This is a genomic window from Leptolyngbya sp. AN10 (assembly GCF_050565645.1).
GTDB lineage: Bacteria > Cyanobacteriota > Cyanobacteriia > Leptolyngbyales > Leptolyngbyaceae > Leptolyngbya.
In genome coordinates this window covers 1-56,332 of sequence record NZ_JBNXVP010000020.1, presented here as the reverse complement: position 1 = coordinate 56,332, position 56,332 = coordinate 1, and the positions used below count along the sequence as shown (strand labels likewise).

55 protein-coding genes and 1 pseudogene (1 of these 56 cut by a window edge) are annotated in these 56,332 nt (G+C 46.4%); 30 read left to right on the top strand and 26 right to left on the bottom strand.

Annotation, left to right across the window (positions count from 1 at the left end):
• The 8 genes from ACQ4M5_RS25380 to aroF all read left to right on the top strand — a co-directional run.
• A protein-coding gene (locus ACQ4M5_RS25380) for an ATP-binding sensor histidine kinase (protein WP_430678501.1) crosses the window boundary here: on the top strand, nucleotides 1-5,414 show its 3' portion. The gene continues 265 nt to the left of window position 1, outside the view; only the last 5,414 of its 5,679 coding nucleotides appear in the window; its start codon lies off the left edge, out of view; the stop codon is at nucleotides 5,412-5,414.
• A 262-nt stretch (nucleotides 5,415-5,676) separates the two neighbouring features.
• Nucleotides 5,677-5,838, top strand: a complete 162-nt coding sequence (pqqA, locus tag ACQ4M5_RS25375; RefSeq protein WP_430678500.1) for a pyrroloquinoline quinone precursor peptide PqqA — start codon at nucleotides 5,677-5,679, stop codon at nucleotides 5,836-5,838.
• A gap of 14 nt (nucleotides 5,839-5,852) precedes the next feature.
• Nucleotides 5,853-7,085 (top strand): PQQ-dependent sugar dehydrogenase, encoded by a 1,233-nt coding sequence (locus ACQ4M5_RS25370; RefSeq protein ID WP_430678499.1) that lies wholly within the window; start codon nucleotides 5,853-5,855, stop codon nucleotides 7,083-7,085.
• Entirely contained in the window at nucleotides 7,082-7,966 is an 885-nt protein-coding gene (pqqB, locus tag ACQ4M5_RS25365; protein ID WP_430678498.1) for a pyrroloquinoline quinone biosynthesis protein PqqB, read from the top strand. The genes ACQ4M5_RS25370 and pqqB overlap by 4 nt, the downstream gene beginning before the upstream one ends.
• A 10-nt stretch (nucleotides 7,967-7,976) precedes the next feature.
• On the top strand, nucleotides 7,977-8,711 hold the full coding sequence (gene pqqC, locus ACQ4M5_RS25360; protein WP_430678497.1) for a pyrroloquinoline-quinone synthase PqqC: 735 nt from the start codon (nucleotides 7,977-7,979) through the stop codon (nucleotides 8,709-8,711).
• On the top strand, nucleotides 8,698-8,958 hold the full coding sequence (pqqD, locus tag ACQ4M5_RS25355; protein WP_430678496.1) for a pyrroloquinoline quinone biosynthesis peptide chaperone PqqD: 261 nt from the start codon (nucleotides 8,698-8,700) through the stop codon (nucleotides 8,956-8,958). Before pqqC ends, pqqD begins: the two co-directional genes overlap by 14 nt.
• Complete coding sequence (gene pqqE / locus ACQ4M5_RS25350) at nucleotides 8,951-10,036, top strand: pyrroloquinoline quinone biosynthesis protein PqqE (protein ID WP_430678495.1); 1,086 nt, start codon at nucleotides 8,951-8,953, stop codon at nucleotides 10,034-10,036. The genes pqqD and pqqE overlap by 8 nt, the downstream gene beginning before the upstream one ends.
• Nucleotides 10,037-10,817: 781 nt before the next feature.
• Nucleotides 10,818-11,672 carry a 3-deoxy-7-phosphoheptulonate synthase gene (aroF, locus tag ACQ4M5_RS25345; protein WP_430678494.1) on the top strand — a complete coding sequence of 285 codons (855 nt, stop codon included), beginning with the start codon at nucleotides 10,818-10,820 and terminating at the stop codon, nucleotides 11,670-11,672.
• Between the two features lie 237 nt (nucleotides 11,673-11,909).
• On the opposite strand, the gene ACQ4M5_RS25340 is transcribed toward aroF, so the two are convergent.
• Nucleotides 11,910-13,157 (bottom strand): L-lactate MFS transporter, encoded by a 1,248-nt coding sequence (locus tag ACQ4M5_RS25340; protein ID WP_430678493.1) that lies wholly within the window; start codon nucleotides 13,155-13,157, stop codon nucleotides 11,910-11,912.
• Between the two features lie 248 nt (nucleotides 13,158-13,405).
• On the opposite strand from ACQ4M5_RS25340, the gene ACQ4M5_RS25335 reads away from it, so the two are divergent.
• Nucleotides 13,406-14,269 (top strand): bile acid:sodium symporter family protein, encoded by an 864-nt coding sequence (locus ACQ4M5_RS25335; RefSeq protein ID WP_430678492.1) that lies wholly within the window; start codon nucleotides 13,406-13,408, stop codon nucleotides 14,267-14,269.
• Between the two features lie 35 nt (nucleotides 14,270-14,304).
• The gene (locus ACQ4M5_RS25330) at nucleotides 14,305-16,350 is read left to right on the top strand and encodes a prolyl oligopeptidase family serine peptidase (RefSeq protein WP_430678491.1); all 2,046 of its coding nucleotides are present in this window, start codon (nucleotides 14,305-14,307) and stop codon (nucleotides 16,348-16,350) included.
• 9 nt (nucleotides 16,351-16,359) lie between these two features.
• On the opposite strand, the gene ACQ4M5_RS25325 is transcribed toward ACQ4M5_RS25330, so the two are convergent.
• The 6 genes from ACQ4M5_RS25325 to ACQ4M5_RS25300 all read right to left on the bottom strand — a co-directional run bounded on the left by ACQ4M5_RS25325 (nucleotide 16,360) and on the right by ACQ4M5_RS25300 (nucleotide 21,693).
• Entirely contained in the window at nucleotides 16,360-17,796 is a 1,437-nt protein-coding gene (locus ACQ4M5_RS25325) for a serine/threonine protein kinase (RefSeq protein ID WP_430678490.1), read from the bottom strand.
• 128 nt (nucleotides 17,797-17,924) lie between these two features.
• Nucleotides 17,925-18,638: a MarC family protein gene (locus ACQ4M5_RS25320; RefSeq protein ID WP_430678489.1), complete on the bottom strand. Its 714-nt coding sequence runs from the start codon at nucleotides 18,636-18,638 to the stop codon at nucleotides 17,925-17,927.
• A 95-nt stretch (nucleotides 18,639-18,733) separates the two neighbouring features.
• Nucleotides 18,734-19,561, bottom strand: a complete 828-nt coding sequence (locus ACQ4M5_RS25315; protein ID WP_430678488.1) for a YwiC-like family protein — start codon at nucleotides 19,559-19,561, stop codon at nucleotides 18,734-18,736.
• A 221-nt stretch (nucleotides 19,562-19,782) separates the two neighbouring features.
• The gene (locus tag ACQ4M5_RS25310) at nucleotides 19,783-20,112 is read right to left on the bottom strand and encodes a cupin domain-containing protein (protein WP_430678487.1); all 330 of its coding nucleotides are present in this window, start codon (nucleotides 20,110-20,112) and stop codon (nucleotides 19,783-19,785) included.
• Complete coding sequence (locus ACQ4M5_RS25305) at nucleotides 20,109-20,894, bottom strand: SAM-dependent methyltransferase (protein WP_430678486.1); 786 nt, start codon at nucleotides 20,892-20,894, stop codon at nucleotides 20,109-20,111. Before ACQ4M5_RS25305 ends, ACQ4M5_RS25310 begins: the two co-directional genes overlap by 4 nt.
• A gap of 61 nt (nucleotides 20,895-20,955) precedes the next feature.
• On the bottom strand, nucleotides 20,956-21,693 hold the full coding sequence (locus ACQ4M5_RS25300; RefSeq protein WP_430678485.1) for a DUF438 domain-containing protein: 738 nt from the start codon (nucleotides 21,691-21,693) through the stop codon (nucleotides 20,956-20,958).
• 392 nt (nucleotides 21,694-22,085) lie between these two features.
• Between ACQ4M5_RS25300 and ACQ4M5_RS25295 the strand changes: the two genes are divergently transcribed.
• Nucleotides 22,086-24,401, top strand: a complete 2,316-nt coding sequence (locus tag ACQ4M5_RS25295) for a nitric-oxide reductase large subunit (protein WP_430678484.1) — start codon at nucleotides 22,086-22,088, stop codon at nucleotides 24,399-24,401.
• A 71-nt stretch (nucleotides 24,402-24,472) separates the two neighbouring features.
• Here the strand turns inward: ACQ4M5_RS25295 and ACQ4M5_RS25290 are convergent, their stop codons facing one another.
• The 9 genes from ACQ4M5_RS25290 to ACQ4M5_RS25250 all read right to left on the bottom strand — a co-directional run bounded on the left by ACQ4M5_RS25290 (nucleotide 24,473) and on the right by ACQ4M5_RS25250 (nucleotide 33,926).
• On the bottom strand, nucleotides 24,473-25,423 hold the full coding sequence (locus tag ACQ4M5_RS25290; RefSeq protein ID WP_430678483.1) for an NAD-dependent epimerase/dehydratase family protein: 951 nt from the start codon (nucleotides 25,421-25,423) through the stop codon (nucleotides 24,473-24,475).
• Between the two features lie 38 nt (nucleotides 25,424-25,461).
• A complete protein-coding gene (locus ACQ4M5_RS25285; protein ID WP_430678482.1) occupies nucleotides 25,462-26,514 on the bottom strand; it encodes an Npun_R2821/Npun_R2822 family protein in 1,053 nt (350 codons plus the stop codon).
• A 5-nt stretch (nucleotides 26,515-26,519) separates the two neighbouring features.
• A complete protein-coding gene (locus ACQ4M5_RS25280) occupies nucleotides 26,520-27,392 on the bottom strand; it encodes an Npun_R2821/Npun_R2822 family protein (RefSeq protein ID WP_430678481.1) in 873 nt (290 codons plus the stop codon).
• Nucleotides 27,389-28,336 carry an Npun_R2821/Npun_R2822 family protein gene (locus ACQ4M5_RS25275; protein WP_430678479.1) on the bottom strand — a complete coding sequence of 316 codons (948 nt, stop codon included), beginning with the start codon at nucleotides 28,334-28,336 and terminating at the stop codon, nucleotides 27,389-27,391. The genes ACQ4M5_RS25280 and ACQ4M5_RS25275 overlap by 4 nt, the downstream gene beginning before the upstream one ends.
• A 2-nt stretch (nucleotides 28,337-28,338) precedes the next feature.
• The gene (locus tag ACQ4M5_RS25270; RefSeq protein ID WP_430678477.1) at nucleotides 28,339-29,304 is read right to left on the bottom strand and encodes a glycosyltransferase family 10 domain-containing protein; all 966 of its coding nucleotides are present in this window, start codon (nucleotides 29,302-29,304) and stop codon (nucleotides 28,339-28,341) included.
• 12 nt (nucleotides 29,305-29,316) lie between these two features.
• On the bottom strand, nucleotides 29,317-31,119 hold the full coding sequence (locus ACQ4M5_RS25265; RefSeq protein WP_430678476.1) for an ABC transporter ATP-binding protein: 1,803 nt from the start codon (nucleotides 31,117-31,119) through the stop codon (nucleotides 29,317-29,319).
• A gap of 91 nt (nucleotides 31,120-31,210) precedes the next feature.
• Complete coding sequence (locus tag ACQ4M5_RS25260; protein ID WP_430678475.1) at nucleotides 31,211-32,365, bottom strand: glycosyltransferase family 4 protein; 1,155 nt, start codon at nucleotides 32,363-32,365, stop codon at nucleotides 31,211-31,213.
• A gap of 56 nt (nucleotides 32,366-32,421) precedes the next feature.
• Nucleotides 32,422-33,705 carry a glycosyltransferase gene (locus ACQ4M5_RS25255; RefSeq protein ID WP_430678474.1) on the bottom strand — a complete coding sequence of 428 codons (1,284 nt, stop codon included), beginning with the start codon at nucleotides 33,703-33,705 and terminating at the stop codon, nucleotides 32,422-32,424.
• A complete protein-coding gene (locus ACQ4M5_RS25250; protein WP_430678473.1) occupies nucleotides 33,702-33,926 on the bottom strand; it encodes a hypothetical protein in 225 nt (74 codons plus the stop codon). Before ACQ4M5_RS25250 ends, ACQ4M5_RS25255 begins: the two co-directional genes overlap by 4 nt.
• Nucleotides 33,927-34,159: 233 nt before the next feature.
• Here ACQ4M5_RS25250 and gloB point away from each other — a divergent pair, with 233 nt between their 5' ends.
• Nucleotides 34,160-34,924 carry a hydroxyacylglutathione hydrolase gene (gloB, locus tag ACQ4M5_RS25245; protein ID WP_430678472.1) on the top strand — a complete coding sequence of 255 codons (765 nt, stop codon included), beginning with the start codon at nucleotides 34,160-34,162 and terminating at the stop codon, nucleotides 34,922-34,924.
• Nucleotide 34,925: 1 nt separating this feature from the next.
• Entirely contained in the window at nucleotides 34,926-35,360 is a 435-nt protein-coding gene (locus tag ACQ4M5_RS25240) for a protein tyrosine phosphatase family protein (RefSeq protein WP_430678471.1), read from the top strand.
• A 122-nt stretch (nucleotides 35,361-35,482) separates the two neighbouring features.
• Here ACQ4M5_RS25240 and ACQ4M5_RS25235 read toward each other — a convergent pair whose 3' ends face one another.
• Nucleotides 35,483-36,331 (bottom strand): cyanophycinase, encoded by an 849-nt coding sequence (locus ACQ4M5_RS25235; RefSeq protein ID WP_430678470.1) that lies wholly within the window; start codon nucleotides 36,329-36,331, stop codon nucleotides 35,483-35,485.
• A gap of 121 nt (nucleotides 36,332-36,452) precedes the next feature.
• Nucleotides 36,453-36,728, bottom strand: a complete 276-nt coding sequence (locus ACQ4M5_RS25230) for a hypothetical protein (protein WP_430678469.1) — start codon at nucleotides 36,726-36,728, stop codon at nucleotides 36,453-36,455.
• A gap of 163 nt (nucleotides 36,729-36,891) precedes the next feature.
• Here ACQ4M5_RS25230 and ACQ4M5_RS25225 point away from each other — a divergent pair, with 163 nt between their 5' ends.
• The gene (locus tag ACQ4M5_RS25225) at nucleotides 36,892-38,805 is read left to right on the top strand and encodes an acetate--CoA ligase family protein (protein ID WP_430678468.1); all 1,914 of its coding nucleotides are present in this window, start codon (nucleotides 36,892-36,894) and stop codon (nucleotides 38,803-38,805) included.
• Nucleotides 38,806-39,055: 250 nt separating this feature from the next.
• Nucleotides 39,056-39,310, top strand: coding sequence for a hypothetical protein (locus ACQ4M5_RS25220; RefSeq protein ID WP_430678467.1), 255 nt, complete (start codon nucleotides 39,056-39,058; stop codon nucleotides 39,308-39,310).
• 1 nt (nucleotide 39,311) lies between these two features.
• Here ACQ4M5_RS25220 and ACQ4M5_RS25215 read toward each other — a convergent pair whose 3' ends face one another.
• A complete protein-coding gene (locus ACQ4M5_RS25215) occupies nucleotides 39,312-39,962 on the bottom strand; it encodes a Uma2 family endonuclease (protein ID WP_430678466.1) in 651 nt (216 codons plus the stop codon).
• 23 nt (nucleotides 39,963-39,985) lie between these two features.
• Here ACQ4M5_RS25215 and ACQ4M5_RS25210 point away from each other — a divergent pair, with 23 nt between their 5' ends.
• From ACQ4M5_RS25210 to ACQ4M5_RS25200, 3 genes are all read left to right on the top strand, one after another.
• A complete protein-coding gene (locus ACQ4M5_RS25210; RefSeq protein ID WP_430678465.1) occupies nucleotides 39,986-40,675 on the top strand; it encodes a TIGR02117 family protein in 690 nt (229 codons plus the stop codon).
• A 66-nt stretch (nucleotides 40,676-40,741) separates the two neighbouring features.
• Nucleotides 40,742-42,097, top strand: coding sequence for an acetyl-CoA carboxylase biotin carboxylase subunit (gene accC / locus ACQ4M5_RS25205; protein WP_430678464.1), 1,356 nt, complete (start codon nucleotides 40,742-40,744; stop codon nucleotides 42,095-42,097).
• 77 nt (nucleotides 42,098-42,174) lie between these two features.
• The gene (locus ACQ4M5_RS25200; RefSeq protein ID WP_430678463.1) at nucleotides 42,175-42,339 is read left to right on the top strand and encodes a hypothetical protein; all 165 of its coding nucleotides are present in this window, start codon (nucleotides 42,175-42,177) and stop codon (nucleotides 42,337-42,339) included.
• A gap of 176 nt (nucleotides 42,340-42,515) precedes the next feature.
• Here the strand turns inward: ACQ4M5_RS25200 and ACQ4M5_RS25195 are convergent, their stop codons facing one another.
• On the bottom strand, nucleotides 42,516-42,830 hold the full coding sequence (locus ACQ4M5_RS25195) for a YggT family protein (RefSeq protein WP_430678462.1): 315 nt from the start codon (nucleotides 42,828-42,830) through the stop codon (nucleotides 42,516-42,518).
• Nucleotides 42,831-42,952: 122 nt separating this feature from the next.
• Between ACQ4M5_RS25195 and psbX the strand changes: the two genes are divergently transcribed.
• Nucleotides 42,953-43,072, top strand: a complete 120-nt coding sequence (gene psbX / locus ACQ4M5_RS25190; RefSeq protein ID WP_430678461.1) for a photosystem II reaction center protein PsbX — start codon at nucleotides 42,953-42,955, stop codon at nucleotides 43,070-43,072.
• Between the two features lie 207 nt (nucleotides 43,073-43,279).
• Entirely contained in the window at nucleotides 43,280-43,975 is a 696-nt protein-coding gene (locus tag ACQ4M5_RS25185; RefSeq protein ID WP_430678460.1) for a Ycf66 family protein, read from the top strand.
• Between the two features lie 48 nt (nucleotides 43,976-44,023).
• Here ACQ4M5_RS25185 and ggt read toward each other — a convergent pair whose 3' ends face one another.
• Nucleotides 44,024-45,703, bottom strand: coding sequence for a gamma-glutamyltransferase (ggt, locus tag ACQ4M5_RS25180; protein ID WP_430678459.1), 1,680 nt, complete (start codon nucleotides 45,701-45,703; stop codon nucleotides 44,024-44,026).
• Between the two features lie 161 nt (nucleotides 45,704-45,864).
• Here ggt and ACQ4M5_RS25175 point away from each other — a divergent pair, with 161 nt between their 5' ends.
• Nucleotides 45,865-46,065, top strand: a complete 201-nt coding sequence (locus tag ACQ4M5_RS25175; RefSeq protein ID WP_430678458.1) for a hypothetical protein — start codon at nucleotides 45,865-45,867, stop codon at nucleotides 46,063-46,065.
• Between the two features lie 166 nt (nucleotides 46,066-46,231).
• On the opposite strand, the gene ACQ4M5_RS25170 is transcribed toward ACQ4M5_RS25175, so the two are convergent.
• On the bottom strand, nucleotides 46,232-46,759 hold the full coding sequence (locus ACQ4M5_RS25170; protein ID WP_430678457.1) for an alpha/beta hydrolase: 528 nt from the start codon (nucleotides 46,757-46,759) through the stop codon (nucleotides 46,232-46,234).
• Nucleotides 46,760-46,899: 140 nt separating this feature from the next.
• Between ACQ4M5_RS25170 and aroC the strand changes: the two genes are divergently transcribed.
• Complete coding sequence (aroC, locus tag ACQ4M5_RS25165; RefSeq protein ID WP_430678456.1) at nucleotides 46,900-47,991, top strand: chorismate synthase; 1,092 nt, start codon at nucleotides 46,900-46,902, stop codon at nucleotides 47,989-47,991.
• A gap of 15 nt (nucleotides 47,992-48,006) precedes the next feature.
• Here aroC and ACQ4M5_RS25160 read toward each other — a convergent pair whose 3' ends face one another.
• Nucleotides 48,007-48,213, bottom strand: a complete 207-nt coding sequence (locus ACQ4M5_RS25160; RefSeq protein ID WP_430678455.1) for a helix-turn-helix domain-containing protein — start codon at nucleotides 48,211-48,213, stop codon at nucleotides 48,007-48,009.
• 375 nt (nucleotides 48,214-48,588) lie between these two features.
• Entirely contained in the window at nucleotides 48,589-49,749 is a 1,161-nt protein-coding gene (locus ACQ4M5_RS25155; protein ID WP_430678454.1) for an RNA-guided endonuclease InsQ/TnpB family protein, read from the bottom strand.
• Nucleotides 49,750-49,840: 91 nt separating this feature from the next.
• On the opposite strand from ACQ4M5_RS25155, the gene ACQ4M5_RS25150 reads away from it, so the two are divergent.
• On the top strand, nucleotides 49,841-49,990 hold the full coding sequence (locus tag ACQ4M5_RS25150) for a hypothetical protein (RefSeq protein ID WP_430678453.1): 150 nt from the start codon (nucleotides 49,841-49,843) through the stop codon (nucleotides 49,988-49,990).
• A gap of 5 nt (nucleotides 49,991-49,995) precedes the next feature.
• On the opposite strand, the gene ACQ4M5_RS25145 is transcribed toward ACQ4M5_RS25150, so the two are convergent.
• The gene (locus tag ACQ4M5_RS25145) at nucleotides 49,996-51,390 is read right to left on the bottom strand and encodes an amidase (RefSeq protein WP_430678452.1); all 1,395 of its coding nucleotides are present in this window, start codon (nucleotides 51,388-51,390) and stop codon (nucleotides 49,996-49,998) included.
• Between the two features lie 181 nt (nucleotides 51,391-51,571).
• Here ACQ4M5_RS25145 and ACQ4M5_RS25140 point away from each other — a divergent pair, with 181 nt between their 5' ends.
• A complete protein-coding gene (locus ACQ4M5_RS25140) occupies nucleotides 51,572-52,990 on the top strand; it encodes an MFS transporter (RefSeq protein ID WP_430678451.1) in 1,419 nt (472 codons plus the stop codon).
• Between the two features lie 358 nt (nucleotides 52,991-53,348).
• On the opposite strand, the gene thiL is transcribed toward ACQ4M5_RS25140, so the two are convergent.
• Nucleotides 53,349-54,323 (bottom strand): thiamine-phosphate kinase, encoded by a 975-nt coding sequence (gene thiL / locus ACQ4M5_RS25135; RefSeq protein WP_430678450.1) that lies wholly within the window; start codon nucleotides 54,321-54,323, stop codon nucleotides 53,349-53,351.
• Between the two features lie 298 nt (nucleotides 54,324-54,621).
• Here thiL and ACQ4M5_RS25130 point away from each other — a divergent pair.
• The 6 genes and pseudogenes from ACQ4M5_RS25130 (at nucleotide 54,622) to ACQ4M5_RS25105 (ending at nucleotide 56,225) form a co-directional block, all read left to right on the top strand.
• Nucleotides 54,622-54,816: pseudogene (locus ACQ4M5_RS25130) on the top strand (type II toxin-antitoxin system HigB family toxin).
• Complete coding sequence (locus ACQ4M5_RS25125; RefSeq protein WP_430678449.1) at nucleotides 54,800-55,201, top strand: helix-turn-helix domain-containing protein; 402 nt, start codon at nucleotides 54,800-54,802, stop codon at nucleotides 55,199-55,201. Before ACQ4M5_RS25130 ends, ACQ4M5_RS25125 begins: the two are co-directional and overlap by 17 nt.
• A 109-nt stretch (nucleotides 55,202-55,310) precedes the next feature.
• On the top strand, nucleotides 55,311-55,541 hold the full coding sequence (locus ACQ4M5_RS25120; protein ID WP_430678448.1) for a hypothetical protein: 231 nt from the start codon (nucleotides 55,311-55,313) through the stop codon (nucleotides 55,539-55,541).
• Between the two features lie 74 nt (nucleotides 55,542-55,615).
• Nucleotides 55,616-55,930, top strand: a complete 315-nt coding sequence (locus ACQ4M5_RS25115; protein ID WP_430678447.1) for a DUF433 domain-containing protein — start codon at nucleotides 55,616-55,618, stop codon at nucleotides 55,928-55,930.
• Nucleotides 55,923-56,072, top strand: coding sequence for a hypothetical protein (locus ACQ4M5_RS25110; protein ID WP_430678446.1), 150 nt, complete (start codon nucleotides 55,923-55,925; stop codon nucleotides 56,070-56,072). Before ACQ4M5_RS25115 ends, ACQ4M5_RS25110 begins: the two co-directional genes overlap by 8 nt.
• A 15-nt stretch (nucleotides 56,073-56,087) precedes the next feature.
• Nucleotides 56,088-56,225, top strand: a complete 138-nt coding sequence (locus ACQ4M5_RS25105; protein ID WP_430678445.1) for a hypothetical protein — start codon at nucleotides 56,088-56,090, stop codon at nucleotides 56,223-56,225.
• The last annotated feature ends 107 nt before the right edge of the window (nucleotides 56,226-56,332 follow it).

The following is a 56,332-nucleotide window of genomic DNA, read 5'->3' as shown; positions in this document are numbered from 1 at the left end:
TTATGGAAGATTTTGGGGGCATCTCGCTCTCTGAGTTCTTCCGCAGGCATCGATTGTCGATCGCGCAATTTCTCTCGATCGCGGTGCAACTGAGCGAAACACTCTATGAGTTACATCAAGCTCGAATTATCCACAAAGACATCAAACCTGCCAATATTCTGATTCGTCCTGATTCGATGCAGGTTCGATTGATCGATTTTAGTATTGCTTCTCAACTGTCGCATCAAACTCAAGAGCTTCAACACCCCAACCAACTCGAAGGAACATTAGCTTATCTTTCTCCAGAGCAAACCGGACGAATGAATCGATCGGTTGATTATCGCAGCGATTTCTATTCTCTGGGCATCACGTTCTATGAGTTGCTGACGGGACAAGTTCCTTTTATGGGGAAAGATGCGCTTGAGATTGTGTATGGGCATCTTGCGAAAGAGCCAACTGCGATTCGATTGATGAATCCTGAAGTTCCTGAAGCGATCGAGCAAATCATTCAAAAGCTAATGGCGAAGAATGCAGAAGACCGCTATCAAAGTGCAAAAGGGTTACAAGCAGATCTAGAATATTGTTTAGAGCAGTGGAAAACAACAGGGACGATCGCAGCCTTTGAGATTGGAAAGCTCGATCGAATGGCTCAGTTCAACATTCCTGAAAAGCTCTACGGACGGGAAACTCAGGTTAAAATTCTGCTTGATGCGTTTGAACGAGCAAGACAGGGAAGTGCAGAATTCGTTGTGGTTTCTGGCTATTCAGGCATCGGAAAAACAGCATTAATTCGGGAATTGTTCAAGCCAATGACTGAAAGCAATGCTCACTTTGTCTCTGGAAAGTTTGAGCAATTCAAGCGGGACATTCCTTATGCTTGTTTAGCTGAAGCTTATCGGGGATTGATTCAGCAAATTCTAGCAGGAACGGCTGAGAAAATTGAGTTTTGGCGCGATCGCTTTCAAACTGCGCTCGGATCATCGGCGCAACTGGTGATTGATGTTATTCCAGAATTAGAGCTACTCATTGGTAAACAACCTTCTACACCAGAACTTTCACCGACAGAAGCTCAAACTCGATTCGAGCAGTCAATGTTCACGTTCATGACGGCGGCATCGTGCACTGAATATCCAGCAGTCGAGTTTATGGATGATTTGCAGTGGGCAGATTTAATGTCGATTACGTCGCTTAAATCATCCATGCAAAGTCCGGCGAATCGATATCGTTTGATCGTGGTTGCTTATCGGGATAACGAAGTCGATCCGACGCACCCATTAGCTCAAACGCTGTCCCAGATGCAGTCAGAAGGCATCGCATTTGAGCAGATCAATCTCGCGCCCTTATCACTTTATGATGTGATGCAACTTGTTGCAGATACGTTGCAATGTCATTTCTCTAAAGTTCAACCCTTAGCAAAGCTACTGCACGACAAAACTCAAGGAAATCCTTTTTTTATCACTGAGTTGTTGAAGTCTTTGCACGCTGAAGAACTATTGAAGTTTAATTTGGGGACTAATGCTTGGCACTGGGATCTGAAACTAATTCAACAGCGCAATATTACCGAGAATGTAGTTGAACTGATGATTGCTAATCTCAAAAGGCTTCCATCTCATGCTCAAACTGTTCTGAAATTAGCCGCTTGTATTGGTAGTCAATTCGATCTCAAAACGCTGTCGATCGTTAATCAGCAATCGACAACCCGAACCTTGCAATCACTCTGGGATGCGATTCAACAAGGCTTTATCCTGCCATTAGACAAAAGCTGCCAATTTGGAGCAAATGACTCTAATGAACTTCAGACTCAAAGGTTTAGATTCCTCCACGATCGCGTTCAGCAAGCCGCTTACGAACTAATTGATGAAGACCAGAAACAAGCGACTCATTTAATGATCGGTCAGTTGCTCTATGAACGTACTCCAGAAACAGAGCGAGAATCAAACATTTTTACGATCGTTGGTCATTTGAACACGGCGATCAATTTAGTTTCAGATAGAGAAGAATTAGCTCGATTGAATTATCTGGCTGGACGGAAAGCAAAATCATCGATCGCTTACGATTTTGCTCAGAAGCACTATTCACTTGCACTCAGTCTCTTAACGGACACGATTTGGCAGACAGACTATGAGTTTGCGCTGAAATTGCACGAGGAAGCGATCGAGATTGCCTATCTGTGTGGTGACTTTGAGCAAATGCAGCAACGAGCAAAATGGCTGTTTGCACACACAAAAACAGTCCAAGAACGCATCAAAATCTATGAGCTTCAAATCTCCGCGCAAATTGTTCAAGGCAATCCGCAAACTGCGATCGTTTTTGCATTAGAGATTTTGGAGCAATTAGGAATCTCTCTCCCGACCAGTCCCACTGCTGCGGATGTCGAACAACTCCAAGCTGAGATTGCAGCTATGTTACCCCCAGACTTGATGGAGTTGACTAAGTTACCCCAGATGACCGATGCGAATTCGTTAGCTGCTTCTCAAATTCTGATTAGTATCTACTCAGCCAGTTTTGTCACGAATCAATTCCTGTTTGCTCAGGTCGTAATGACGATGGTGAAACTATCGCTGATTCATGGCAATTCAGCCCTTTCTGCCTGTGCTTACGTCGGATATGGCTGTTTGTTGGTCAACTACTTTGATCAGCCCGCATTATCTTACCAATCCGGTTGTCTTGGATTAACGTTAGCGGAACAGTTTGGCGATCGCTGTATGGAGTCGATGTCGATTCACATCTTTGCTACATTCGTTCTGCCGCAGAATAGAGCCTTGCAGGAGGCAGTTTCACTGCGTGAGCGGGGAATGATTGCCGCGATCGAGAGCAGCAACCCAGAGATTCTGGGTTGGCATTATGTGGATGGTTCGCATGACTTATTCTTTCTGAGTCGGACACTCCCAGCGGTTGAAACTAAAATCGCGGGCTATGTCGCAAACTTAGAGCAGTACAATCAACGGTTTCAACTCCTCTGTGTTCAATCCTTACACCAGATGATTCTGAATCTACTAGAGCCTTCCGAAAATCCCTGGTTGCTGGTAGGCAAAACCTTTGATGAAGTCACTGCGACTGAGAATGCAACCGAGGATATGCGAGCGCTTTTGGGTTTTACATACACCTTTAAGCTAATGCTGTGTTGTTTCTTTGATCAGGCAATTCTGGGTCTGGAATCGGCAAAGACAGCGAGATTGGGCATTCGTGGTTTAACCGGAAATACGGTTTGGCATTGGTTCCATTTCTACGAGTCGTTAGCTCATTTGATGGCATTTGATTCATTACCAGAAACAGAACAAGCACAGGCACTTGAACAAGTTGCTGTGAATCAGCCGATTTTAGAACGATTAGCCAGTCGTGCGCCAATGAACTATCAAGCAAAGCTGGATCTAGTAAACGCAGAACAGTGTCGCGTGATGAAGCAGTACGAAAAAGCGATCGGACTTTACGATCGAGCAATTACAGGCGCACTCGAAAACGGCTTCATTCAAGAGGCAGCATTCGCGAATGAACTGGCAGCAAAATTCTACTTCAAGCTCAACAAATCAAAAATTGCTCAAGTCTATCTCAGGGAAGCATATCAGCAGTATGAACAATGGGGCGCGATCGCGAAACTCAGACAGCTTGAAGTGCAGTATCCTAGTTATCTACTGTTTCCTACTTCGATTCATCAAACCAGAAGCAGCACCAGTACGAGTACAGAGCGCCTGGATCTCGCCACAATTATCAAAGCGACGGAAGCTATTTCGAGTGAATTGGTGCTCGATCAATTGCTCGATCGACTCTTGCACATCATTCTAGAAAATGCAGGAGCGCAGAAGGGTTGTATTATTCTCGATCGAGCAGGAGAACTATTCATTGAGGTTGCAGATACGAATCAAGATGCTTCAGAAGTAATTGTCGAGGCGATTCCGTTAGCTCAGAGCCAAGATTTTCCCTTGTCTATCTTGAACTATGTGGCTCGAACTCAGCAAGCGATCGTCTCGATCGATGCCACAACAGAGAGCATTTGTGCAAGCGATCCCTATGTCTTGAAGCATTCTCCAAAGTCATTGTTATGCACACCAATTTTGTACCAGGGCAAGTTTATCGGACTGGTGTATCTAGAGAATAACTTGGTCAAAGGCGCATTCACGCACAATCGCCTAGAGACCGTGAAAATTTTGATGGGACAAGCCGCGATCGCGCTTGAAAATGCTCGTTTGTTTACCTGTATTCAAGAAAAAGCGACCGAGCTAGAGCGATCCGAGTCACGTTTAAGCAAGCTGTTTGAGCAGTCTGCTGATGCCACTTTTATCTTTGATCCGCAACAACTCAAGTTCACGAAGTGCAATCAAGCCGCAATAAAACTCTTAAAGTTTGATACCAAAGAACAACTGATTGGATTGGGACCGGGTGATATTTCCCCTGAATTTCAGCCAGATGGAAGACCTTCGATCGAGGTTGCGATCTGGATGACTGCACTGGTTTTTGAAAATGGAAGTCATCGATTCGAGTGGCTTTGTCATACAGCGAAGGGGGAACCAATCTGGCTTGAGATTGTCCTAACCTTAATGTCGTTTGATGATCAGCCAATTTTCCACGGGATTTGGCGCGATTTGACAGAGCGTAAACAGGCTGAAGCGGCACTAAGAGATAGTCAAGCGCAGCTAATCCAAGCGGAGAAGATGTCAGCTTTAGGGAACTTAGTGGCGGGTGTTGCTCATGAAATCAACAATCCGATCGGCTTCCTCAATGGCAGTATCAGCAATGCCAAAGACTTTGTGCAAGATATATTCACGCATCTGGAACTCTGTGAGCAACAGTTTCCGAATGATGCAACCATGAGCGCTCATGCAGAAGAGATTGATCTAGAGTTCGTAAAAGCAGACTTGCCGAAACTGTTGAATTCGATGAAAACCGCAGTCGATCGAATTAAATCAATCAGCCATAGTCTGCGAACTTTTTCACGTGCGGACACTGAAAACGCGATCGTGGCGAACATTCACGAAGGCATCGATAGTACATTGATGATTCTGAAATATCGCCTGAAAGCGAATGAATACCGCCCTGAAATTAAAGTCATCACGAACTATGGAACGATTCCAAACATTGAATGCTTCCCTGGACAACTCAATCAGGTGTTCATGAACATTTTCGCTAATGCGATCGATATGTTTGATGAGTCACAAGATCGTCAACCTCAGATGATTACGATTCAAACTGCACAAGTTGATCAAAACGCTGTAGAAATTCGGATTCGAGACAACGGCAAAGGAATGCCTGATGAAGTAAAAGCGAAAGTCTTCGAGCATTTATTTACTACGAAAGTAGTCGGCAAGGGAACTGGATTAGGATTGTCGATCGCTCGCCAAATTATTGTTGAGAAACATCAAGGCTCGATCGCGGTCAATTCTACGATCGACGAGGGTTCTGAGTTCGTGATTTCCTTGCCTATCAATCAAAATCCATAATGACTAGAGCAATCCGGTTTGAGTTGTGAGATTCGGGAACGCCCCCAAACCCCCAATTCTGGGGGCTAAGAGTCTTGTTCCCCCAAGCTTGGGGGTTAGGGGGCACGATCAATCCTGCAATTCACAACTGATTTAGGATTGCTATAGAGCCTGACCCTTTCTAAAAATGCGATGAACGATCGTACCCGAAGTTGTCATTTCTCTAATTTTTGCGATAGAACTCAGAGAACAATTGACGCGCTAAGTAGTTAGGAGAACTTTCATGGCTTCACAGAATTCTGCTCAATCTTCACCGCAAACCGCTCAAGACACCCAAACCGATTCTCGCCTGCCGATTCGGACTTCTAGCGATTGGGAAAAACCCTCGATCGAAGAACTCGATCTGTGTCTAGAAGTGACCGCTTACGTCTATCACTGGCAATAGGCGGGACACAACACATGAATTCAATTAAACGGATTGCGCTTGGACTGGGAAGCGCAGCGATCGGGCTGTCGATGTCCGCTTGTTCGCTTCCGCCTGCGAGTACAACTTCTGCTTCGAGTGAACCTGCGTCTACTCAAGTAGGTTCTCAAGTGGATTCTCAAGGGAATTCTCAGGTGGCTTCGACCAACACCGCAGCACAAGGATATCGAAAGGTCGAGGTGTTAAACAAGCTCGAACGCCCCTGGGGAATGGTGTGGCTGCCGGATGGTCGATTGCTAGTCACCGAAAAAGCAGGTGTGATGCAAATCGTGAGAAACGGCAAGTTGGAGAATAAGATCTCCGGTGTTCCTTCGGTGATGTATCAGGGTCAAGGTGGATTGATGGATGTTTCGATTCATCCTCGATTTGCTGAGAATCGATTTGTCTATCTGACTTATTCAGCGGGAACGGTTGATGCCAATCGAACTCGTGTTGCTAGAGCCGTACTGGACGGTAATACTTTGCGGGATCTCAAAGTGATCTTTGAGGTGAATCAAACTAAATCTGGTACTCAACACTTCGGTTCGCGGATTGTTTGGCTACCGGATAATACGATGTTGGTGTCGATCGGGGATGGGGGGAATCCTCCGGTTTCGCTGAACGGAGAGTTAATTCGCAAACAAGCTCAGAATCTCAACAGTCGTTTAGGGAAAGTCGTGCGCCTGAATGATGATGGGTCTGTGCCGCGTGACAATCCGTTTGTGAACAAGCCGAATGCTGATCCGACAGTTTGGAGCTATGGGCATCGGAACATTCAAGGATTGGCAATTGATCCGACAAATAACCGAGTCTGGGCATCGGAACACGGCTCACAGGGTGGCGATGAATTGAACTTGTTGGCAGCGGGTCAGAACTATGGATGGCCCGTGGTTACGCATAGTAAAGAGTACTGGGGCGATGAGATTACACAAGAGCGATCGCGTCCGGGAATGGTTGATCCGAAAGTGGTTTGGACTCCTGCAACTGCTCCGGGTGGATTATTGTTTTACACAGGCGATCGCTTTCCCGCTTGGAGAGGAAACTTATTCTCTTCGGGGTTGGTTTCTCGTGATCTCAAGCGGATTCAGTTAGACGCTCAGGGGAATGTTCGCGGTCAAGAAGCGATCGAGGTCGGTCAGCGGGTGCGCGATGTCTCACAAGGTCCCGATGGCTTAATCTACTTCATCACCGATGATGGGATTTTGTGGAGATTGGAGCCGACCGGATGATCGTGAGAATTTTGGGAGCGGCGGCGGGTGGCGGCTTTCCGCAGTGGAATTGTCGCTGTCGAAGTTGTGAAGCGAGTCGATCGAGCATTGCGAAATCATTCACTCAATCCTCGATCGCGATTCGATCAGACAGTGGAGATTGGTTTTTGATCAATGCGTCGCCGGATGTCCGCCAGCAAATTGAATCGATGAGGTCGCAGAACTGTTTTGAGGAACAAGATCAGCGATCGATTCCGTTTGCTGGAATTTTTCTCACTGATCCTGAGATTGATCACACGACAGGTTTGATTCTGCTGCGGGAATCTTCGCAACCGCTGAAAGTCTATAGTCCTGTTGCGGTTCAATCAGCGTTAACGACAGGCTATTCATTGTTCTCAACACTGCAAAATTATTGTGGTGTCGAGTGGTTGCCGATCGAAGAATTTCATTCACCTGAGTTAGAGATTGAGGCTTTTGCGCTTTCGACGAAGCCACCGAAATATATGCAGGCAACCTCGGAACAAGTTTGGGGAGTTGGATTAACAATTCGCGATCGCATCACAGGCGGCGTTCTTACTTATACGCCCGGACTCGCTGCCATTGATCAAACCATGCAACACCGATTTGAAGCGAGTGATTGTATTTTGATCGATGGCACGTTCTGGACAAACGATGAACTGCCTGCGATGGGTGTGGGAACTCGATCGGCGCTTCAAATGGGACATTTACCTTTGTCTGGAGAAGATGGCAGTTTGAAAAAACTCGAACAGTTATCTACTCGCAAAATTCTCGTCCATATCAATAACACCAATCCAATTCACATTCCTGATTCTCCAGAGCGTCGAACGGTTGAAGCTCAGAATGTTGAGATTGGATATGACGGCTTAATGTTCACGCTCTAAGAAATTACATATGCTCACTTCCCCTCAAGTTATCCCGGAATGCTGGTCGCCTGAAGCTTTCGAGAATGAGCTTCGTCAGCAACATCGTCGTTATCATCATTTGCATCCGTTTCATCAGCGAATGAATGCTGGAGAACTATCGCCTGAAGAGGTTCAACGTTGGGTGATCAATCGTTTTTACTATCAGCGCAGTATTCCGCTGAAAGATGCAGCTATCTTATCGAACTGTCCGGATCATGAAGTGCGACGCGAATGGATTCAGCGCATTATTGATCATGATGGTCGCGCAGTTGGAGAAGGCGGAATCGAAGCTTGGTTACGATTAGGGGAAGCGGTTGGACTGTCCCGCGATCGACTGTTGAACGATCAAGAAGTTTTACCCGGTGTGCGTTATGCGGTCGATGCTTATGTGAATTTCTGCAAAACGAAACCGTGGATTGAAGCGATCGCTTCTTCTCTAACTGAACTATTTGGACCGGATGCAATTCGCGATCGCTTAGTCTCTCTCGAAAAGTACTATCCCTGGATTGATCCAAAAGGCTTCGACTATTTTCGCGTTCGATTGCATCAAGCGCCACAAGATGCCCGTTACGCTTTGAATCTAGTTCTACAACATTGTCAAACCCTTGAAATGCAGCAGAAAGCAGTACAAGCCTTAATCTTTAAGTGCGATTTGTTGTGGAGCCAGTTGGAAGCCATCGATCGAGGTGATACTCGTCCGGGAGTACAGCATGAACGCGAATAGTTCACCGTATCTCGCTTGTGGTGTGCGACTCTTTTGGGATGAAGTTCGACAACAGCACTTTTTACTCTTTCCAGAAGGTGCAATCAAGCTCAATCGAACCGCTTTAGCAATTTTAGAACGCTGCGATCGACAACATACGATCAGCGAAATCATTGCAGAACTCACGGCGCAGTTTGATCAAATGGTTGAATCGGATGTGTATCAACTTGTCGATCGTATTTCACAGCGAGGATTGCTGAATGAATGAGATTCCCCGCCCGTTTACTCTAGTTGCTGAACTAACTTATCGCTGTCCGTTGCGCTGTCCGTATTGCTCGAATCCGATGAACTGGAGCGAATATCGGCAGGAACTTTCGACCGAAGATTGGGTGCGCGTGATTCGGCAAGCTCGACAGGCGGGCGTGTTGCAATTGGGACTGACAGGCGGAGAACCTTTACTGCGAGATGATTTAGAAATCCTAGTCGAGACTGCGGCGGGACTAGGACTTTATACGACGTTAGTAACTGCTGGAACTCTGTTCGCTCCAGAACGAGCAGCAAAGTTAAAAACTCTAGGATTAGATCATGTTCAAATTAGCATTCAGGATAGTGACTTGCAGAACAACGATCGCATTGCTGGAACTCGATCGTTTGATCAAAAACTCACAGCCGCTCGGTTCGCAAAAGAGCTAGGGTTTCCGCTGACGTTGAACTTTGTCTTGCATCGTCAGAACCTCGATCGTATTGAAGAAATGCTGTTACTCGCAGAAGGACTCAATGCCGATCGAGTAGAACTTGCAAACACTCAATACTATGGATGGGCATTGTACAATCGAACTGCATTGTTACCGACTCGCGAACAGTTAACTCATGCAGAGCAAGTTGTAAAAGCGGCTCAACAACGCGGCAAAATCCCGATGGGAATTCTCTATGTGATTCCAGACTATTACGCTCAGTATCCCAAGCCTTGTATGGGCGGTTGGGGCAATCGAACGCTGATTATTACTCCCACAGGTGAAGGTTTACCTTGTCAAGCCGCAATGGAAATTCCAAGTCTTGAGTTTGGTAATGTTCGAGAGCATTCACTCGATTGGATTTGGTTTGAAGCACCGGGAATGAATCGATTTCGCGGCACAGATTGGATGCCTGAACCTTGTCAGAGTTGCGATCGCAAAACGCTCGATTGGGGTGGCTGTCGATGTCAGGCATTCCTACTGACTCAAAATGCAGAAGCGACTGATCCTGTATGTCATTTATCTCCCGATCGCGCTCAAATTCAATCCGTATTAGATCAAGTGCCTGAGCAAGTAGGAAGATTTGCTTACCGCGATCGACAAGTGGTTTAAAGGGTTTTCATCGATCGGTTTCAGAAATTCTCTAATTCGACTCTCATCTTCGATATTTCTCTCTCTCCGATCGCTCTAGGAGCTTACAAATGCACTGCGGGAGATCTCGGATTCGCTTTAGGAGTTTACAAATACTCTCCACGAGGTCTCGAATTGACTCCAGGAGCTTACAAATACGCTTCACGAGTTTACAAATTGATTCCGGGAGTTTACGAATACGCTCTATGAGATCTCGAATTGACTGTAGGAGTTCACAAATGCACTCTGGGAGTTCACAAATACACTTCGTGAGTTTACGGTAACTTTAGCTGCGATCGCAGATTGCACCCGACTCGAAGGTGGAGAAGTTCGCTTTGTCATCGGTCTACTTCGCACAACTACATCGTTTTAAAGTGTTGACAAACCCTGAAAATTCTCGATCGAGGGTCTTGACTTCCTCTCGATTCCTTTGTTAAGGTTCTGGATATTGAACTTTATCGCCACTTCAGCAAATGCGTTACAGCGTTTCCTACTTTTACTTTTTTTGGCGATCGGCGGCTCACCCGGCGAGGTAAATCCTCATGTGTCCGTCTGGTGAGCCGCAGAGTAATATCTGCGGTTTTTTAATGTCCTAAATTTTTCCACAGCAATGACTCACCTCACTTCCTGGCTTTACGGTTTTTACTTTTTTACCCACAGACGTTCTGGGTGAGTTGGTTGCTTGCGCGATTTACCAGCCCGGAACCTCGAACAGGCTCCGGGTTTTTTGTTTGAAGTTCATCCATTTCTTAGGAGTTTCACCATGAAAGATGCCAAGTTAGTTCTCAAAGCCAATCCCGATCATCAATCGATCGTGTCGCTGTCAAAAGAAGTCTCGATCGGCGGTCAAGAGATAGTCATTATCGGGGGTCCGTGTGCAGTCGAGAGTTTGACGCAGATGGAAACCATAGCTCGTGAACTCAAATCGGCTCCGATTCAAGCATTAAGGGGAGGTGTGTACAAACCGCGCACTTCCCCTTACGCTTTTCAGGGCGCAGGATTGGAAGGATTGGAAATTTTAGCCACGGTTAGCAAGCAGTATGATTTGCCCGTTGTGACTGAAGTGATGGCGATTTCGCAGATTGAAGAGATTTCCGCTTATGCAGATATGCTGCAAGTTGGCAGCCGCAATATGCAGAATTTTGATCTGCTCAAAGCATTGGGACAAGCTGGAAAGCCGATTTTGTTAAAGCGGGGACTGGCAGCAACGATCGAGGAATTCGTCATGGCAGCCGAGTACGTCATGAGCCACGGAAATCCGAATGTTGTTCTCTGTGAGCGCGGCATCCGGAGCTTCGATAGTTACACGCGCAATGTTCTCGATCTTGGTGCAGTCGTCGCTCTAAAACAGTTGACTCATCTGCCTGTGATTGTTGATCCCAGTCATGCAGCGGGACGACGAGAATTGATTGCAGATTTATCAAGAGCCGCGATCGCTTGTGGAGCCGATGGATTGATCATTGAAAGTCATCCTGATCCCGATAAATCTGTGTCGGATGCACAGCAAGCTTTGTCGATCGAGGCGATGACGCAGTTAGTTCGCAGTATCAAGCCTGTGGCGGAAGCAGTGGGGCGAAAAATGTACGGAGTGGAATGTCCACAATTCGCGATCGTATAGTTTGTGAATCGAAATTTTGCGTCGCTGCGGTGTTGTCCGCCCGGCGCTAAACCGTCCGGGCTAATGGGGGAAAGGAGGCTGAAGCCCCCTCAGAGCATAATCTTAGCCCACTTCAGTGGGGTTCCTTCGATTAGCCCGGTCGGTTCAGCGCCGGGCGAGATAGCGGATGAACGCACCAAAATTCACAAATAGAAAATGCGACAGATCTAAAATGATCTGTCGCATTCAAGCAATCAATTAAGCAACCGATCGATCTTGTTCCGATACTGCTCGACTCGGACGCTTCAGCATAAAGGTTGCAACAATGATTCCCACGATCGCTAAAATTGCAGTGGGATAAAAGAACAAGGTATAGCTACCGAATGTATCTTTGATTCGACCTGCTAAGACTGTTCCCAACACTGCCCCAACGCCATAAGCCGTAAACACAATGCCATAGTTCTTGGCGTAGTTATTCGCATCAAACAAAGTCGCAGTTGCAGTCGGCGCGATCGCTAACCAGCCTCCCAAACACAGCCAGAACAAACAGAATGCGATCAAATAGCTGGCAACCTGTCCCGCTTGAGCATTGATCATCAGAATCGAGGCAATCAAAATCAGCACATAAGAGACGATCGCAGCCTGCTTGGTCGAAACGCGATCGGACAGCCAGCCAAACAGTGGACGACCTAGCCCATTAAACACTGCAAACAAAGAAACCGTTGCATCCGCAGTTACTTTATCGAGCTTGACAATTTCTTGAGCGACTGGGCTAGAAATTCCGATCGCGGCTAGTCCTACAAAGGTTCCGATCGTGTAGCAGATCCACAACCCGTTAAAGGTTTGAGTTCCCAACATTTTCGTTCCTTGAGTAGCGATTGTTTTAGTGCTCGGAGTCCAACCGCTCGGAGTCCAGCCTGCGGGCGGCATCTTGAGCGCGAACGAGATCAACACAATAATTGCCGCAAACGCCGTTCCCAAAATGATGAAAGACTGCCTAACTCCGTAAGTTGCAATCAGATTTCTTGCGATCGGTGCAGTAACCAGTGGCGATAGTCCGAATCCGATCACGGTCGTTCCGACTGCAATCCCCTTCTTGTCAGGAAACCATTTAGCGGAGACTGCCAGCGGCACACCGTAAACGATTCCAATTCCAGCACCTGTGATCACTCCATAGGTAATGACTAGCATGAAAGCACTGGCATCTAGTCCAGATAGGACATAGCCTAATCCGGTGATAATGCCGCCGACCGCAGTAACTAATCGAACACCATAACGCTCAATCAAAAAGCCTGCGATCGGCATCAATATCGCAAAAACTACCAGCAGAATTGTGAAGGGTAGTAAACTCTCGGTAGCATTAATTTTCAGGAGCGTTTGCAGTGGTGTACGGAAAATACTCCAGGAGTAAACCGTTCCAAGACAAAGTAAAGCAAGAATGCCGAGCGGAATAAAGAGCCAGCGACCTTTCTCCGCAGGCATACCAAAAAGAGTAACGTTATTCATCGTTTTAGGAAAAAGGGAAATTCCAACGCGAAACGCTCACGAAGCTATAGAGAGCGTCGCGTCGGGTGAGCTAGAGAAATCTCGAATGATCTGAACTGTATCAGTCAAGATTGACAAATGTTTAACCGAAATAATTTCAGTTTCTACTGATTTTAATAGATTTAGGTCTATTGCTATTTTTCTTCAATGATGAAGTTAGAGTTTTTATCAAAAGTGAGACAATACAAGCTCATTCAATTTTTATCATCATGCAGAGCAATTTATTTACTTCCGTTTTGCTACCGCTGGCTTTAGCGATCGTGATGTTAGGAATGGGCTTAAGTCTCGTGCCTGATGATTTTCGCCGCATCACACGCGATCCTAAAGCGGTCGCAGTCGGAACAGTCTGTCAAGTTTTACTCTTACCGCTGATTGGAGCATTAGTTACTTTAGTTGTTCCGATGCAACCAGCGATCGCGGTCGGGTTGATTGTGCTTGCAGTCTGTCCCGGTGGTCCTTCCTCAAATTTGATTACTTATCTTGCTAAGGGCGATGTTGCTTTGTCGGTGACATTAACCGCTGTGAGTAGCATTATCACGGTGTTTACGATTCCGATTTTTACGAATTTAGCACTGCAACGTTTTTTAGGGCAAAGTGCAGCAATCGCGCTTCCGATCGGACAAACGATGCTGCAAATCTTCCTCATTACGTTGCTCCCGATTGCGATCGGAATGTTGATTCGCCAGCGATTTCCCACGACTGCAAAACGGTTAGAGAAGCAAATGGGACGAATTGCACTTGGACTACTGGCATTAATTATTGCTTTGTTGCTCGTGCGTGAAGGCAGTAAACTTCCAGGATTTATTGTGCAGGTTGGGATCGGAGTCTTGTTGCTGAATCTAGCAGCAACCTTCACTGGATTTTTTGCGGGAAAACTATTTCGACTACCGATCGCACAGCAGATTTGTATCGCGATCGAGGTTGGAATTCAGAATGGAACATTAGCGATCGCGATTACCGCAGGTCTGTTAAACAATCCTGATATGGCAATTCCAGCAGCAGTGTATAGCTTACTGATGTATGTCACTGGATTTGGCGCAATTCTCTACGGTCGAAACTCAAATCTGCGGTAAACTCTGTATTCATCAGCGTTCTTGAGTCGATTATTATGTCTTCTTTGAAATATCCACGTACTTCAACTGTTGATCAAAAAGACATCTATCATGGGGTGGAAATTGCAGATCCGTATCGCTGGCTGGAAGATCCCGATTCCGAAGAAACTCGTGTTTGGGTTGAGGCACAAAATCAAGTTACTTTCAGCTACCTAGAACAAATTCCAGCACGAGAATCGATCAAGCAACGGCTCACACAGCTTTGGGATTATGAGAAATACAGCATTCCTTTTAAGCGGGGAGAGCGCTATTTCTATTTCAAAAATGATGGCTTGCAAAATCAAAGCGTTCTCTACACTTTGAATGCGCTAGATGGTGAGCCGCGAGAACTATTAGATCCAAATAAACTTTCGGAAGATGGCACGATCGCGCTTTCTGGTCTGGCAATCAGCGAAGATGGAAACTGGATGACGTATGGATTATCGACGGCTGGATCAGATTGGCAAGAATGGTCTGTGCGGAAGATTGAAACCGGAGAGGATAACAGCGATCGTATTCAATGGGTAAAATTTTCTGGCGCTTCTTGGACAACGGATCATCAAGGGTTCTTTTACTCTCGCTATCCAGAGCCAAATGAATCGACGCAGTATGCAGACATCAATCATTTCCACAAGCTTTACTATCACCGACTGGGAACGGATCAATCTGAGGACATCTTAGTATTTGAACTTCCAGATCAAAAGGAAGCCTTGCTCGGTGGTGGTGTGACAGAAGATGGAAACTATCTAGTGATCTCTGTTCGCTTTGGTTCTGCACCTAAGAATTTGATTTATTACAAAGATCTCACTGCTCCTGATGCTCCGGTTGTTCCGTTGATTGATATTTTAGAAGCAGAATATAGCTTAATTGATAACGAAGGTAGCTTGTTCTGGTTTGAGACGAACTTAGATGCACCTCGTGGGCGAGTGATTGCGATCGACCTGAAAAATCCCGATCGTTCTAACTGGAAAGAAGTCATTCCCGAAGCTCCCGAAACCCTTCAGAGCGTGAGTCTCTTCGGCAATCAATTCGTTGCTTCCTACCTCAAAGATGCTTACAGCCAAATCAAAGTTTTTGATCTACAAGGCAAATCAATTCGAGAGATTGAACTCCCCGGAATTGGCTCTGTCGGCGGATTTGGCGGAGAACGCAAAGACACCGAAACCTTCTACAGTTTCACCAGTTTCACAACGCCACCAACAATCTATCGCTACAACTTAGAAACCGGAGAAAGTACGCTATTCAGACAGCCTCAAGTCGATTTCAACCCCAACGACTACGAAGTTAAGCAAGTTTTCTATCACAGCAAAGATGGCACTCAAGTCCCCATGTTCATCACTCACAAAAAGGGCTTAGAGCTAAACGGGAACAATCTCACTCGCTTGTATGGCTATGGTGGATTTAATGTTTCACTCACTCCAAATTTTTCTGTTGCCAATCTCGTCTGGATGGAGCGCGGCGGCGTGTTTGCCGTTCCCAATCTACGCGGTGGTGGCGAATACGGGGAAGCATGGCATCAAGCAGGAACAAAACTGAACAAGCAAAATGTATTCGATGATTTTATTGCAGCAGCAGAATGGCTGATCGAGCATGGATATACCACTTCTCAGAAATTAGCGATCGCGGGTGGTAGTAATGGCGGTTTACTGGTTGGAGCCTGCATGACTCAACGCCCAGACTTATTCGGTGCAGCACTTCCCGCAGTGGGCGTACTCGATATGCTCAGATTTCCGAAATTTACGATCGGTTGGGCATGGATCAGCGACTATGGTTCTCCAGATGAACCTGAAGAATTCAAAGCCTTGTACGCTTACTCTCCGCTACACAATTTGAAGCCTGGAACAAGCTATCCTGCTACTATGATTACCACGGCGGATCATGACGATCGAGTGGTTCCTGCTCACAGTTTCAAGTTTGCAGCAGCACTCCAAGCGGCTCATCAGGGAGAACAACCTGTGCTGATTCGGATTGAGACGAAAGCAGGACATGGAGCAGGAAAGCCGACTGCAAAGATCATCGAAGAAATCGCAGATCAATGGGCATTTCTTGAGGCGGTGCTTTAAGCGATCGCTTTACGGTACGGTTTCTGAATTTGCTGGAGGATTGCTGTCTGCACTCTCTGAATTAGTTTTCTCCTTTTTCTCGCCATTTCCACGCTCTTTTTTGTCTTCTTGCTCTGATCCAGACTCTCCTGAAGTGGGAGTTGCTTCTGGCGTTGGAGTCGGAGAGGGAGAAACCGACGGACTCGGAGAAGGTTCAGAATTGACGGGTGGTTCTGGATCTGGAGTCGGTTCAGGCGGTTCTGGATCTGGAGTCGGGTCTGGTGTAACTGTAGGAGATGGAATTGGTTCGCTGGTCGCTCTTGGTTCTGGATCTGGAGTCTTTTGGGGTACAACCGGGGCGGGAGTTCTGAGTTGTTCGGTGTTCAGTTCTGGACGAGTCGATCGCTCTGGAATTGGGGATGTCGCAGGGCTGGGAGCGGTGGTTGAAGCCGAAAATTGAGTTGCCCATACCCCCGCAGAGATTAATCCGACTCCAACAATGCCACTCCAGAGCCAAGGTTGCCCGCCTTTAACGGGTTGCTGAGGTGGCGTGGTCTGAACCGTCGATCGAGGTGATCCTAAAGCAACTGTGGCAACCTGACTCAAAGGTGCAGAGGGAGTCGATTCAGAGGTTACAACCGGACGATCAATCGTTCCGGGCTGCGGAAGTAAAGCTAACCATTCATTGATGCTTGCGGGTCGGTGATGCAGTTCAAGCGCCATGCCATGCAGAATTGCTTGATTGGTCTTTGAACTGAGATCGGGACGAAATTCTTGCGGTTCTGCAAGCGGTTGTCGATCGCGCAAAATTGAAGCGATCGGAACTTGAGCCGTGACGAGAGAATACAGAGTAGCTGCCAGTCCATAAACATCGATCGCGGCGGTTCGTTTGGCTTGTGGCAGATATTGCTCGATCGGGGCATACCCTTCAGAAAACATACTTGTATGCGTCTGAGTCAGTCCCGGAGAGAATTCGCGTGCAGTCCCAAAATCGATCAGAATCACTCGATCGGTTCCTTGCCGCAAAATCAGGTTTTGGGGCTTGACATCTCGATGCAACAATCCGAGATGATGCACTGCATTTAACGCTGCTGCAACTTGGTGAATGTAAGCGATCGCGGTTGCTTCGGGGAGCGGTGAATTCGGAAAAACGACCTGCGCCAAGGTCGGACCAGGAATATAGTCCATCACCATGTAAGGCAAACCCTCTTCCACGAAGAAATCATTCACTCGGACGATGCCGGGATGAACACACATTGCCAGCCGTTTCGCTTCATCCTGAAACTGACGCTGAAAGTTCGCGAAGTTGTGATCTTTACGCAATCCATCATTCACCGTTTTAATCACCATGACTTGATCGAGCCAATGATGAATGGCACGGTAGGTGATGCCAAATCCCCCACGTCCGAGTTCTTGATCCAGCGTGTATTTCCCGTTTTGCAACGTTTTGCCCACAAAAGTAGTCATCACGATCGGCACAATTTGGCAGAACAAACGCTTCTAGTCTAAGCTACTGTGGCGCAATCTCCGAGTATCTTTGGGTGAAGATGGACAAATTTAGCTTTCATTGCTCCAGTTCTGTGGCTTGATTAGGGTTACATCGTTTGATACTGCTGCAAAAACTGGATCACCCCTATTTTCAGTAGAGCGATCGTGCCGTCTGCAACATATTGCACTGCCAACGCCGCCAGCAAAACTCCCAAAATCCGAGTAACCACATTGATTCCGGTTCGTCCTAGCACTTGAGCTAAGTACTTTGACAGGATTAATAAGATGTATGCAATTAACAATACGATCGCGGTGTCGGTTAAAACGATCACTTCTCCTAGTGCATGACTATCGGCTTCCTGAATTAAAATCAGCATCGTCGCGAGTGTACCCGGTCCCGCGATCAACGGAATTGCCAACGGAAAGATACTGACATCCTGACGCAGTTGTGCTTCTTTTTCCTCTTCTTCAGTTTCCCGTTCGCGCTGAACAAACACCATATCAATCCCAATTTTGAAGAGGAGAATTCCGGCTGTCACCTGAAATGCCTCCATGCTGATATCGAGATAGCGGAGAACAAAAGCTCCAGAGAGTGCGAAGCTAGAGAGAATTCCGGCTGAGACGAGAATGGCACGTTGAGCGATGCGAGATTGTTCTTCTGACGATCGACCTTCAACCAGCGCGATAAAGAGAGGAACTAATCCGATCGGATCAACGATCACAAAGAGCGTTAAAAAGGCTTTGGCGATGAATGTGATTGGAAGGTGTTGCGTTAAGGCTTGCCATTCGGAAGAAAACGACGCAAATTGAGCATCAAACATGAGGACTTTGACGTGTAACAGTTATCCACATAGCTTGCACAATTTGTCGATATACCGAATCGGTACAAGTAGAGATTAGAGTCACGATCGCAGAATTAAACCGATAAATGAGCAGGCAAAAGGGATAGAGAGACGATGAGCAAAAATAGAAGCGCTGAACTGGTTTCAAAGATCGCGATCGATTGAATTCGAGCAGTACGATACCACTCTTTTCTCAGAAGAACGATCGCAAATTTGCAAAGCGCGATCGCAAATCCCGCTGCTGTCCACGGACTTAACCAACCCATAAACCAAAGCGCGATCGTGATCAAAGTTGCGATCGCATAATACACACTACTCGGCACGATCGACGGTGTTTTCGACTTGCGAAACTTCACCGTGAAGATTGTGCCAGAAAAGAATAAGGTATTGAGCAACCATAGTCCTGCAACAGTCAGCGAAAAGGTTCCAGTTGTTGCAATAAAAGCAAATGGAGCCGATAAACAAACCGCTGCGAAGGTGATGACCTCATTAAAAATCGACTTCTGTTCGCGGTAGAACACAGAAATTGCATCAATGATAAAAGCTACGATCACACCTGCATAAATCCAAAGTAGAAGTGAATGATTTAGAAATAGAACAACTGCGATCGCGCCTGCAATGAGGGTATAAACACTTGCCCACAGTAAAAAACGGGGTTTCAAGCTTTTTCGCTGCTTAATTTGCAGTACCCAAGGATGTTCTGCCTGAAACCCGCAAAACGCACTAATCAAAGCCAGAGTTGTTTCCGTTGTCCAATCCTGTGCTGCTGCTGCACCCGTTAGAAACGAGACAAACAGGATAATGTAAACGCCATGTTCTGGAGAAAAAGTCAGATGATACCACTGCGAAGTAGTCGATCGACGTTTAGATTTTGAGTCAGTTAAATTTGATGAGAGTGACATAATCTAAGCCTCATGAAATGGCGCTATCCTGATTTTGGCAAAACGATTGGGGGTCTGTCGCTGCGATTGAATCCGCCCGGAAATGAATCTCCGGGCTAATGAGAGAAAGGAGGCTGAAGCCCCCTCAGACCGTGATCTCAGCCCGCTTCAGCGGGGTTTCCTCCATTAAGCCCGGAGATTTATTTCCGGGCGGGATAGCGGATGAACAAACCCTGTTCAACTCACAGTTTGGGATCAGAGAGGGTCAAGAGAAATGCTAAGTTTGCACTTGCTGTTAAAGCATGAGGAGCATTGGCAGGCATAAACACAAACATACCTGGATTGAGTGCAATCTCTTGTCCTTCAAGCGTGAGCGTTCCTTGTCCTTCAAGCACTTGAACAACAGCATCACGAGTTGAAGTATGTTCCGCGATATCCGTTCCTGCTGCAAGACAAAACAGCGTGTATTGGCAAGAAGCAGTTTTGAGCAGAACTTTGCTGAGAATACCAGTCTCAGCGTATTCAATTTTGTCGTGTAATTGAGTCACGAGAGAACTTGGTGTAGTGATCATGAGTTGTCTCCTTTTGTTGAAACTAGAACGATGTAGCCCAATTCTTGTTTGTATTGTTGGAACACTCGCCGCATTGTGAGTACGCGATCGCGAATTTGGTCATGAGTTAAAACATTCCAGAAGAACTTGAGCGCATCGATCCAGCCTTCATCTTGAACGATTCGAGCCGGACTTAATAGCCCCATCGATCCGGTTTGATGGTGTTGAATCTCTAATGCTGCGGCTTGATGAGCAGCAATCCAATTCGATTGCGAAAGCGGTGTAGAGTTCACACGAATCACTTCTGCTAGGGCGCGATGGATTTCCTCTTCTCGATCGTTGACTAACAATTCATGCGATAAAAACTTTCCATTCGGCTTAAGTCGATCATGAATGCCCTGCAAAATCTTCGCTTTACCACTGGGAGATTGCATCGTAAGGATTGCTTCTGCCAGCACATAATCGAACTGTTCAGGAATACGATCGAGATGAAAGATATCGCCTTCGATCACTTGTACTTGATCTTCAAGTCCAGCAGCTTGAATATTGGCACGAGCACGAGCCACACTTTGAGGATTCTTCTCAATGCCAACCACTTTCACACCATAGCGTTTCGCAAGCGCGATCGCACTATAACCAAAACTAGCAGCAAGTTCTAAAACTGTGTCTCCGGGCTTAAAGTCTGCCCATTGAAAAAGCTGTTCTGTTGCCGCTTTTCCACCAGGGCGCAGGATCTTCTTACCAGCAGCAGCCATGACTTGATGCCCGGTTGCTGTTTTCGGATTGATTGTGGATTGAATCATGACTTAACTCCTGAATGCTGACTCTTTCACTCTGTCAAATCGCTGACTGAAATACTATGAGCTATCTCATAAAGCGACAGTAACCAATGCGATCGCATTTCTCTTTCATGTCTTGCCAAACGGCTGCATCTGGAATTGTTTGCAGCGCAGCAGGATAGAGAATATTGTTTTCTTTCAAAATGTGATCGCGCAGGGTCAGAACGAGTATAGAAGCGATCGTGTTGAGAGCGTGCTTAAACTCTTGGGTATCGATTTGAGTTGCAACGGTGATGAGATTCAGCAAAGCACGTTTCCGAGTTCTCAATTCTTCGTGTTCTAAAGTCATGACTTGAGGTGGACCAAACAAACCGCGCTTTTCAACTTCTACAAACAAAACTTGTTCTTCGCGCTGATGGTGTGGTTCTGCATCTAATAACTGTTGTGCAATCCCTCTTAAATGCTGGATGTCGATCGAGCTTAGATACTCTTGATGCTGAATCGATTCATTCAAAGCTTCCAATTCATTTAATATCGCCAACAGTACGTCATGTTCTTCAAGCATAATCCGAATGACATGATCATCTGGAAGGTGCTGTTTCAGTTGAGTTGCCGCATCTCCGAACAGTTCTAGATGGGCGGAACAGAGATGGTGAATGTCGCCCGGATTGAGTCCAGCATCCACGAATGCTTGCTCTGCAATTACTAGGTCTTGTGGATTTAGAGTTCTTAGAAATGCTTGAACTTCCTGCTTGATTGTTGTGGCTTCTGTTGTATGCAGACGTTCTAATAGTTCTGGAAGTCCTTTGACTGTTGTTTTCATAATGACTGCCTTGAAGTGCGATCGACTTCTTCAATCTGCCAAATCTAACCCAATTTGTTTATGAGCTATCTCATAAAGCACAAATTTTTTAGCATTAGAATTTACACATAGCGCTTTATTTTGTATTCACAATCCTATTAAGAAATTGATCATAGAGCGTGTTCCTAAACATTGTTTCTGTGTCTATGAGATACCTCATACACATCTTCCTCTGTCTTGTGGCATAGTGATCCATGTTGAGAGTTAGAAGACTATTACTGCTTCAAATCTTTTGAAGAAATTTTTTATCAAAGGTAGTGTTTCCTTCCTCTCTGCAACATCAAAACAGGTGACTTTACAACACCCTGTTAGTTTGCGTTGCAACCTTTTACGATGACATCGAGAGATTAACAATGGCGAATCCATCGATTACTGTTCCCTCTCCACACTCTGCCAAACGGAGGTTTAGCCTCAGTCTTCCTGCATGGCTTGTATTAATTTGTGTGGTCAGTTTCTCAATTTTATTAGGAGCAGGAGCGGCAATTCAAAAGAACGCTCCACCGATTCCAACGACGATCGTTTCTCCCCAACAAGACGTTTTAATTACCCAGGCACAGATCCAGTCTGGACAAGAAACATACCTTGCACGTGGCGGTCAACATATTGGTAGCGTTTGGGGACATGGCAGCTACCTTGCGCCGGACTGGTCGGCTGATTTTCTCCACAAGTGGGGACTTGCAACCGCAGGTGTTTTGCAAAACGGCAATCCTGACTTTGATCAAGCGGATTTAGAGGCATTATCAGCCAGCGATCGAGCAAGCTTACAAGCTAAAGTGAGCGAACAATTTAAGACCAATCGATATAGTTCTGAAACACAAGTCTTAACACTCACCACAGCACAAGCGAAAGCACTGCCTCAAGTGTTTGCGAACTATCAAACTTTACTCACTCAAGGATCAAAAATTCACTCGATTCCGAGCGGCTGGTTTACCAATGATCAACAAGTTCGGGATGTCACTTCGTTCTTTGCTTGGACAGCTTGGGCAGCTTCCGCCAATCGGTTCAATGCACCGTTTTCTTATACCGCGAACTTTCCACATGATCCATTGATTGGAAATACGGTTCCCCCTCAATTTATTATTTGGTCGATCGTCTCTGTCGTCTTGCTTGTTGCAGGAATCGGAGTCTTCCTTTTCATCAACTTAACCCAGGAAGATGCTGAAGAAGTTCAAGTAGTCAAAGCACGTCCTGCGGTTCGGATTGCCACTGCTAGTCAAAAAGTCACGACCTTATTTTTCGGAGTAGCAATGGCATTATTCCTGGTGCAAATTGGCATGGGAATGGTGACGGCTCACTATGCAGTTGAAGGGGATGGCTTCTACGGTGTTCCGCTGGATAAATTCCTCCCTTATGCAGCATCGCGAACTTGGCATTTACAGCTTGCAGTGTTTTGGATTGCAACTTGCTGGTTGGCGGCTGGACTGTACTTTGCGCCTCGATTTGGCAAACACGAACCGAAAAAACAAGCCCTTGGTAACGGTGTCTTACTTGCTGCACTCACTGTGGTTGTTGTCGGTTCGATGATTGGCTCTTGGGCAGCGATCCAAGGCATTCTCGGAAACAATCTCAGCTTCTTGTTCGGACACCAAGGCTATGAATATGTAGAACTTGGTCGCGTTTGGCAAATCTTACTAATTGGCGGCATGGTGTTCTGGCTCTGGTTGATGTACCGGGCACTCAAACCCGCACTCAAGCAAGAAGGCTCGAAGACTGGATTGAATCATTTCTTCTTGTACTCTGCAATCACGATTCCCTTGTTCTATGCGGCAGGCTTGATGTATAGCAATCACACGCCGATGAGTGTTGCTGAGTACTGGCGCTGGTGGGTGGTGCATCTTTGGGTTGAAGGATTCTTTGAAGTGTTTGCTACCGTTGCGATCGCATATCTCTGTAGTGAACTCGGTTTTCTGAACAAGCAAACAGCCCTTCGCGCAACTTACCTCACCACGATTCTTTATCTCGGCAGTGGCGTTCTCGGAACCTTACACCATCTCTATTTTGCAGGAACTCCTGTGTTTATTACTGCGATGGGTGCAGTGGCTTCAGCCCTCGAAGTTGTGCCGCTGACTTTGATTGGGTTTGAAGTGGTGAAATCTCGTAGACTGGCACAAAACGCAGATGGATTCTACCGGATGCCGTTGCGCTTCTTCATGGCAACTTGTGTGTGGAACCTGGTTGGTGCGGGTGTGTTTGGCTTCTTGATCAATCCCCCGATCGTGCTTTACTACTCGCAAGGTCTGAATACAACTCCGATTCATGCTCACTCTGCTCTGTTCGGTGTGTATGGATCACTTGCTCTGGCGTTGATGCTGTTTGCTCTGAGAGAAATTACTCCTGAGAGAGCTTGGAATGAGCGACTACTCAAATTCTCCTTCTGGCATATCAATGGTGGTTTGGTAATCATGCTCTTGTTTGGATTGATTCCGAATGGATTCTATCAGTTAGTGCAGTCTGTTAATCATGGAACTTGGTACGCTCGGAGTGCAGAGGTGATTAGCTCTCCGTGGATGCGTTGGACAGTCTGGCTCCGGATTCCGGGCGATGTGATCTTTACGATCGGGGCATTGGCGATGATGGTCTTTGTGGTGCAAGCAATTTGGGCAATTTTGCACCAACCAACACAAAACCAGCCTGAACTTGCTGAAATCAGAGAAACGGTTGAAGCATAAATCGCTTTGATTAGAAAATCCCTTGCTGTAATGTGGCGAGGGATTTTTTGCTGTTGTTTAGGGCGATGTCATCACTGATACAACGATCGAATCCAGTTCCATTCGTGTGTGAGTCCTTCTTTCAAGGAAACTTTTGGCTGATAGTTCAAAATCCGTTTTGCTTTAGACACATCAGCGGAGGTATGACGAGCATCCCCGATCGCAGTTTCGATCTTTTCTTGGCGAATCGATCGACCAACAATCGCTTCCATTGTTGCAATTACATCGGTTAGTACGACTCGACTCCCGCCTCCGATATTAAAGACTTCTCCAACCGCTTCGGGAACGGTTGCCGCTGCGAGATTTGCCGCGATCGCATCACTGATAAAGGTAAAATCGCGGGTTTGCTGACCATCGCCGTAAATGACGATCGATTCATCATACAAAGCTGCTTTGAGAAATTTGTGGAATCCCATATCCGGGCGTTGCCGCTGACCGTAAACCGTGAAATACCTTAGCGAACACGTAGGAACACCAAAATTTTGATAATACAGTCCGCAGAGTTGTTCTGCTGCTAGTTTCGTAATTCCGTAAGGAGAAACAGGCTGCGGGCAAAGGGTTTCAACTGTCGGAAGCGTTTCAGCATTGCCGTAGATTGAAGAGCTAGAGGCGTAAATGAATCGTTGTAAGTGTTTAGCAGATTTTGCAGCTTCTAGAAGAATCTGAGTTGCATTGATGTTTTGCTCGGTGTAGGTGCGAAATCCATTTCCCCAACTCGATCGAACCCCCGCTTGTGCTGCTTGGTGGTAGATGACTTCAACATCGGTGAGAAGCGCGTTCCAGTCGAGTTTCTGAATGTCAGCTTCGACTAACTCAAAGTTCGGATGTGACAGGCTTTGGGCGAGATTTTTCCACTTGAGAGCGGAATCGTAATAATCGTTGAACTGATCAACTCCGATGACACGATCGCCACGTTTCAACAAAGCCTCAACTAAATGAGAGCCGATAAATCCTGCCGCTCCGGTCACGATGCTAAGAGTCATATTTACTTACCGATTCCTCACGCCTTGAATGGTCGATCTTACTCGATCGTGGGCTTTTGTTGACAAAGTTTTATTTGATGTTTGAGCTTACGGAGACGATGATTGAGATTGTTCATTTTCCGTTTGCGGAACTGCGTCATCATCGATCGAGCTTGAGAAATGCGATCGGGAACTTTGAACTCTGTTGGACGATCGTGCGGAGATTTGAGATAGCGATAGTGTAAAAACAAATCTCGATACGGCAGTTCTACATCGATACCTGCACAGAGTTGCCTAAACTGAGACGAAGCCACACTCATGTAATGCAAATAAGTCACGAGTTGATCTTGGTCATAGAGCAAGTGATTTTCCTCGCGAAACGGCGACATCCAGTGACATCCAGTAGCATCGGGTTCAAATGCTAAATTGCAGTAGGAAAGCCCGCTGCGTAACACTAAATAATTCAGCACCGCTTGATCAGAATCGCGCCATGCCATGACTTCAGATTCACCCGATTCTAGCTTGGTTAATAGCTCGTTTAATTGCTGTCGATCGAGTACACCTTTTTTCGAGGCGAACCAACCCGAACAAAACAAATGAGAGGCAAGATAGTCTGGAGAAAACAAGTCAAACAACTTCGGTTCAGAGCAATCCATAATGTAATTGAAATCTGAGCGATGTTGAAAGTCGTATGTGACCCAATCGAACTGATTTAACCGCTCAAAGATGCGATCGAGCGAAGATAATGCTAACGTATCCGCATCAAAATAGATAAATTGATCAAACTCACCATCTAAACAGCAGAGTTTACGATGGCGTTCTAATCGATAAGTGCCGCTCCAGCCTCGCTCTTTCCAAATTCGCTGTGCTTTTCGATGTGAACCCCAAGCACGAGTCGCAAAATTCTCCCAATATTGGATCGATTCAGCATTCTCGAATAATGTAACGTTGGGTCGTTTTTCAATCTCCGATCGCACTCGATCGAGTTGATCATCATAGGGAATGATGCACACTGGAATCGCTGGATCAACGTTTGCCTCAATGCTATTTAACAAGGCAACTAATTGATCATAAACGACATCATTGGCAAACGTATAAATCCCGTTCGTCATTGCATTTACCTAGTTTCAAACTGTTTTACAAGTTGCTGCCAAAGTCCAAGTTTGGGTTCGTGTAAATATCGATAATGCTTCCAAACTTCCCAATAGGGTGCACCCGAACGGATCGAAATTCCTGCCCAGTGGAGGTATTTTAGTTTTTGACCTCGATCGTATAAAACATACTGTCGATTCTCAAAATGATTAGACCCTGCCCAACTTCCTGGAGCATTTTCTGGCGGCTTGACTAAGTTCATCCGCTTCTCAAAGCGCTGCAAAATCAGATAGTTCAAAATCGGCTGGTCAGTTACACCCTGCGTAAAGTCGAAGTATTCCCGATGTTGAGCACAATCTTGGAGAACTTCGTACAGTTGGTCTTCAGTGATCACTCCTTTGCGAGATCCCCAGAATCCACTGTTGAAAACATCTTGTAGCTGTTCTTCGCTAAATATCGTGTTCTTCACCATAGGCGAAAAGATATTGCTTAGACCTTCGCTTGAATAGTGATAGTCACAGCAGAAAAAGTCACAGTTCGATAGATGGTTTAATGTATCTGCGATTTGCTCAAATACAACAATGTCGGTATCAATGTAGAGAAATTCGTCGAGAACACCAAACCAGACTGCCAGCTTTCGCATTTTGTTGGGAAGCTTGAGAAAGTCTCGATCGAAGATTTCTCCAACTCGACTGGTTAACCGCTCCAACAGTTCCAAATCTGGAAATAGCTGCACATTGTGTAATCGATTCAAGGTTGAGAGAACAGTCTGATACTCATCATTAAATGGAATCAGATAGATAGCAATCTCTGGATCAAACAATCGAATACTGTTGAGAAGCGCGATCGCATTCTCAGTGACTTTATCATTGGCAACAATGTAGATTCCGCGTTTCATGCTCGTTTCAACTTTTGTAGAACTTTCTGAACTAAAGTCGGCTTCGGTGCTTCGGTCAAAACAGGTCGATTTTCTGGCTCATGTAAGAATCGGTAGTGTAGAAACAAATCCCTATACGGAAAAGTCTCAGAGATACCCTTGCACACCTGTTCCATGCGCTGTGGTTTGATGCCGATGTAATGTAAGTACGTTAATCGAAGTCCTCGATCGTATAAAACGTGCTCTTTTTCTTCAAAGTGCTTGCTAGTAATTGAACAACCCGTCGATTGTCCAAACGGCAGAATTTGAGCGACATTACAGGATTTAATCCCTGATTTCATCACCATGTAATTGATTACAGGTTGTTCGCCTGCGCCACCATAGAGAATTTCTCGATCGCCTGCAAGTAACTGTGTAATTAATGTTTCTCGCTGCTCTAGATTGAACAATCCGCGCTTTCCTGCAAAGAATCCTGAGCAAAAGATTTCTCGATCGATTCGCTCTTTCGGAAATACTTCGTAGAGCTTGGGAGAATCTAAATTGTAGATTTTGCTGGAATCAAGAAATTGGAAGTCATACACCACCCAATCATGATCATTTAATAGCTCAAAGACATGAGCCATTGAACTCATCGCTAGAGTGTCTGCATCCATGTAGATAAATCGATCGAACGGTGCATCAAACGCGCAAAACCGCCGATGCGCTCCATATAAGCGATGATTCTGGTCTAATCGCTCTGGAGCAATTCGCTGCATGAATTCATCCCAAGCCCGAATCGAATCTTGGTCATCGTAAATCATCACAGTTGGACGATCGCGAATCTCTTCCCGAATGCGATCGAGCTTGTCATCAAACGGATAGATACAAACCGGAGTATCGCGCCCGATGTTGACCTCAATACTATTGAGCAAAGCCACTAATTGATCAAATACTCGATCGTTTGCCAGAGTACAAATTCCATTCATAGCTATGAAACCCGCTCCACGTATTCAGAAAGCCAGTTCATCAAATTGAGCTTGTGCAAAATCACTTGTCGAGCTTCCGCGATCGCATTTCTCGCTTCATACCAAGCATCTGGACTAGCGATCACTTCTTCGATGTATTTCAAGCCTTTTTCATCCATGCTCGGAAGTCGTAAAAAGCTTCCTGGAGGTAACAACTTATCTGCGGCAGAACCACCATAGTAAATCGGTAAACACCAAGCTAAGAGAGAATCCCAAAGCTTTTCGGTCGCGTACCAATCATTTTCGGCATAGTTCTCGATCGCTAAATTGTAGTAGTAAGGAGCCATTCCATACCACTTGCCATTGATTTGTCCGGTTGTCTTAGCCCAATCTGGTAGATCGCGACCATAGAGATCAAACTCAAGTTCGTTCTCTTGCAGTAGTTTGAGAAATGCTAATCGCTTCTGATGATTCTCAGTGCGACTAATTCCCGAAGTAATCCAGCTACATTTGCGAACCTTTTCAGGAGGTGGCAAGTCGTTTAAGTCGCGGAACGAATTGTTTAAGTACCAGATAGCAGGCATATAGTCAGGAACAGGCGCATAGTCATCAGGACCTGAAACATAGCCACAGTATTGACTTGCTTTTTCGTAGTTCGCTTCCGTGATGTGGACAATCTCATCAAGCGGCGGTTCTCGCAGTAGATAGATCATTCGCTCTTTGGGAACGTTTCTAAACTGAGAAGTCACATCTGGTAACGGAGTCGGACGGAATCGATCGCGAATCTTTGCTCTCAAGGTTTTAGGCGGCTTCGGGCGGGGGAAATCGAACTGATATAACAATAGAAAATCTGGGTTTGCAGCCGGAGCTTTAAGCTGAATATTTCCCCAATGTCCAAATGGATACGGAGATTGTTGCCATAACCAATCGATCGAGCTAGGTTTTAATCCGACATAGCTACTCACCATGCCAACGACTTTCTTCTGCATTTTGATTGCTCCCTAAACGGTCTGAGGTTCTTCTGAAAACTGCATTGCATGAAGTTGGGCATACAATCCACCTTGCTTTAATAGTTCAGTGTGTGTTCCCACTTCTACCACTCGTCCTTTGTCCAATACTGCAATCTGATCGGCGTTCTGCACTGTGGACAATCGGTGAGCAATCACTAACGTGGTTCGATCGCGGCTCAATTCGTCGATCGCACTTTGCACCAATCGTTCTGAAACCGTATCCAGTGCAGAAGTCGCTTCATCGAGAATCAAAATGTCTGGATCACGCAACAATGCTCTTGCGATCGCAAGTCTTTGCCGCTGTCCACCGGATAACATTACGCCTCGATCGCCAATTAAAGTATCGAATCCTTGAGGTAGTTTCACAATGAATTCGTAAGCATTCGCCCGTTTTGCTGCTTCGATAATTTGATCATCAGTAGCATCTCTGCGAGCATAAGCAAGATTGTTCCGCACCGAATCATTGAAGAGGAACGTATCTTGGCTGACGATGCCCATTGCCTGTCTGAGCGAGTGAATTTCAAAGTCTTTGAGATCGCGATCGTCAATCAAAATTCGTCCCGCACTCGGATCATAAAAGCGAGGAAGCAAATCTGCTAAAGTCGATTTTCCTGCTCCTGATGATCCGACTAATGCCAGTGTGGTTCCTTTTGGAAGCCAGAGATCAACTTGGTTTAGAACTTGTCGATCGTGTCCTGGATACGTAAATGCTAGTTGCTCAAACCGAATGCCCTCAACCATTCCACTGTAAGGAATATGACCTTTTGACATAAATGGCTTTCCTTCGCGTTGCAGAAAGTCATTGACCACAGAAACACTCGGAGCTAAGTTTGCAAATGAACTCCGAGCATTGTTCAATTGCCCCACAAACGGCAACATTCGGAACAAGACTAATAGATAGGTCAATAACACTGCTGAAAGCGATTCCAGTTGATTTCTGAAAAAAATTCGCCCTAATAGCAAGATTGCAACGACTACGATTAATCCTGCCATCTCATTGATTGGTGGAACTAGCGCAGAATTTGCTTGCGAGTCAAAATCTGCTTTTTCTCGATCGCTAATGAGTTGCTCAATCTTCTGATACTCGTAAGGTTCATTTCCAGTCGCTTTAACTAATCGAATCCCCGATAGCATCTCCAGCACTGCAACTGAATAATCGCGTGATTGATCCGAGAGTTGCTTTCCATATCGTTTAGCACGTTTGACAAAGAACCCATTCGAGAGCGATACGATCGCTAATAGCAATGTTGAAATTAATGTGAGCTGCCAAGAAATCGAGAGCAGAATCGCTAGAAACACAAAGATCGTAATCATCGTTGACAGCATTTGTACCGCTGTCCGAATGGCTGTTGCTGTTGATCCGATTTCTCCACCCAATCGATTGATCAAATCACCCACTTTGGTTTTGATGTAGAAATCCAGATCAACATCGAGCAACAACTGTAAGCCTTCTTTGCGGATATCACTGACAAGCGATCGAGAGAGATGTCCTGATGTCAGCGTACTGGCATAACTGGTCGTATTCTTGAGCAAAATCGCCAGCAGAATCAATCCCATCATCCAGAGAAACTGTGCTTCTCCGCCCGACTGAGCTAATCCTGAGAACACTTGCTGTAAAATCGGCGGCGCACCTTTTAGGTTCACTTCCTCGCCCAACAATCCCAACACGACTGGGATAATGAGCATCGTACTTACGCCATTGAACAGTGCGCCAGAAAATCCGAGTGCGATCGTTGACACAATCCAGACCGGACGACGCAGGGCAAATTGAAGCAGCAATCGATTTGGGGACATACGGAACGTGGGGGGAAACGATCAAGCAGAAATACGCAAACGATTACGAATTTCTGGTAAAGAACTGCTTCTAGTTATCCCGATTTCTGCCTCAACTCACGCGACTGAGAACTTCCGATAAGATCGGAGCCATCGCAGTGACGCTATAGTGCGCTACAGTGCGTGATCGTAGTTCTCTTCCTCGCTGTTCTGCGGTGTCCCAGTCCTGGAAAATTTCCGCGATCGCGTCTGCCAATTGCTCTGGTGATTCTGGATCAGCTAAGTAGCCAAGCGATCCCAAAATCTCTGGAATGTCGCCCACACGAGTCGCCAGAATCGGCTTTGCCATTGACATTCCTTCAGTCAGCTTGATCGGGAATTGCGCCTGAGCCGTGACCGTATCGCGCTGAGGAACCACAACGACGTGAGCCGCTGCAACGATTTCCGGCATTTGCCAAAAAGGAGCAGGCGGAAGTTTGATCACCCATTTGCCCCAAGTTTCGATCAAATGTCGATCGTAGTCATCATAAGGACTGCCCCCGACAATCACGAGCCGAAGATCCGGCTGATTTAATCGATCGAGCGCCACCAAGACATCTTCTACTCCTTTGTGTGGTCGAGATGCCCCCGGAAACATCAGCACTCGATACTCGGATAAGCCATATTTGCGCCGACTTTCCACGGGATCAAATCGGCTTGGATCAAACATATCGGTGTCTTTGCCGTTCGGAAGATAGGTTCCACCAAACCGCTTTTGCAGGAAATTCGTATCGATCGTGATTTCATCTGCATAGGTCGTTAAACGTTCTAACCCCTGTACATAAAGAAGATGATCGGGCGATCGTAACGCGCCATCCGATTTGAGTACATCTCGTGCAAACTGCTTTAATCCGGGTTGGTAACAAGCTTTATCCGCTCCCACCCAGCTTAATTCCCAATCATCTACATCGAGCAAAACAGGGATGCGCGATCGTAGTTTCTTCAGCAGTGCGACCCCAAAACTTGAGGGTTTCGGCTTGACCGCATAAACTAAATCGCCATCGATTCGATCGAGCAATTGACTCACAGAACCGAAGAACTTTGGATAAGTGCAACCGGGCAAACAAACGATCGGTAAATCAGCAGGCGGCTCTGGATAGATTTTTTCACCGAAGAGAAATCCGAGAATTTCGACTTCGTGATTTAGTTTTTTCAGAACTTGAGCGAGAAGATACGCTCGATCGACTCCACCTTTGGAAAAATTGGGCGTAAGAATAGAAACTTTCATAAAACAAGAAACGGGGAACGGAGGCACAACGAAACAGATGCAATTCCCCGATTCGCTTAGTATTCCCTCATCAAGCTTTGATAAAGCTTAAGCATCTCTTGAGCAACGGTTGCCCGTGTTTTTACGGGTTGAATTCCTTGCTTAAGTTGAGCGATCGTACTTGGATTTTCTGCTAAAAATGCGATCGCGTTCGCCCAAGACTTTACATCACTTGCTGGAACTAACCAGCCATTCACTTGATGCTTCACCAATTCCGCAATTCCACCTAAATCCGAACCGATCACAGGGGTTTCCATTGCAAATGATTCCAGCACTACGAGCGGTCCCGTTTCCATCCACTGCGAGGGAACTGCTAACAAATCGAATTGAGCGATCGCATGACTAATTTCCGATCGTGCTAACGGTGGCTTGATTTGAATTCGAGGATCAGAGTTCGCGATCGACACTACTTTCTCTCGATTTGCGCTTCCATGTTGATCTGCGTGAGTGGCATGAATCACAAGCTCAACAGGCACATTTGGAATTTGTTGAAGAGCTTGGGCGAGAATCTGAACACCTTTTGTTTCTTGCCAGCGACCAAGGAAACCGATTCGGATTGGAGAATTTCGAGAACGTCCAATGGGTTTGGTAGAAGTAGCAACACCATGCCGACTCAATACTAATTTCGATTCAGGCACACCATTTAGAACGAAGGCATCATAGAGCCATTGACAGACCACAACAATACGATCGCTTGATTCCACCAGTTGATCGAATTGCCGTTGCTGCTGACGAATTTGGCTCGGAGTTGCGATCGTCGTTCCCAATTGCCGCAAACGAACATCTGAAGACTGACGTAAGCGATCGCGGATTGAAACTGCGATCGAACTCGGCAAATAGCTAAAAGCGTCCGATGCCCAATGTGGAACTCGCTTAGAAACGCCTAAACAAGCACTACAGCGAGCAATGTCAATCTTGCCATCACAAGCCGAATGACCACCCTGCATCATCGTGCCGCGCAAACACGAAATATCAGGCATGTGAATCGTCGTGATCGTTCTCATGCCCAACTGTTTCGCGCTCTGCAAATGAGGTAAACCACAACTCGATCGAACCGTATGCTGATGATAGATATCGCTTTGATTCTCTCGGAGCCAAGCTTGGAATGCTTCTAGATTTGGATAGCGGAAGACTTCGGTTGATTTATATTGCTCGATCGTGGGTTGGTTCTGAATTCGAGCCGCTGCCACTTTGCAATTTACGTCGATCGCACGTAAGTCTTCCACTAAGCCATCAAGATAAACCTCAACGCCACCAAACGAATCTGGCGGAAACCAAGCACTGGCTTGTATCACTTTCATGCGGGAGAGAATCCTTCATCAATCAGCTTGATCCGACCCGCTTGGATCTGATCAAAAATTCGGTTAATCTGTCGCCGTTCATCTGGAGTGAGGCGATGATTTGCAAGCAATAAAGACGCAAGATGCAGATGCTCGTAGCGGTTCAACTGGTGGGATTCCAGAATTCGAGTGAGAATCCGCTGCGTCGGTAAATTGGATCGATTTTGGGCTGTTCTTACCATAGAGATCGTCGCTTCGTGGTCTAACGGGGGCTAGTCAAACAGAAGTAAAACTTCGGTACAAAGACACAGGCTTTCTACCTTTACTACTCTTGCGCGTTTTTTCGGGAGACACACAAAGGTCAGATGAGATCTTCATCAAGACTTAGTAAAATCTTAGGCAGTTTCGTCTACTGCTTCAGTATTGACGATTTCAGAATCGGAACAAACACGGAACTTCAGGAATTTTTCATCTTATGCAAATTTATCGGATTTCTGCACTTTCAGATAATTATATTTTTCTATTGTTTGATGCGGTTCGGCAAAATGCCGCTGTGGTCGATCCGGCGGAAGCCGCTCCAGTGCTAGAAAAATTAGAAGAATTGAACGCGAAATTAGTAGCGATTTTTAATACGCATCATCACCACGATCATGTAGGCGGCAACCGTGAATTAGTGAATCGTTTCCCGAATGCGATCGTCTATGCGGGAGTTCACGATCGCGGTCGCATTCCCGAACAATCCGTAGAGTTGAACGCAGGCGATCGGGTGTCTTTTAACGATCGGACTGCCGAAGTATTCTTTGTCCCCGGACATACACGAGGACATATCGCTTATTACTTTCCCTCGATCGCGGATGAGCCAGGAGAACTATTTTGTGGCGATACGTTGTTCTCTGCGGGCTGTGGGCGATTGTTTGAAGGGACACCCGCGCAAATGGTTAATTCATTGAGTCAACTTCGAGCATTGCCCGACAATACGCGAGTGTGGTGCGCTCATGAGTACACGCTGAAGAATTTAAAATTTGCATTGACGATCGATCAACACAATCCCGATTTACAAGCTAGATTTGTTCAAGTCCAAGCCGCGAAGGATCAGCCTACTATTCCAGCCGATTTAGGCTTAGAGAAGCGGATTAATCCGTTTTTGCGCTGGGATGATCCTGAAATTCAAAGCGCGATCGGACAACGAGATGCGATCGCAACTTTCGCTGCTCTTCGTGAAAAGAGGAACCATTTCTAAGATGGAAACGATTCAAAACTTTGTTCAAATCAACGATCGACTTGCAACCGCTGGACAACCGACGATCAAGCAATTCACTGCGATTCGAGATGCAGGTTACACCGTCGTGATTAATCTTGCAGTTCCAACTTCTGAAGGTGCGATCGCGAATGAACGCCAAATTGTTGAAAGCTTAGGAATGCAGTATTTTCACATCCCGGTCGTTTGGGATAATCCGACGATCGACGATTTCAATCAGTTCTCAAACGTGATGCAGACGCACTCGGATCAATCGGTCTTTGTGCATTGTGCGAAAAATATGCGAGTATCTGCGTTTGTTTATTTGTATCGTCGATCGCACGAGAACATGAGTGAGGAAGAAGCTAGAGCCGATTTAATCAAGATTTGGCAGCCGAATCCAACCTGGCAAACGTTCATGAGAACGGTTTTGAGTTAGTTCGGCTGTAAGAGGATGCTTGAAAAGTATAAAAAGCGGCTTTGCTGCGTTGCCAGTCCGCCCGGAAATAAATCTCCGGGCGGGTGAATGCGATCAACGATTGCTTTTCAAACATCCTCTAATTATCGTTGTTCAAAAATCGGCGATCGCTTCTCTAAATCGAACTTGTAACCGCTCGGTAGTACATGAAGAGTTGCACCACAGAACGCCAAATCCTCGTCGGGGAGCAGTGATTGAACATTGTTATGGGTCACAGTCGATTCATCTACGATCGTCACTGCACCTTCACCGACGACTTCTACAATCTTGCCGTTTACAACGATCGCAGTATTCTCATCAATGCCAAATCCCAAACTTGCAGGCTGTTGTGCCAAAGCTGAGAGCAATCGTCCCAATCGTCCCCGCTGTGCAAAGTGTTGGTCAATGATGACATTCGGCAAAAATCCCATACCGCGATCCATTTGAGCCACTTCGCGTCGAGGATTCGTTTCACCTTCGCCTACTACAATCATCATATCAGGCATCATGGCTGCACCTGCACTGGTTCCGGCAATCACAGCCCCTTCTGCAAAACGTTTGTGGAGTGCTGCATCTAGTTCTGTATCTTTAATACATTCTGTGATTCGAGCTTGGTTGCCACCCGTGAAAAAGATTCCGGTTGCTTGGGAAACATCTTCGATCGCTTTTGGATCACTCGCATCATCCCGATGAGCAGTATCCACGACTCTGATATCTTCCGCGCCCAATCGTCGGAAAATCCCGATATATTGTTCACCCACTTCACCCGGCAATCCAGTTGCAACCGTCATCACAACGATGCGAGATTGCAGTCCACCTGAGCGTCGAATAAATTCGCGAAGAATTCGACAATCGCCTTCTTTATCTTCTGCTCCACCAATAATTACAAGCTCTCCATGAGTTTCAGGAAGCGCTACACTGTCCTGACTTTGAGTATCAATCTGACTCACCATAACTCTGCTCCAGTCGCAATATCTAATGCAAATCTACTGAACCACATTTGAGCAAAGGAGCATTACAACCAAACGGTAGATTTCAATACAATCTGAATGAGGAATTGCAGCAGGATTGTCTCTATTGTGGAGGATTCGATCGACGACGATAGCTCTCTAATAGCAGCATCCAGCCCAATCGAAATTGGTTAAAACTCTTCATTTCAGGCTGCAATAGATTGATTAAGAATGCTTTGGCGCGATCGAGCGGCAAATGTCTAGGTTTTCCTTTGTAAACGATCTGATATTCACCTTCGTACTCGCCATCTCCATATCCAGAGATTAAATGCAGATGAAAGGCTTCCTCAGCTAGGGTGTGGACTTCTTCACGCAGTTGGTTTTCTGTAGAGGTATTCATATTGTTATCTTTTCTTGATTTAGCTTGGTTTTAATGTGTTTGAGCAACTTTTGTCACCCTGCCAGAGTTCTACGTCTGAAGAACTTGAAACAACATCCAGAGATAGACGCGATCGATCTTATTCCTTGAGTACAGTCGCAGCGTAGAGAGGGGCATAAATCTTATGATGGTCGATCGCGAATTAGAAGTCAGCCGAGTAAATGCAAGAAAGACGGATGTGTTCGATATTTTCAACATTCGGTATTACATCGGTGCAAATCCATATCTATCCACCGCAGCGACCGTCTTCGATTTCACCCAGACCGGAAGCCCACTCCCCCTAGAAAAGTACTTGGATGTAATTGGCGATCGCTATCCTCATTTTCGCGATCGAGAGTTCAAATCTCATGCCGATCTGTTTGCTCAAACTGTCGCTCAAGTGAGTCAGCTTGAGATGGATCTGCATCTAGAACATTGGAGTTTGAAAGCTTATCCAAAGTTCGATCGGATTGCTGTTGAAACATTACATGCTCGTACCAGTCGGGAACTAATCTTCTCAGTCTGGGACTGGTTTGAAGCAATCACTCAAGGACGCAATTTTGAGATTGGTGATCATATCGAAGTACTACAGGCGCAATTTCGTCGATCGGTCTATGGAGGTCCGACGGTTTATGCACTGTTAAAATCTGCTCATTCCCAAGGCATTCCAACCTTTTATCTATGGGATGAAGGCTTGATGCAGTATGGTTACGGTCGTAAGCAAGTTCGAGGCATTGCAACTACATTCGATAGTGATAGCCACTTAGATTCGGACTTCACAACTCGCAAAGATGACTGCAAAGCGTTTCTCAGCACTCTAGGCTTTCCAGTTCCCAAAGGCAGAATTGTTGGCACTCTCAAAGAAGCGTTGAATGCTGTCGATCGTATTAGTTATCCAGTCGCAGTTAAACCTGTGGTCGGACATAAAGGAATTGGTGTCACTGCAAATGTTCGCACCGACGATGATTTAGAAGCTGCTTTTAATCGTGCTGTCGAGGCAGTTGAGCCAGATCATCCGATCGATATTATTGTCGAACAAAGTATCGAAGGAAATGACTATCGATTGCTCTGTGTCGATGGTAAGTTCGTTGCTGCTACTGAACGCCGTCCTGCTTCAGTGATTGGGGATGGAAATTCGACGATCGCAGAACTAATCGATCGAGCAAATCGAACCCGTGATCGGAGTGATACTCCAACCTCGCCAATGGGGAAAATCAAAGTTGACGATGCAATGGAGCGATACTTAGCCGAGCAAGATTTATCAATGGAAAGCGTATTAGAACGCGATCGAGAAGTCTTTCTCCGCAAAGTTGCAAATCTTTCTTCAGGGGGTCTGAGCATTGATGCTACTTCAGTCATTCACCCTGATAACGTTGTACTTGCTCAAGATGTTGCTCAACACTTCCGCCTGACTTGTTTAGGAATTGATATCATTACTCGCGATCTAAGCCGCTCTTGGAAAGAAGGTAACTTTGCAATTATTGAAATCAATGCGGCTCCAGGTGTGTTCATGCACATGAAACCTGCGATCGGGAAAAGTGTTGATGTCACGTCTCATATTCTAAAAACCTTCTTTCACTCTGGTGATAACGGTCGAATTCCAATCCTTACTTTCAATCGCGTCACCATTCCAGAACTACAAGAAGCGATCGCATATATTCTTCGGCATCATCCGCATTGGACGATCGGAGCCGTTTGCCAAGATGGTGTTTTGATCAATCATTCGGAAAAATCTTTGCATCCTGACCACAACACAAATGTCCAAAATCTATTGCGGCATCCCAAGTTAGACCTATTGATTGCCGAATACCCAGAATCGATTTTGGAACGCCCTGGAATGTTCTACACCGGAAGCAATCTTGTGATTTTGCATGATCCAACTGAGACCGAAATGACCTTAACACGAGATATCTTTGAAGATGCCAAAATCGTGATCAAACACGGCAATACGGTTTCAACTCAGCATCAAGGATTAATCGAACAGTTCTCACTCAGTGAAGCGGAAGGATTCAGCCAAGTTTATTTAGAAGCGATCGCGGCAATGATCCTGCCTTCCTAGAACACATCCTCGTATACGGCAGAGCAAATCTTGAGAGGGTAGTTGAGAAGTCATCGTTCATCGCATCTACCCGCCCGGAAATGAATCTCCGGGCTGATCGAGGGAAGCCCACTAAACTGGGCTAAGAACTCCGTATCACTCTCTTAGCCCGCTTCAGCGGGGTTTCTTCCATTAGCCCGGAGATTCATTTCCGGGCGGACTCACAACGCAGCAAAGCCGCTTTTTATACTTCTCAACCCCCCTTAGAACGATGAAAGCAAGCGTATACGATTTAGTCAAAACCTTGACTCAGGTTCAGTCAGACTTTAAACCTGAAGTAATGATTCCAGCAGGTACGATCGGGACTGTGATCGAGTGTTATGAACAGCCCGAAGGCTATGCTGTTGATTTAGCCATTCCAAATGAACAGCTTGTGGGTGGATACGAATATCACAATGTCATTCTTTCGCCGCAACAGTTTGTAGTGATTAAGAAACTTGAGACTCCAGAGAAAATTGCTGGATAGTTCAAAGCTGCTCTTTGCTCCATTCCCGCAACACAATCAACGCTTGAGCAAGCCCGATCGTATCACTCTGCTCTATAAATTCCTGCACTCGCGCTCCCGGCAGAGTAGGAAATAACTTACTATTCTCAGTTGCAATATATCGATCGCCTTCAAGCTGATAAATCTGTAAGCTGCCCTTCAGCACATCATCGCCTACGGTCGTCGTATATTGCCAAATTTCAGGAACGCCCATTGATACATAAAGCGATTCTCGATCGAGTGATCCTCTCCCGATCGCAACCTCGATCGCTAATTCCGGCGAGTCAGCCCGATTCATATCCAGTTCTGCCCGTTTCTGAAGCTTGATGTCTTCGAGTGAATACATCGCATCGGGTTGAATTGCGCGACCCAGATCCGGAAGTGTCAACAAAACCGACCCAAGCGAATAAATTTTTAGATACAGTTCATCTGCTAACACCAAAATCAAAGACTCAATCAATCGCAAACAACGATCGTGTTCTTCGAGCGGTGTCATCATTTCCAATTTGCCACGATCGTAAGTTAAACGCGAGGTTCGAGTTTGCCCTAGTTCGCTCAACAATTCCTCGAACGATTGCCAACTCACCCCCGATAGCGTCACTCTTTTTTCAGTGGGAGTTGGTTTTCTGCCCATAACGTTCATCCTTATAAAGTCTCATGAAGTATCGTACTGCGTTTGTTCGTCTCAGTAAGGGCGCATTGTGTGGAGTTTTGTTACTTGCGAGTGGATTAACGATCGGCTTTTTCACGCCACGTCGTTGGAATCAAACCGCGAGTTGCAACAATCAGCCTTACCGGATCTATGTTCAGGGCGATGCAATGCACGTCAATCTCGTAATGCCTGTGGATAATGGCGTTTATGATTGGCGAAAATTTCTCAATCTGCAACAAATTGGGAGTGATACGAATGAGAACTATCGCTATCTCAAAATGGGATGGGGCGATCGCATTTGGTATACCGAAGTTGCTGACTGGTCACAGTTGAATGTTTTAGATATTGGCAGAGTCTTGTTTAGACCTGGAAACACTTCTGTGATGTATGTTCAAGGCTATGCGAATCAACCAGAGAATCTTCGCTGTGTGGGAGTCGATCGAGAACAGTATCTCAATTTCGTCAACTTCCTGCAAAACTCCTTTACGCGGGATGCTCAAGGCAAATTAACTTATGTCAAACCTGGAGCCGCCACGACCGATGGCTTTTTCGCTGCAACCGGATATTATTCTGTGTTACGAACTTGTAACACTTGGTCAGCCGAAGCGCTCGATGCCGCAGGAATCAATACGCCGTTGTGGAGTGCGATCGCGCCTGCGGTGATGCGTCATCTTCCCACTTGTAATTGCCCCTGAGCAGAAAATCTACGCACTGTACCCCTATTGGCTTTATCCTAACATTTACGGATCTAGGCTACTGATATGCGTTTTTCAAAAATTCTCATTGCAAATCGGGGGGAAATTGCCCTAAGAATCATTCGCACCTGTGAAGAATTAGGAATTGCGACTGTCGCAGTGCATTCAACGATCGATAGAAATTCCCTTCACGTTCAGTTAGCCGACGAAGCAGTTTGTATTGGCGAACCTCCGAGCAGCAAAAGCTATCTCAACATTCCAAACATTATCGCGGCTGCCCTGACTCGAAACGCCACTGCAATCCATCCGGGCTATGGTTTCTTAGCTGAAAACGCCCGATTTGCAGAGATTTGCGCCGATCACCAAATTGCGTTTATTGGACCTTCCCCCGATGCGATTCGGGGAATGGGAGACAAATCGACTGCGAAAAAAACGATGCAGCGAGTCGGAGTGCCAACGGTTCCAGGCAGTAAAGGATTGGTTCACAGTGAAGAAGAAGCGCGAGAAGTTGCAAGAGCGATCGGCTATCCGGTCATTGTCAAAGCAACGGCAGGCGGTGGCGGTCGAGGAATGCGATTAGTCCCTGCTGACGATGAACTGAATAAGCTCTTTCACGCTGCCCAAGGAGAAGCAGAAGCGGCGTTTGGTAATCCAGGGGTTTACGTTGAAAAATTTGTCCAAAATCCACGCCACATTGAGTTTCAGATTCTCGCAGACAGTTACGGAAACGTTGTGCATCTTGGTGAACGGGAGTGTTCGATTCAGCGACGACACCAGAAATTGCTTGAAGAAGCACCCAGTTCAGCGATTACTCCAGAACTGCGATCGCGCATGGGAGCCGCCGCTGTTGCTGCCGCTAAATCGATTAATTACGTCGGTGCAGGAACCGTGGAATTTTTGCTCGATCGATCCGGTGATTTCTATTTCATGGAGATGAACACCCGGATTCAAGTCGAACATCCGGTCACAGAAATGATCACAGGAATTGATTTGATTGCCGAGCAGATTCGGATTGCTCAAGGTGAACCGCTGCGATTTACCCAAGACGAAATTGAACTGCGGGGACACGCGATCGAATGTCGAATCAATGCCGAAGATCCAGACCACAATTTCCGCCCCAGTCCCGGACGCATCAGCGGTTATCTGCCTCCGAGCGGTCCCGGTGTCCGGATGGATTCTCACGTGTACACCGATTACGAAATTCCGCCGTACTACGATTCGCTGATTGGCAAGCTGATTGTTTGGGGGAGCGATCGACCTTCTGCAATTCTGAGAATGAAACGTGCTCTCAGAGAATGCGCGGTCACTGGATTGCCCACGACGATTAATTTTCATCAACGAATTCTCGAAACGCCAGAATTCCAGAAAGGCGATATCTATACGAATTTTGTCGATAAAGTCATGATGCCGAACAAAGAATAACGTTATGTGTGCGAGTTCAGCCTGATTCGAGCATTCCTTGTAAGGTTGAAAGATCGATGCTTAAACGAGGCACTCCCATGTTTCAACTTGGCTCAATCTTTGGATCGGTTATGGGTTCGATCGGGGGTTCGATTGTCGGTGCGATCGCTGGCTCAGTTATCGGTGCAATGAGCGGTTCGGCAATTGGCGCAATGGTGACTTCGCTGGCTTGCTCGTTAGGTGGATCAATGGTTGGCTCTTAGGTCGGAGCCATGATTGGGGCTGAAGTTGATGCTGCAATGGAATCAATGCTGCAAGATCTCGAGCAAACGGCAGGTGTTCGCCCGATGAAATCTGCGGCAGTCGTCTAATTTCTAGAACTGTGGTGCAGGTATCGATTGATGCAGAGCAGCCCAAATACCCGCTCCACAGAGTTCAACTAAAACATCATCGTAAAAATTCCTTGCTGACCGAGCAACAATTCCCGCAGCAAGCTAAAAATCCCAACCCACAAAATTGGCGTAATATCGACACCGCCCAAAGGTTGAATAATCTTCCGAGTCGGCGCTAAAAATATCTCGGTCGGAATCTTGATCAAGTTAAACGGAAACTTGTCTAAATCAACCTGCGGATACCAAGTCAGCACAATTCGGAAAATAAACAGAAACGTCATTGCACCGAGCAAAATGCTGAGAGACAAAAGCGCGATCGAGGTCACATCCATAATTTTGAAGCTTTGTAACTTTAATTTCATTCTATCGAGAAGCGCCCTCTACATTGCGTCGTCTGTTTGCCGGGATCTCTTGGCTATACAAAAACATAACGAACCATTAAAATTATGATCGACTTGCGTGTTGTTGATAAGGACGGAGCAATATGACCCCATCTTTGATGAATTTTCTACTGAGCTTGCTTGCAGGCGTTGTGATCATCGTAATTCCAGCGACAGCGTTTCTCATTTTCGTGAGCCAAAAAGATAAAATTCAACGTTCCTAGAAATTTGAATAGAAACTCTGGTCAATTGGATTCGACCAGTTATATTGGTATGGAACCTCAGAACCTGAACGCTTGTCGCTCAGACTGGGGTTTCTGTCTTAGATTTTCGTTTGGGATTTTCGCGGTTTTCGCTGCTCCAAAAGTGTGATTTTCGTGGAGAAATTCGAGACAAGCCGCTAACATAGGACTTATCCTTGGAGACCAGACATGGTTAATTTTCAGTTCAATTTAGCAAGTATCTCTGGGATTGTCCTAGCGGTGGGCGGGGCTTCCCTTTACGCTGTTCGATCGTTTCGTCCGCAGATTGCCCGCGATACCGATATTTTCTTTTCGGCAGTCGGGTTGCTCTGTGGTTTGATTTTGATCTTCTACGGCTGGCGGTTTGACCCGATTATGCAGTTCGGACAAGTACTGCTGACCGGAGCCGCTGTTTATTTTGTGTTTGAGAATTTGCGCCTGCGCCAAATCTCGACTGAGCAAGCGAAGCGGACAACGCCGATCGTAGATGACGATCGCCCGGTTAGCTCTCAATATACAGCAGCGTTTGAAGACGATTACACGGTGAGCTTTCCGAATCGTGAACCTCGGACTCCGCTGCGGGAAAGTGGTCGTTCTAGAAGACCTGCACGTGAAGAAGAATATGACGATCGCCCGCCAATTCGGGAGCGCTCCAGTCGAGCAGATGAACCCCGTTTAAGACCTGCCTCAAGAACTCCTCGTTCTCGTCAGCCAGAGTCGTTTGATGAGCCGCGTGAAGATGTGCGTCCGCGTCGGAATACGTCGAGAAATAATACTCGTCCGCGTCGAAACAACAAGATCGAAGATATCAACCAGCCCGATGATGCGGGATATGTAGACTATCGCCCGATCGATACGAACCGAAACGATGGCTGGGGCGAGTAACTGAACTGAATCAAGAATTTGAAGGAGCGTCAAACCGATGCTCCTTTTTTAGTATCCAGTCGCAACGCCGTCACCGCGTGGATCAGCCGCTCCTTCGAGCGAACCATTTGGCAGAACGACGATCGCATTTGCATTTCCCCATTTGCCGCGTTGTCGAATGGTATGTCCGCGCCGTTCTAAATCTGCGATCGTTAATGGATCAAGTCCACGCGCTTCGACATTTAATCGATCGGGTTGCCATTGGTGATGAATTCTCGGAGCCGCGATCGCGCTTTTCACCTCCATGTCATAAACTAAAACATTCAAAATCGTCTGCAAAACAGTTGTGATAATAGTGCTACCACCAGGCGCACCGACCGCCATTCGGAGCTTGCCATTTTCCGTGATGATGGTTGGAGTCATGCTGGAAAGTGGTGTTTTTCGAGGTACGATCGCATTTGCTTGACCGCCAACTAAACCGAACGCATTTGGGGTATTCGGAGCGATCGCAAAATCATCCATTTCATTGTTCAAAACGATTCCAGTTCCTTTGGCAACAATGCCTGCACCGAATCCGAGATTGATTGTGAATGTGAGACTGACTGCATTGCGATCGCGATCGACAACCGTTAAATGACTCGTTTCGGTTGATTCGCGTAAAAGTTTCTGAATCACAGCCGGATCTCCTGGTTTTACTGAAGTTGCAGCTTTTTTTGGATTGATTTCTTGTCGTCGAATTCTTGCATATTCGAGACTAATCAAGGCACTGACTGGAACTTTAACGAAATCTGGATCGCCCAGGTAAGTCGCTCGATCGGCGTAAGCAATTCGCATCGATTCCACTAATAAATGCAGCGCATCAGGATTTCGCCAACCTAATGATTTGAGATCGGTATCCCCAATCAGATTCAGAATTTGTAAAAGATGGACTCCACCAGAAGAGGGCGGTGGCATTGAGCAGACACGCGACTGGCGGAAATTTCCACAGACCGGAGTGCGCCAGATTGGACGGTATTGTTTTAGATCTTCGAGCGTGATCAATCCGTTGTTCGATCGCATATCTTGGGCGATCGCAGTTGCAATCTTGCCTCGATAAAAACTATTCGGATCAAATGCGATCGCTTTCAAAGTCGCTGCTAATTCTGTCTGTTTCAGAATTTCACCCGGTTGATACGGCTTGCCATTTCGAGTAAAAATTCGACGGGCTTCTGCGTTCTGAAACTTTCGCGATTCAGTTGCTTCAGTGAATCGATGGCTGACCGGAAATCCAGATTCAGCAAGTTTGATCGCAGGAGCTACAACTGTTTTCCAAGGCAGTTTTCCATATTGCTGATGAGCTTGATACAGACCCGCGATCGTTCCCGGTGTTGCAACCGCTAAATATCCATCTGTACTCGCATTCGGACGGGGCTTTCCCTGAGCGTCCAAGTACATATTTTGAGAAGCTTTGAGCGGCGCACGTTCTCGAAAATCGAGCGCTTTCATGTCATTCTTCTGAGCTTGGTAAAACAAGAGAAATCCACCCCCACCAATTCCAGCAGAAAAGGGTTCGACAACTGAGATCGCTAACGTGGTCGCGACTGCCGCATCGATCGCATTTCCCCCTTGTTTGAGCAGGTCTAAACCCGCTTCAGAAGCCAATGGATGCGCGGATGTCACCATGCCTTGAGCAGTTCGATCTAGCGGAAACGATCGAGCAACGGGGCAAATTGTAACGATCGCGATCAAACTTAGAAAGAAGCGTTTCATAGAAATTTTCGATATTTGCCAAATTCTGCCATACCGATGGGTTTGCTCAAAATGTCTCCAGGGGCACAGACGTTATAGATAAGTAAGCTATCCTAGATGTATCACAGACGTTTGATAGAATGCTCCCGACTGTCTGTTGCTCTCACACACCAAGGTATCTCATGACAAATTCTTCCTCTTCGGCAAACCCAATCGATCCAGCCCAACTTAGCGATTCGCAAATGTGGAACAGTTTGAAACTGGCGATCGCAGAAAGCTCCGGATTTCAACGCTGGCAGATCGATCGAACTGCTCAAGAAACTGATTTAGATGCGCTAGTGCACCAATATTTGCGTGAAACGCTCGAAACCTTGGCTTACTAAGATTTTCAATTTTGATTCAAGCAGTCGATCCTATGTTGGATAGGCTGCTTTGTTCTTACAGGGTATTTGAGGAATATAAAAAGCGGCTTTGCTGCGTTGCGAGTCCGCCCGGAAATGAATCTCCGGGCGGGTGGATGCGATGAACGAGGACTTCTCAAGCGCCTTCCTAGCGGAAAATATTGCCCAATGGATTGCGTAATCGATCGACAAATTCATTTAATCGACGATACGCCCCTTCAATGCGATCGCCATCGACCACGACTTCCTGAGTTGGATAGTTTTGCAGAATTTCCAAAATCGTAATCGTTCCATCTCCACTAGCAGAGAGCACTAGAGCGGCTCGAAGCGCTTGGCGTTCGGCTCCTCCTCTTGGCGTTTGAATCGCTTGTCCAAGTTGGTCTAAGACTCCGTTTCCGAGTGGACTATTGAGGACTCGATCGAGCAGTACCGGATTAACTTTAATTGGTCGGGTTAGCGTCTGGCGAACCGTGTCGGGACGCTGACCTGACAGGCGAAAATACGTTTGCAAATCTGGTGAAGCTTGACCAGTTTGAGCAAACGCTGTGAGTTCTGGAACCGAGACCGATTCGCGCAGAATCTTATATTTAAAGGTAACGCGCTCAGCCGCCATTGCTTGAGTACTGACCAAAAGCGCCATTCCAAGACCAAGAACCGAATTTTTTAAAAAAGACATTGTTATTTATTGAATTCCCTTTCCATTACAGACGAAATTCGATCGATGAAGATTCACAAAATCTGAGGATCTATCTTGGGATAGGCAATTTTCCGGTACGATCGAGACTTTGAATCAAACAAAACGAATCAAGCAAAACAATGGGCAGCACGTTCGGTCATTTATTTCGGATTAGTACTTTTGGCGAGTCACATGGTGGCGGAGTTGGCGTTGTGATTGATGGATGTCCGCCCTTAATCGAACTCTCGACTGAAGAAATTCAGGTCGAACTCGATCGCCGTCGTCCGGGTCAAAGCAAGATTACAACTCCTCGAAATGAAGCCGACCAGTGCGAGATTTTGTCTGGAATTGTAGACGGGAAAACGCTAGGAACTCCGATCGCGATTTTAGTTCGCAATAAAGATCAGCGATCGCAAGATTACAGCGATATGGCGGTGAAATATCGTCCGTCTCACGCCGATGCCACTTATGACGCGAAGTACGGAATTCGAGCGGTTGCGGGAGGCGGTCGATCGTCAGCACGAGAAACGATCGGGCGGGTCGCTGCGGGTGCGATCGCGAAAAAAATCCTCAGTCAATTCGGGGTTGAAATCGTCGGTTACGTGAAACGGATTAAAGATCTCGAAGGTGCGATCGATCCGAACACTGTCACGTTAGATCAGGTTGAAAGCAATATCGTGCGCTGTCCTGATCCGGACTGTGCCGAACGCATGATCGATCTCATTCAGCAGATGGGAGGACAGGGAGACTCGATCGGCGGCGTGGTCGAATGTGTGGCGCGTCAGGTTCCAATCGGATTGGGTGAGCCTGTCTTTGACAAATTAGAGGCAGATTTGGCAAAAGCAGTCATGTCTCTTCCAGCCACAAAAGGGTTTGAGATCGGCTCTGGATTTGCTGGAACGCTGATGACTGGAAGCGAACATAACGACGAGTTTTACACCGATGAAGCGGGTCGAATTCGCACTGTCACGAATCGATCAGGTGGCGTACAAGGTGGCATCTCGAACGGGGAAAATATCGTGATTCGAGTGGCATTTAAGCCAACTGCCACGATTCGGAAAGAACAAAAGACCGTGACAAATACTGGAGAAGCGGTAACTCTAGCGGCAAAAGGACGACACGATCCTTGTGTATTGCCAAGAGCGGTTCCGATGGTTGAAGCGATGGTCGCAATAGTGTTATGCGATCATTTGCTGCGACAGCGGGGACAGTGTGGAACGCTGAGCGAATAAGTTCACCAATTACGTTTACTCTTCCAAAACTTCGACGAGTTCTTCGATCGACACTCCAAACACTCGCGCAATCTTCCGAACAGAAAGAAGATTCACCATCACCATCCCAGCAGAATTCGCGTAGGTTGCAACCGTACTGTATGGAAGCTCTGAGCGTTCTGCCACTTCTTTCAACGTCCATTCTCGCTCAGTCGCAAGTTCTTTAATTCGCAACCTAAACACGCTTCATCCTGCTTGGCACTATCGAGATTTCGATTTCTAATAGTCATAGTCCAGAATCGAGATTTCGATATTGCTGGAACCCAGAACAATTAAAAGCGATCGCTCTCTAGCCTGGAAAACTTCAAGCGATCGCACCTACAAATGAGGTACAGACATGATACCAAGAGTTTTGTCATGCGATGAAACTTCTGCGTTTTGGCGTGGAGGTGGACGATGACTTATCAAGAGCGGCTTTCTCCCTGGTGCATCGTTCGATTGTTGCCAAAAATGCAGCGAATCGTCGTTTGTCGCTGTCTTGACACTCCCACGACTCCGCTTCGCTAAAGTCGTGGGCTTCTTGGCTCTACGAAGTCACTTGCTCAAGCAGGTTCGCACCTACTCTTGAGTAGAGGTGTCTTCTCCCCAAGCGTTGCTCATGTCTAGCATGAAAGTTCCGGTATGCCCTACCGTACTCAATCCTCGACTTAGGATGTTTCTCGCGGCATTGTGGTCACGATTGAGAACGCATCCACACTGACAAATATGTGTTCGTGTCGATAGTCCTTTCTTGACCACAGCGCCGCATTGAGAGCATTCTTGACTCGTTCCGTTTGGCGTTACAGCAATTGTGATTTTGCCAAACACTTTGCCGAAGTATTCCAGCCACACTCGGAACTGATACCAAGATGCGTCGTTAATCGACTTGGCAAGACAATGATTTCGCACCATATTTTTGATTCTCAAGTCTTCGTAGGCGACTACATCGTTTGATGTGATGACGCATCGTGCGAGTTTCACCGCATGATCTTTACGCTGCCTACTTATTTTGAGATGACGCTTACCTAAAATCTGTCTTGCTTTCCGTCTGTTGTTCGAGCTTCTGACGCGCTTAGACACGCGACGTTGAGCTTTCTTTAACCGTCTTTCACTCTTGCGAAGAAAGTGCGGATTCTCTGCTCTGTCATCATTGGAATCGCGATAGAAATCATTGATTCCAACGTCCAAACCAATCGCTTTGCCAGTCGATTCGCTCGATTCAACGCGGTCAACTGAAACGCAGAATTGAACGTAGTAGCCATCTGCACGTTTCACCAATCTCACCCGTTTGATTTGGTCAGGTTGATAGAAGTGCAAATCGTGTGTTCCCTTCAGCTTCAATCGCCCGATCCCTTTCTTGTCCGTGAACGTGATGCTTTTTCGATTCTCTGCAAGTTTCCATCCAGAGGTTTTGTACTCCACCGAGCGACAATCTTTCTGGAATCTGGGGAATCCCTTTTTACCGGGAATTCGTTTCTTGCAGTTCTCGAAAAAACGATGAATCGATGACCATGCTCGTTCTGCACTGGCTTGTCTTGCCATGCTGTTAAGTTCATCAGCAAACGGAAACGCTTTCGCCAATACAGCACAATATTTCTGCAAGTCGTTTTTACCTGTTTCCTTCTCATCCATCCACAGTCGAATGCACTTGTTACGGATGAATTGGGCAGTCCGAATTGCGTCATCTACCGCTTTGAATTGGTTTGGTTTGCCGTATGTCTTGAACTCTAAAACTAGCATCGTTTCGTTTCTTGCACATGGCGAAGCCTAATCGATTCGCGACACTCTTACACCAGCATGGTTGGTATAAGAACGGCACTTAAAAGTGCCCGTGTCGCGTTTCATCCCACGACTGAAGCCAGTGGGCTTTCACGCTCCCGTCCTTCTTTGTAAACGAAATGATGCGATCGCACATCTCCAAGCTTTAAACCGCTTAAATGCTGGAGCCGTTTACGAAATTATTTTTGATCCAGGGTATTAAATTGTTTATTCGATCGGAGGTCGCAACTGATTCCAAGGCTGTGCTGCTTCAATCTGTGCTGCCAACGCTAAAATAGTCGCCTCATCCGCAGGTTTTCCCACAATCTGAACCCCGATCGGTAAACCATTCCGATCAAATCCTGCTGGAATACTAATCGCGGGCTGTCCAGTAACGTTAAACGCAGGACAAGGAGCAATCCATTGAATGATTTCTTCAAGCGTTCTCACGGGGCTTAATTTCGCCCATTCTCCGACGCGAATCGTAGGATGAAAATAGGTTGGAGTTAAGAGCACATCAACGCGATCGAACAATCCCACCACTTTTCGAGCAAAGCTGTGCAGTCGAGATTGCGCTTGTCGAAATCGAGCCACAGAGGTAAATTTTGCTCGCCACCACAACCAGCGATTTACTTTCTCTAGTAGAAAGGGCGGAACACCAACATCGGTTTGAGCACGCCAAAGAATTGTAAACGGCTCGACCATTTCGCCAAAATCGGGAGTAACAAGCTCGATCGAGTGTCCCATTGATTCGAGCAAATGCGCGATTTTTTCGGTCGCTTCAACGCAGATCGGATCAGCGCTACCGATTGGATCGATCGCGGTGACTAGCCCAATTCGTAACGGTTCTAGTGTTCGCTTCGTGGCATCGAGAAAAGAAGTTTCTGGATCAGGTAGCCAATACGGATCGCCTGTGACATACCCTGCTGTGACATCTAAAAACGCTGCCGCATCCGCCACCGTTCGCGAGAGGGGACCATTCACGGCAAATCCTGAGAAGGCTTCTCCCATCGGAGCCATCGAAATTCGACCCCGTGAAGGTTTCAGTCCGACCAATCCACAACAGGCAGCCGGACCTCGAACCGAGCCGCCTCCATCACTTCCTTGCGCGATCGCACAAAGTCCCGCTGCCACTGCCGAAGATGATCCGCCACTCGATCCTCCTGGCGTGTACTCTAAGTTCCAAGGATTTCGAGCAGGGGGAAATCCGCGTGGCTCTGTGTAAGGAAAGGAAGCCAATTCGGAAGTCGCCGTTTTACCGAGAATGATGAATCCTGCCTGTTTGAGTTTGGTGACAATTCCATCATCGCGATCGGCAATTCGATTCCGCGCTACTTTCAGTCCATAGGAGCAAGGAACGCCTTCGACGGGGTTCAAATCTTTAATGGCGATCGGTACTCCAAAAAACGGCGGCAATTCTGATTCTGAGAGACGTTCGGTCTTTGAAGTGGCATCTGCGATCGCCCGTTCCGCCATAACGGTGAAAAAACTGCCTAACTTCGGATTGAGTTGCTCGATGCGATCGAGATAAAGCTGGGTCAGTTCGAGCGGAGAAATTTCTTTTGATCGAATGAGACGGGCTTGATCGATCGCGGACGTAAAAGCTAACTCTACCGAATCCATAAAAGTGACTCCAAAGACAGAGTATTTTTCAAGGCAGTGTAACAAATACTATACAGAAGTAAATTTCAGATTGTCGATCGTTGCTGAATATTGTGCCGCGATCGGTTGAACATTAGGTGTCATGATAGTCGAGACAGATTTTCGTGATATCCCCGCCGGTATGGATCGAACGAGGTTAGCAGTGGATTTAGCGCCAATCACACCTTCACACGTCATTGACACTCCAGAGCCAGTGATGGGGAGCGAGCCTGTATTTTCGCTCTCGACACCGCCAGAATCAAAATTCTCGAAAACTGAGATTCGATCGAGTCTCCGCGCTTCGACCTTGGACGGAATTTTCGCCACCGTGTTCTCGAATATTGCGGGCGGCGTGTTGTTGAGCAATTTCTTAGTTGAAATCGGTGCGACTCCGGTTGAAATTGGACTTTCAGCCTCGATTCCCATGATGGCAAATTTGCTGCAACCGATGGGAGCAATGTTTGGCGATCGAACTTCGAGCCGTCACAATTATTGTTTGGCAATCTATACTCCGTCACGCTTAATCTGGCTATTTCTTTTGATTGGGCTGGCTGGCTATCGGTGGGGACACATTAGCGATCATGCGATGGTGATTTGGACTTTAGCGATCGTGTGCGTGACTCATTTTCTCGGTGCGCTGGGGAGTGCATCTTGGCTGTCTTGGTTGGCGGCATTAGTGCCAAAACGCTTACGCGGAAGATATTTCAGCATTCGGAACAGTGCAGCAAATTTAACGTGTTTGATCAGTGTTCCACTGGCGGGATTTGCGGTGTCGCGGTATGACGGAGGCTCGATCGAAGGTTACGGGCTTGTGCTGTTATTCGGGATTGTGATGGGCTTGCTCAGTCTTGGGTTTCAATGGTTTATGACGGATGTGAATCCTCAAGAACAGCAGCAAACTTTACCGCCGACTGAAACAGTTCCCTTAGTAGAAGTTCTGCAAAATTCAAACTTTGTCCGATTTCTGATTTATTTCAGCATTTGGATGTTTGCAGTTAATTTAAGTGCGCCCTTCTTCAATCTTTATTTGCTTGATAACTTAGGTCTTGATGTCAGTTGGGTAACGATCTATAGCAGTCTTACCTCAGCGGCAAACTTATTGATGTTGATTGTGTGGGGGAAACTTGCCGATCGGGTGGGGAATCGATTCTTGCTGCTCACAGTCGGCGCTTTAGTCGCAATTACTCCAATTCTGTGGCTTGGAACAGGGACAGATACTTTATCGATCTGGCTTTGGTTGCCTTTGCTGCACATGCTGGCGGGTGGCACTTGGGCAGCGATCGACCTTTGTAATAACAATATTCAGCTTGGTATTGCACCGAAGCGCAATCAATCGACTTATTTTGCGATCGCGGCTGCGGTTGCAGGTGTGAGTGGTGCATTAGGAACAACCGCAGGTGGATTTCTCGCACAGTTCGTTCAATATGGTGGATTGCCTGGATTGTTCGCACTCTCTACTGTGGTGAGATTCATCGCACTGATTCCGTTGATTTGGGTGAATGAGGATGGGAGTCGATCGGTTCGACAAGTTCTCAAATCTTTCTTTGGCTCAAAGGTTGATCTGCAACTGTCTAATGATTAGACCTATTGCCTGGATGCCATGACGAATAGAATTCGCGGCTATACAAACGAAGTCCGCCCGAAGCGGACTAAGAGGGTTTTTGAAAAGCAATCGTTCATCGCATTCACCCGCCCGGAAATGAATCTCCGGGCTAATCGGGGGAAGCCCACTAAACTGGGCTAAGAACTCCATGTTGTGCTCCCAGTCCGCTTCAGCGGGGTTTCCTTCATTAGCCCGGAGATTCATTTCCGGGCGGACTCGCAACGCAGCAAAGCCGCTTTTTATACTTTTCAAACACCCTCTTAGACAAAGGCTGTTAATGTGCGACGGCACATTTTGTTTGTATAGCCCCGAATTCCATTCGGTGGGCATTTCGGATTCACGCAAGAAGCTTACTAGAGAAGTGCTGGAAGCCTTGGTCTAAGCTTAACGATCGAGGTTCAAACTCACCTAAAGAATCAATTAATTGAACTATCGAATCAGATGTGATCTCACCGACGATCGCTGATCCTTTGACTTGTTCAATCCAGTGTTGAGCCTGTTCAAACGGGAGACATAAAACAAGCTCAAAGTCCTCACCGCCGTAGAGTGCCCATTCGATCGCTTTCTCCTTTGAAACCCATTGTTTCAAGGTTGGATCGATTGGAATGAATGCTCGATCGAGCTTTGCTCCGACTCCACTCATTCGACAAATTTGCAACACTGCATCTGCTAATCCATCACTACTATCCATCCCAGAAACACGAGTCGAAATCGCAGGCACATCAAATCGCGGTATCGGATACTGATGAGCACGAATTAGAGAGGCTCTTTCTGGTGCAGTGTCATTGTTCAATAGCATTTCCAAACCTGCACGAGACGAGCCATGATATCCAGTTACAAAAATTGCATCTCCAGGTTGAGCCGTCGATCGCAGAATGACTCGATCCGGTTCAACCTGTCCAAATGCTGTAATTGCTAAGGTTATGACAGGCGATCGACAAAGATCCCCACCCACGATCGCGCCACCATACTGAGCTAAACAATCAGACATTCCTTGATAAAGTCGCTCTACCCATTCGACCGTCGTTGTTTTGGGCAATCCTAATCCAACCGTAATTCCAAGCGGTGAGGCTCCCATTGCTGCCAGATCAGAGAGATTCGCAGCGATCGCTCTCCAGCCTGCGGATTCGGGCGGCGTAGTCTTGTCGCTAAAATGCACACCATCGACTAGAACATCTGAAGTAACAACGATCGATTTTTCGGGTTCGGTCGGTAGAACTGCGGCATCATCACCGACAACTGCACTTGGACAGAATGCTTGAACTCGTTTTAATAAGCCTTGTTCGCCAACATCTTGAACGGTAAGAGACATAATAAACAAACTCATTCTATAGAGATGATTTCAGTTTTATGATGCAGAAGAATCTGCTTATTCTCACAAATGCACATTATCAGTTACAAGCGCTTACGAGAATTTGCAAAACGACATTCTGATAGCTTGAGCGCCTTAGATAATTGGTACAAAGTTGCAAGTAAAGCGGATTGGGCTAACTTAGGAGATTTCTACGAAAGAGCTTACCGCTTGAAAGACTGCCCTTCGGCTTCGCTCAGGGCGCGATCTCTAGCTGACTGAGCGAAGCCGAAGACAGCGGGTAATTTGTTTTCGATAAATCTCCTTAGTAGAAGTACAAGCTGCTTTTCCGACTGCGGGAGCGGTCAGCAATTTCACAGTTTTTAATATCAAAGGAAATCATTATTGATTGATAGTCAGTATCGAGTATGAAAAGCAGTTGATTTACGTCAAATACATTTTGACTCACGCTGAATACGATCAGGAGAAATGGAAAAATGACCCTTACTTTTAACCCAGTTCGCTACAGTGAGTTACTGTCTCAATATCAACCCAAGTTAATTAAAACTGAGGAAGAAAACGAGCAAGCCCTCGCGATCGTAGAGGATTTGTTGCACCGTTCAGATCGAACCGCTGAAGAAGATGAACTATTAGATTTGTGGGTTACTTTGATTGAGAAGTTTGAAGAAGAACACTACCAGCCCGGAACCGCTTCAACGCCCCGATCAATGCTGCTTTTTCTAATGGAGCAACAAGATCGTCAGGAATCCGATTTGATTGAAATTTTTGGATCTGAGGCAGTAGTAGCAGATGTATTGAACGATCGCTATGAAATGACTCGAACTCAAATGAAAGCGCTCGGCAAGTTTTTTAGAGTTGACCTAAGCGTTTTTCTCTAGGCTACGATCGCTGAAAGTTTCTGTTCTGCGAACTCATTCATTTTATTAATCGTCACCGAGACTATCATGTTTTTGGTGAAACGCGATCGCAATGATTGGGAAGAGCACTATGACATCATTAAGCTGGAAACTGTTTTGGGCAGTAATGCCCATCTATACATTGAGCTTCATCATCATCACGACTCTCATGGGTCAGTCGCTAACGATCGCTGTCATTACTGGTTTGATGAATGGACTGATTTTTGGTGCGATTTTTGCACCCCTCACAGCATGGATGCACCGTCGAGGAATTCGTCGTCGAGGCTTCGAGGTTCCCTGTATAGTTGTTGTCTACGCATAATTTGAAGATGAATTATTGCCTGAGATTTTTACGATCGACGATAAACTAAAGTCATCCTCATCGACGCGATCAACATGATTAGCACGATCAATCAGCACATCGAAATTACTTCTGATGTGCGTGGTGGAAAACCCAGAATTGCAGGTCGTCGAATCACAGTAAGCGATATTGTGATTCTGTACCTGCGAATGAGGCAATCGATCGAAACCATCGCCCAGGAATATGAACTTCCCTTGGCTGCCGTTCATGCAGCAATAGCGTATTACTACGATCATCAAAGCGAAATTGATCGCACAATTGCCGAATCGGAAGCATTTGCTGAAGAGCTTCGCCAAAATCATGCCTCTCCGCTTCAGCAGAAATTGGCAAAGATGAAGCGGAATGACTGAGCGAATTCGATTTCATCTAGATGAGAATGTCAGTTCAGCGATCGCAATTTCTTTACGACGTTCTGAAATCGATGTCACAACCACTTCAGAGACGGGCTTGATTGGAGCCACTGATTTAGAGCAGTATGCTTACATTCAGTAAGAAGCCAGAGTAATTGTGACTCATGACGATGACTTTCTCAGGATTGCAAGCACTCGGAACGATCATCCTGGAATCGTTTATTGCCGAAAAGATGCTCGATCGATTGGGGAAATTGTTGAGCAATTGGTTCTAATAACCCAAGTTGCTAGTTAGAAGCGGTCAGGGAGCAAAGCCAATAAAATCTCTTCAAGATGTTGACCCTTGAAGAGAAGAAAAATGCTTGACGAAATTATAGCGATTTATGCAATTACCGACGACTT

What these genes read in the sequence shown, in the direction of transcription:
- ggt (WP_430678459.1), bottom strand. Translation starts at nt 45,703, where the DNA reads ATGAAACGCTTCTTTCTAAGTTTGATCGCGATCGTTACAATTTGCCCC.
- ACQ4M5_RS25215 (WP_430678466.1), bottom strand. Translation starts at nt 39,962, where the DNA reads ATGGGCAGAAAACCAACTCCCACTGAAAAAAGAGTGACGCTATCGGGG.
- ACQ4M5_RS25285 (WP_430678482.1), bottom strand. Translation starts at nt 26,514, where the DNA reads ATGACGAACGGGATTTATACGTTTGCCAATGATGTCGTTTATGATCAA.
- pqqC (WP_430678497.1), top strand. Translation starts at nt 7,977, where the DNA reads ATGCTCACTTCCCCTCAAGTTATCCCGGAATGCTGGTCGCCTGAAGCT.
- ACQ4M5_RS25315 (WP_430678488.1), bottom strand. Translation starts at nt 19,561, where the DNA reads ATGTCACTCTCATCAAATTTAACTGACTCAAAATCTAAACGTCGATCG.
- ACQ4M5_RS25305 (WP_430678486.1), bottom strand. Translation starts at nt 20,894, where the DNA reads ATGATTCAATCCACAATCAATCCGAAAACAGCAACCGGGCATCAAGTC.
- ACQ4M5_RS25155 (WP_430678454.1), bottom strand. Translation starts at nt 49,749, where the DNA reads ATGCTAGTTTTAGAGTTCAAGACATACGGCAAACCAAACCAATTCAAA.
- ACQ4M5_RS25195 (WP_430678462.1), bottom strand. Translation starts at nt 42,830, where the DNA reads ATGAAATTAAAGTTACAAAGCTTCAAAATTATGGATGTGACCTCGATC.
- aroF (WP_430678494.1), top strand. Translation starts at nt 10,818, where the DNA reads ATGAAAGATGCCAAGTTAGTTCTCAAAGCCAATCCCGATCATCAATCG.
- ACQ4M5_RS25295 (WP_430678484.1), top strand. Translation starts at nt 22,086, where the DNA reads ATGGCGAATCCATCGATTACTGTTCCCTCTCCACACTCTGCCAAACGG.
- ACQ4M5_RS25370 (WP_430678499.1), top strand. Translation starts at nt 5,853, where the DNA reads ATGAATTCAATTAAACGGATTGCGCTTGGACTGGGAAGCGCAGCGATC.
- ACQ4M5_RS25310 (WP_430678487.1), bottom strand. Translation starts at nt 20,112, where the DNA reads ATGATCACTACACCAAGTTCTCTCGTGACTCAATTACACGACAAAATT.
- ACQ4M5_RS25125 (WP_430678449.1), top strand. Translation starts at nt 54,800, where the DNA reads ATGACCCTTACTTTTAACCCAGTTCGCTACAGTGAGTTACTGTCTCAA.
- ACQ4M5_RS25175 (WP_430678458.1), top strand. Translation starts at nt 45,865, where the DNA reads ATGACAAATTCTTCCTCTTCGGCAAACCCAATCGATCCAGCCCAACTT.
- ACQ4M5_RS25250 (WP_430678473.1), bottom strand. Translation starts at nt 33,926, where the DNA reads ATGGTAAGAACAGCCCAAAATCGATCCAATTTACCGACGCAGCGGATT.
- ACQ4M5_RS25170 (WP_430678457.1), bottom strand. Translation starts at nt 46,759, where the DNA reads ATGTCTTTTTTAAAAAATTCGGTTCTTGGTCTTGGAATGGCGCTTTTG.
- ACQ4M5_RS25210 (WP_430678465.1), top strand. Translation starts at nt 39,986, where the DNA reads ATGAAGTATCGTACTGCGTTTGTTCGTCTCAGTAAGGGCGCATTGTGT.
- ACQ4M5_RS25225 (WP_430678468.1), top strand. Translation starts at nt 36,892, where the DNA reads ATGATGGTCGATCGCGAATTAGAAGTCAGCCGAGTAAATGCAAGAAAG.
- ACQ4M5_RS25320 (WP_430678489.1), bottom strand. Translation starts at nt 18,638, where the DNA reads ATGTTTGATGCTCAATTTGCGTCGTTTTCTTCCGAATGGCAAGCCTTA.
- pqqA (WP_430678500.1), top strand. Translation starts at nt 5,677, where the DNA reads ATGGCTTCACAGAATTCTGCTCAATCTTCACCGCAAACCGCTCAAGAC.
- ACQ4M5_RS25260 (WP_430678475.1), bottom strand. Translation starts at nt 32,365, where the DNA reads ATGAAAGTTTCTATTCTTACGCCCAATTTTTCCAAAGGTGGAGTCGAT.
- ACQ4M5_RS25330 (WP_430678491.1), top strand. Translation starts at nt 14,305, where the DNA reads ATGTCTTCTTTGAAATATCCACGTACTTCAACTGTTGATCAAAAAGAC.
- ACQ4M5_RS25120 (WP_430678448.1), top strand. Translation starts at nt 55,311, where the DNA reads ATGACATCATTAAGCTGGAAACTGTTTTGGGCAGTAATGCCCATCTAT.
- ACQ4M5_RS25270 (WP_430678477.1), bottom strand. Translation starts at nt 29,304, where the DNA reads ATGCAGAAGAAAGTCGTTGGCATGGTGAGTAGCTATGTCGGATTAAAA.
- ACQ4M5_RS25325 (WP_430678490.1), bottom strand. Translation starts at nt 17,796, where the DNA reads ATGACTACTTTTGTGGGCAAAACGTTGCAAAACGGGAAATACACGCTG.
- ACQ4M5_RS25220 (WP_430678467.1), top strand. Translation starts at nt 39,056, where the DNA reads ATGAAAGCAAGCGTATACGATTTAGTCAAAACCTTGACTCAGGTTCAG.
- ACQ4M5_RS25340 (WP_430678493.1), bottom strand. Translation starts at nt 13,157, where the DNA reads ATGAATAACGTTACTCTTTTTGGTATGCCTGCGGAGAAAGGTCGCTGG.
- ACQ4M5_RS25265 (WP_430678476.1), bottom strand. Translation starts at nt 31,119, where the DNA reads ATGTCCCCAAATCGATTGCTGCTTCAATTTGCCCTGCGTCGTCCGGTC.
- ACQ4M5_RS25280 (WP_430678481.1), bottom strand. Translation starts at nt 27,392, where the DNA reads ATGAAACGCGGAATCTACATTGTTGCCAATGATAAAGTCACTGAGAAT.
- ACQ4M5_RS25110 (WP_430678446.1), top strand. Translation starts at nt 55,923, where the DNA reads ATGACTGAGCGAATTCGATTTCATCTAGATGAGAATGTCAGTTCAGCG.
- ACQ4M5_RS25235 (WP_430678470.1), bottom strand. Translation starts at nt 36,331, where the DNA reads ATGGTGAGTCAGATTGATACTCAAAGTCAGGACAGTGTAGCGCTTCCT.
- ACQ4M5_RS25185 (WP_430678460.1), top strand. Translation starts at nt 43,280, where the DNA reads ATGGTTAATTTTCAGTTCAATTTAGCAAGTATCTCTGGGATTGTCCTA.
- ACQ4M5_RS25290 (WP_430678483.1), bottom strand. Translation starts at nt 25,423, where the DNA reads ATGACTCTTAGCATCGTGACCGGAGCGGCAGGATTTATCGGCTCTCAT.
- ACQ4M5_RS25240 (WP_430678471.1), top strand. Translation starts at nt 34,926, where the DNA reads ATGGAAACGATTCAAAACTTTGTTCAAATCAACGATCGACTTGCAACC.
- accC (WP_430678464.1), top strand. Translation starts at nt 40,742, where the DNA reads ATGCGTTTTTCAAAAATTCTCATTGCAAATCGGGGGGAAATTGCCCTA.
- ACQ4M5_RS25230 (WP_430678469.1), bottom strand. Translation starts at nt 36,728, where the DNA reads ATGAATACCTCTACAGAAAACCAACTGCGTGAAGAAGTCCACACCCTA.
- ACQ4M5_RS25145 (WP_430678452.1), bottom strand. Translation starts at nt 51,390, where the DNA reads ATGGATTCGGTAGAGTTAGCTTTTACGTCCGCGATCGATCAAGCCCGT.
- pqqB (WP_430678498.1), top strand. Translation starts at nt 7,082, where the DNA reads ATGATCGTGAGAATTTTGGGAGCGGCGGCGGGTGGCGGCTTTCCGCAG.
- thiL (WP_430678450.1), bottom strand. Translation starts at nt 54,323, where the DNA reads ATGTCTCTTACCGTTCAAGATGTTGGCGAACAAGGCTTATTAAAACGA.
- aroC (WP_430678456.1), top strand. Translation starts at nt 46,900, where the DNA reads ATGGGCAGCACGTTCGGTCATTTATTTCGGATTAGTACTTTTGGCGAG.
- ACQ4M5_RS25335 (WP_430678492.1), top strand. Translation starts at nt 13,406, where the DNA reads ATGCAGAGCAATTTATTTACTTCCGTTTTGCTACCGCTGGCTTTAGCG.
- psbX (WP_430678461.1), top strand. Translation starts at nt 42,953, where the DNA reads ATGACCCCATCTTTGATGAATTTTCTACTGAGCTTGCTTGCAGGCGTT.
- gloB (WP_430678472.1), top strand. Translation starts at nt 34,160, where the DNA reads ATGCAAATTTATCGGATTTCTGCACTTTCAGATAATTATATTTTTCTA.
- pqqE (WP_430678495.1), top strand. Translation starts at nt 8,951, where the DNA reads ATGAATGAGATTCCCCGCCCGTTTACTCTAGTTGCTGAACTAACTTAT.
- ACQ4M5_RS25200 (WP_430678463.1), top strand. Translation starts at nt 42,175, where the DNA reads ATGTTTCAACTTGGCTCAATCTTTGGATCGGTTATGGGTTCGATCGGG.
- ACQ4M5_RS25255 (WP_430678474.1), bottom strand. Translation starts at nt 33,705, where the DNA reads ATGAAAGTGATACAAGCCAGTGCTTGGTTTCCGCCAGATTCGTTTGGT.
- pqqD (WP_430678496.1), top strand. Translation starts at nt 8,698, where the DNA reads ATGAACGCGAATAGTTCACCGTATCTCGCTTGTGGTGTGCGACTCTTT.
- ACQ4M5_RS25115 (WP_430678447.1), top strand. Translation starts at nt 55,616, where the DNA reads ATGATTAGCACGATCAATCAGCACATCGAAATTACTTCTGATGTGCGT.
- ACQ4M5_RS25300 (WP_430678485.1), bottom strand. Translation starts at nt 21,693, where the DNA reads ATGAAAACAACAGTCAAAGGACTTCCAGAACTATTAGAACGTCTGCAT.
- ACQ4M5_RS25275 (WP_430678479.1), bottom strand. Translation starts at nt 28,336, where the DNA reads ATGAATGGAATTTGTACTCTGGCAAACGATCGAGTATTTGATCAATTA.